The organism is Microcoleus sp. B7-D4 (assembly GCF_036705125.1).
Lineage (GTDB): Bacteria > Cyanobacteriota > Cyanobacteriia > Cyanobacteriales > Microcoleaceae > Microcoleus.
On the sequence record NZ_JAUBTT010000051.1, the window covers coordinates 1 to 46,907 of the forward strand.

46 protein-coding genes, 1 tRNA gene and 1 pseudogene are annotated in these 46,907 nt (G+C 45.5%); 27 read left to right on the top strand and 21 right to left on the bottom strand.

The features are described from left to right. From QUB12_RS20375 to QUB12_RS20385, 3 genes are all read left to right on the top strand, one after another. Positions 1–989, top strand: a 989-nt coding sequence (locus QUB12_RS20375) for a transposase (RefSeq protein WP_333308160.1), incomplete at its 5' end; no start/stop codon positions are given. Positions 990–1,222: 233 nt separating this feature from the next. Further along, the gene (locus QUB12_RS20380) at positions 1,223–2,038 is read left to right on the top strand and encodes a segregation/condensation protein A (RefSeq protein ID WP_333147009.1); all 816 of its coding nucleotides are present in this window, start codon (positions 1,223–1,225) and stop codon (positions 2,036–2,038) included. Between the two features lie 319 nt (positions 2,039–2,357). Further along, on the top strand, positions 2,358–3,521 hold the full coding sequence (locus tag QUB12_RS20385; RefSeq protein WP_333147007.1) for an NDP-sugar synthase: 1,164 nt from the start codon (positions 2,358–2,360) through the stop codon (positions 3,519–3,521). A gap of 449 nt (positions 3,522–3,970) precedes the next feature. Here QUB12_RS20385 and speA read toward each other — a convergent pair whose 3' ends face one another. The 3 genes from speA to QUB12_RS20400 form a co-directional block, all read right to left on the bottom strand. Further along, positions 3,971–5,980, bottom strand: coding sequence for a biosynthetic arginine decarboxylase (speA, locus tag QUB12_RS20390; protein ID WP_333147003.1), 2,010 nt, complete (start codon positions 5,978–5,980; stop codon positions 3,971–3,973). Positions 5,981–6,662: 682 nt separating this feature from the next. Beyond that, positions 6,663–7,811, bottom strand: a complete 1,149-nt coding sequence (locus QUB12_RS20395; RefSeq protein ID WP_333147001.1) for a helix-turn-helix domain-containing protein — start codon at positions 7,809–7,811, stop codon at positions 6,663–6,665. Between the two features lie 157 nt (positions 7,812–7,968). After that, complete coding sequence (locus tag QUB12_RS20400; RefSeq protein WP_333146999.1) at positions 7,969–8,559, bottom strand: DUF3611 family protein; 591 nt, start codon at positions 8,557–8,559, stop codon at positions 7,969–7,971. A gap of 167 nt (positions 8,560–8,726) precedes the next feature. Here QUB12_RS20400 and QUB12_RS20405 point away from each other — a divergent pair, with 167 nt between their 5' ends. The 3 genes from QUB12_RS20405 to QUB12_RS20415 all read left to right on the top strand — a co-directional run bounded on the left by QUB12_RS20405 (position 8,727) and on the right by QUB12_RS20415 (position 10,445). Beyond that, positions 8,727–8,897 carry a hypothetical protein gene (locus QUB12_RS20405; protein ID WP_172186391.1) on the top strand — a complete coding sequence of 57 codons (171 nt, stop codon included), beginning with the start codon at positions 8,727–8,729 and terminating at the stop codon, positions 8,895–8,897. A gap of 722 nt (positions 8,898–9,619) precedes the next feature. Beyond that, a complete protein-coding gene (locus QUB12_RS20410; RefSeq protein ID WP_333146997.1) occupies positions 9,620–9,913 on the top strand; it encodes a hypothetical protein in 294 nt (97 codons plus the stop codon). Between the two features lie 103 nt (positions 9,914–10,016). Beyond that, positions 10,017–10,445, top strand: a complete 429-nt coding sequence (locus QUB12_RS20415) for a heavy metal-responsive transcriptional regulator (protein WP_333146995.1) — start codon at positions 10,017–10,019, stop codon at positions 10,443–10,445. A 592-nt stretch (positions 10,446–11,037) separates the two neighbouring features. Here QUB12_RS20415 and QUB12_RS20420 read toward each other — a convergent pair. After that, a complete protein-coding gene (locus QUB12_RS20420) occupies positions 11,038–11,961 on the bottom strand; it encodes a fused MFS/spermidine synthase (protein ID WP_333146993.1) in 924 nt (307 codons plus the stop codon). 199 nt (positions 11,962–12,160) lie between these two features. Between QUB12_RS20420 and QUB12_RS20425 the strand changes: the two genes are divergently transcribed. The 5 genes from QUB12_RS20425 to QUB12_RS20445 all read left to right on the top strand — a co-directional run bounded on the left by QUB12_RS20425 (position 12,161) and on the right by QUB12_RS20445 (position 14,364). Beyond that, the gene (locus QUB12_RS20425; RefSeq protein ID WP_333218586.1) at positions 12,161–12,499 is read left to right on the top strand and encodes a DUF6972 family protein; all 339 of its coding nucleotides are present in this window, start codon (positions 12,161–12,163) and stop codon (positions 12,497–12,499) included. Then, a complete protein-coding gene (locus QUB12_RS20430; RefSeq protein WP_445300672.1) occupies positions 12,489–12,716 on the top strand; it encodes a hypothetical protein in 228 nt (75 codons plus the stop codon). The genes QUB12_RS20425 and QUB12_RS20430 overlap by 11 nt, the downstream gene beginning before the upstream one ends. Positions 12,717–12,857: 141 nt before the next feature. Then, positions 12,858–13,490 carry a type II toxin-antitoxin system antitoxin SocA domain-containing protein gene (locus QUB12_RS20435; RefSeq protein WP_333308165.1) on the top strand — a complete coding sequence of 211 codons (633 nt, stop codon included), beginning with the start codon at positions 12,858–12,860 and terminating at the stop codon, positions 13,488–13,490. 240 nt (positions 13,491–13,730) lie between these two features. After that, a complete protein-coding gene (locus tag QUB12_RS20440; RefSeq protein WP_333308166.1) occupies positions 13,731–14,075 on the top strand; it encodes a type II toxin-antitoxin system RelE/ParE family toxin in 345 nt (114 codons plus the stop codon). Next, positions 14,047–14,364, top strand: a complete 318-nt coding sequence (locus QUB12_RS20445) for a transcriptional regulator (protein WP_333308168.1) — start codon at positions 14,047–14,049, stop codon at positions 14,362–14,364. Before QUB12_RS20440 ends, QUB12_RS20445 begins: the two co-directional genes overlap by 29 nt. Positions 14,365–14,512: 148 nt before the next feature. Here the strand turns inward: QUB12_RS20445 and QUB12_RS20450 are convergent, their stop codons facing one another. The 4 genes from QUB12_RS20450 to QUB12_RS20465 all read right to left on the bottom strand — a co-directional run bounded on the left by QUB12_RS20450 (position 14,513) and on the right by QUB12_RS20465 (position 18,803). Beyond that, entirely contained in the window at positions 14,513–16,147 is a 1,635-nt protein-coding gene (locus tag QUB12_RS20450; RefSeq protein WP_333308170.1) for a hypothetical protein, read from the bottom strand. Between the two features lie 69 nt (positions 16,148–16,216). After that, positions 16,217–16,603, bottom strand: a complete 387-nt coding sequence (locus QUB12_RS20455) for a hypothetical protein (RefSeq protein WP_333308172.1) — start codon at positions 16,601–16,603, stop codon at positions 16,217–16,219. Positions 16,604–16,614: 11 nt separating this feature from the next. Next, on the bottom strand, positions 16,615–17,577 hold the full coding sequence (locus QUB12_RS20460) for a hypothetical protein (protein WP_333308174.1): 963 nt from the start codon (positions 17,575–17,577) through the stop codon (positions 16,615–16,617). A 26-nt stretch (positions 17,578–17,603) separates the two neighbouring features. Next, complete coding sequence (locus QUB12_RS20465) at positions 17,604–18,803, bottom strand: hypothetical protein (RefSeq protein WP_333308176.1); 1,200 nt, start codon at positions 18,801–18,803, stop codon at positions 17,604–17,606. A gap of 216 nt (positions 18,804–19,019) precedes the next feature. Here QUB12_RS20465 and QUB12_RS20470 point away from each other — a divergent pair, with 216 nt between their 5' ends. The 4 genes from QUB12_RS20470 (at position 19,020) to QUB12_RS20485 (ending at position 23,052) form a co-directional block, all read left to right on the top strand. Beyond that, the gene (locus QUB12_RS20470; RefSeq protein ID WP_333308178.1) at positions 19,020–20,453 is read left to right on the top strand and encodes an NB-ARC domain-containing protein; all 1,434 of its coding nucleotides are present in this window, start codon (positions 19,020–19,022) and stop codon (positions 20,451–20,453) included. Positions 20,454–20,617: 164 nt separating this feature from the next. Then, positions 20,618–21,007 (top strand): hypothetical protein, encoded by a 390-nt coding sequence (locus QUB12_RS20475; protein ID WP_333240877.1) that lies wholly within the window; start codon positions 20,618–20,620, stop codon positions 21,005–21,007. Positions 21,008–21,144: 137 nt separating this feature from the next. After that, complete coding sequence (gene xth / locus QUB12_RS20480; protein WP_333308179.1) at positions 21,145–21,930, top strand: exodeoxyribonuclease III; 786 nt, start codon at positions 21,145–21,147, stop codon at positions 21,928–21,930. A gap of 246 nt (positions 21,931–22,176) precedes the next feature. Then, a complete protein-coding gene (locus QUB12_RS20485) occupies positions 22,177–23,052 on the top strand; it encodes an SDR family oxidoreductase (RefSeq protein WP_333308180.1) in 876 nt (291 codons plus the stop codon). 318 nt (positions 23,053–23,370) lie between these two features. Here QUB12_RS20485 and QUB12_RS20490 read toward each other — a convergent pair whose 3' ends face one another. Then, entirely contained in the window at positions 23,371–24,492 is a 1,122-nt protein-coding gene (locus tag QUB12_RS20490; RefSeq protein WP_333308183.1) for an EAL domain-containing protein, read from the bottom strand. A gap of 621 nt (positions 24,493–25,113) precedes the next feature. Beyond that, positions 25,114–25,187 (bottom strand) — tRNA-Pro (locus QUB12_RS20495). A gap of 91 nt (positions 25,188–25,278) precedes the next feature. On the opposite strand from QUB12_RS20495, the pseudogene lipA reads away from it, so the two are divergent. The 3 genes and pseudogenes from lipA to QUB12_RS20510 all read left to right on the top strand — a co-directional run. Further along, positions 25,279–26,154 (top strand): annotated as a pseudogene (gene lipA / locus QUB12_RS20500) (lipoyl synthase); the annotation flags it as partial. 991 nt (positions 26,155–27,145) lie between these two features. After that, positions 27,146–28,411 (top strand): RNA polymerase sigma factor SigC, encoded by a 1,266-nt coding sequence (gene sigC / locus QUB12_RS20505; protein WP_333144702.1) that lies wholly within the window; start codon positions 27,146–27,148, stop codon positions 28,409–28,411. A gap of 480 nt (positions 28,412–28,891) precedes the next feature. Then, positions 28,892–29,419, top strand: coding sequence for a transcriptional repressor (locus QUB12_RS20510; RefSeq protein WP_333144703.1), 528 nt, complete (start codon positions 28,892–28,894; stop codon positions 29,417–29,419). A 177-nt stretch (positions 29,420–29,596) separates the two neighbouring features. Here QUB12_RS20510 and QUB12_RS20515 read toward each other — a convergent pair whose 3' ends face one another. From QUB12_RS20515 to rpmH, 10 genes are all read right to left on the bottom strand, one after another. Next, complete coding sequence (locus QUB12_RS20515; RefSeq protein ID WP_333144704.1) at positions 29,597–31,177, bottom strand: peptidoglycan-binding protein; 1,581 nt, start codon at positions 31,175–31,177, stop codon at positions 29,597–29,599. A gap of 656 nt (positions 31,178–31,833) precedes the next feature. Further along, a complete protein-coding gene (locus tag QUB12_RS20520) occupies positions 31,834–32,010 on the bottom strand; it encodes a hypothetical protein (protein WP_242724391.1) in 177 nt (58 codons plus the stop codon). Between the two features lie 450 nt (positions 32,011–32,460). Next, positions 32,461–32,922, bottom strand: coding sequence for an SH3 domain-containing protein (locus QUB12_RS20525; RefSeq protein WP_333144705.1), 462 nt, complete (start codon positions 32,920–32,922; stop codon positions 32,461–32,463). 199 nt (positions 32,923–33,121) lie between these two features. Continuing rightward, on the bottom strand, positions 33,122–34,630 hold the full coding sequence (locus QUB12_RS20530) for an AAA family ATPase (RefSeq protein ID WP_333144706.1): 1,509 nt from the start codon (positions 34,628–34,630) through the stop codon (positions 33,122–33,124). Positions 34,631–34,759: 129 nt separating this feature from the next. Beyond that, positions 34,760–35,272 (bottom strand): YceD family protein, encoded by a 513-nt coding sequence (locus QUB12_RS20535; RefSeq protein WP_333144707.1) that lies wholly within the window; start codon positions 35,270–35,272, stop codon positions 34,760–34,762. Between the two features lie 98 nt (positions 35,273–35,370). Further along, complete coding sequence (locus tag QUB12_RS20540; protein WP_333144708.1) at positions 35,371–35,844, bottom strand: R3H domain-containing nucleic acid-binding protein; 474 nt, start codon at positions 35,842–35,844, stop codon at positions 35,371–35,373. Between the two features lie 11 nt (positions 35,845–35,855). Continuing rightward, the gene (yidC, locus tag QUB12_RS20545) at positions 35,856–37,004 is read right to left on the bottom strand and encodes a membrane protein insertase YidC (RefSeq protein ID WP_333144709.1); all 1,149 of its coding nucleotides are present in this window, start codon (positions 37,002–37,004) and stop codon (positions 35,856–35,858) included. Between the two features lie 204 nt (positions 37,005–37,208). Continuing rightward, a complete protein-coding gene (locus QUB12_RS20550; protein WP_333057957.1) occupies positions 37,209–37,601 on the bottom strand; it encodes a PH domain-containing protein in 393 nt (130 codons plus the stop codon). After that, on the bottom strand, positions 37,573–37,977 hold the full coding sequence (gene rnpA, locus QUB12_RS20555; RefSeq protein WP_333144710.1) for a ribonuclease P protein component: 405 nt from the start codon (positions 37,975–37,977) through the stop codon (positions 37,573–37,575). The genes QUB12_RS20550 and rnpA overlap by 29 nt, the downstream gene beginning before the upstream one ends. Positions 37,978–38,019: 42 nt before the next feature. Then, positions 38,020–38,157: a 50S ribosomal protein L34 gene (gene rpmH / locus QUB12_RS20560; protein WP_015174196.1), complete on the bottom strand. Its 138-nt coding sequence runs from the start codon at positions 38,155–38,157 to the stop codon at positions 38,020–38,022. A gap of 262 nt (positions 38,158–38,419) precedes the next feature. On the opposite strand from rpmH, the gene QUB12_RS20565 reads away from it, so the two are divergent. Together QUB12_RS20565 and QUB12_RS20570 are read left to right on the top strand one after the other, a co-directional pair. Then, positions 38,420–38,857, top strand: coding sequence for a type II toxin-antitoxin system HicB family antitoxin (locus tag QUB12_RS20565; protein ID WP_333308185.1), 438 nt, complete (start codon positions 38,420–38,422; stop codon positions 38,855–38,857). Continuing rightward, the gene (locus QUB12_RS20570) at positions 38,854–39,276 is read left to right on the top strand and encodes a type II toxin-antitoxin system VapC family toxin (protein WP_333144712.1); all 423 of its coding nucleotides are present in this window, start codon (positions 38,854–38,856) and stop codon (positions 39,274–39,276) included. Before QUB12_RS20565 ends, QUB12_RS20570 begins: the two co-directional genes overlap by 4 nt. Here the strand turns inward: QUB12_RS20570 and QUB12_RS20575 are convergent. Then, on the bottom strand, positions 39,265–39,807 hold the full coding sequence (locus QUB12_RS20575; protein WP_333308187.1) for a MarR family transcriptional regulator: 543 nt from the start codon (positions 39,805–39,807) through the stop codon (positions 39,265–39,267). The two genes, QUB12_RS20570 and QUB12_RS20575, sit on opposite strands and share 12 nt — an antisense overlap. Here QUB12_RS20575 and QUB12_RS20580 point away from each other — a divergent pair. From QUB12_RS20580 to QUB12_RS20610, 7 genes are all read left to right on the top strand, one after another. Further along, a complete protein-coding gene (locus QUB12_RS20580; protein ID WP_333144714.1) occupies positions 39,787–40,449 on the top strand; it encodes a class I SAM-dependent methyltransferase in 663 nt (220 codons plus the stop codon). The genes QUB12_RS20575 and QUB12_RS20580 overlap by 21 nt on opposite strands. Positions 40,450–40,580: 131 nt before the next feature. After that, positions 40,581–40,712, top strand: a complete 132-nt coding sequence (locus QUB12_RS20585; RefSeq protein ID WP_333144715.1) for a DUF433 domain-containing protein — start codon at positions 40,581–40,583, stop codon at positions 40,710–40,712. 123 nt (positions 40,713–40,835) lie between these two features. Then, on the top strand, positions 40,836–41,546 hold the full coding sequence (locus QUB12_RS20590) for a M15 family metallopeptidase (RefSeq protein WP_333144716.1): 711 nt from the start codon (positions 40,836–40,838) through the stop codon (positions 41,544–41,546). Between the two features lie 631 nt (positions 41,547–42,177). Continuing rightward, entirely contained in the window at positions 42,178–43,251 is a 1,074-nt protein-coding gene (locus QUB12_RS20595; RefSeq protein WP_333144717.1) for a glucose-1-phosphate thymidylyltransferase, read from the top strand. A 296-nt stretch (positions 43,252–43,547) separates the two neighbouring features. Continuing rightward, on the top strand, positions 43,548–44,081 hold the full coding sequence (locus tag QUB12_RS20600; protein ID WP_333144718.1) for a hypothetical protein: 534 nt from the start codon (positions 43,548–43,550) through the stop codon (positions 44,079–44,081). A 252-nt stretch (positions 44,082–44,333) separates the two neighbouring features. Then, positions 44,334–46,472, top strand: coding sequence for a glycosyltransferase (locus tag QUB12_RS20605; RefSeq protein ID WP_333144719.1), 2,139 nt, complete (start codon positions 44,334–44,336; stop codon positions 46,470–46,472). A gap of 115 nt (positions 46,473–46,587) precedes the next feature. Continuing rightward, positions 46,588–46,791, top strand: a complete 204-nt coding sequence (locus QUB12_RS20610; protein ID WP_333308189.1) for a hypothetical protein — start codon at positions 46,588–46,590, stop codon at positions 46,789–46,791. Positions 46,792–46,907 lie beyond the last annotated feature (116 nt).

The following is a 46,907-nucleotide window of genomic DNA, read 5'->3' on the forward strand; positions in this document are numbered from 1 at the left end:
CAGCTTGGAAGAAGACTGACAAGCAGCCCGCTCAATTAGGTAAAGGAAAAAAGGCAAAACCCAATCCTTTAGTCGGACTGAAGTTAGCTCGATTCAGGTCAATCCGCTCCCAGAAACAAACAATTCAGTTCGACCCGGGTGATTACAAGAATGGTCATGTAATGGCTAATGCTAGCAAACACCTGGAAAAGCCCCTCTGGACTGGACAAGGTTATTGCTTAGTTAAGTACGACAAAGCCGTAGAAGTTACCTATAACAAGGGACGCTGGTTCGTGAATATGCCCGTAGAGATGGATATCCCGGAGCCGAGAAATGGTGGAAAAACCATCGCACTCGATCCCGGACTGCGTTGTTTCTTGACCGGATTTGATGGCAATTATTTTAGTGAATTTGGGAAACATGACTTTGGGAAGATTGCTAGGTTGTGTCAACACTTGGATCAGATGCAATCAAAACTTAGCCGCTCAAAAGGTAGCGAGTTTTCTCGATTACGCTATCGATTAAAACAAGCTATGGAAAGGGTGAGGACGAAGATTAAAAATCTGCGGTCTGAAATCCACAAACAAGTAGCAAGTTACTTGGCTCGAAATTACGATGTCATTTATTTGCCGACTTTTGAAACTTCTCAAATGGTGGCAAGAGGTAGTCGCAAACTTAATTCTAAGTCAGCGAGGGCGATGATGACTTGGGCATTCTATCAATTCTCGCAAACTTTAGAACATCTCTGTAATCGTTACGGTTCGAGATTGGTTAGGGTGACTGAAGAATACACTTCTAAAACTTGTACAAAATGCGGTCATATTCACAAAAAATTGGGTGGCTCTAAAAGTTTTAAATGTCCCAATTGTGGTTATGAAATACCCCGCGATTTTAATGGTGCTTTGGGGATTTTTCTCAAAGCTTTGTGGGATACCACCATGCTCTGGGACCTGTCTGATGAGTATGCTATATTCAGATTTTCGCCGATTGTCGGAGATTGTCTGGATTAAAAGTATCAGCAGCGGATTCAGGAATTAGAACAAAATCTTGAACGCTATAAAGCCGAAGTAGAAGGCAAACAACCTTTGTTAGAAAGTGCAGAACCGATAAGTTTAGAAATAGCAGCAAGTGAGGGCACAAATGCTGAAATGACCGCCAATTAATTTGATATGCTCTCTGATTTTCTCAGAGCCAAAATCTAAAATCTAAAATCTAAAATCTAAAATCTAAAATCTAAAATCGAATGGCCGTTTCCCGAGACCAAGATGGCTTAGAAACGATTTCCGAGGGGATCGCAATTTTAATTGACCTAGCCGAACGGGGAGAAATCGATCCTTGGGACGTTAAGGTAATTGAAGTGTTCGATCGATGTCTGAGCAAGCTTACGAACGCCTGCGATACTGATCAGAGTAAGGATTTCTCCGATTTGTCCCACTCCGGCCAAGCGTTTTTGTACGCTTCAATGCTGGTGTTGCTCAAAGCAGAAAGTATCGTCCTCTCCGAACCCCCCGCGAATCCCGACGCCGACGAGCCGGCAGTAGAAGACGCAGAGCACTCAGGCGGGCGACACTTGCCGCAGCATTTAGAACGGCAATTGCGCCGTCGCGGTGTAGCTCAACTACCGCAAAAACGCCCGGTGACACTCCCAGAACTGATTGAGCAGTTGCAGCTAATGAAAGCAGCAATGGAGCAGCAGACAGTTACCCCCCGGCGCCGCCCTACCTCAAAAATGCGATCGCAAGCGGCCCAAGCTATCTTTGAGCTAGCTCACCAAGAAAATCTCGTAGAAACTGCTAGTGAACTCGAACGGTTTCTGGCTCAGCGGGGCGCGGAAATTGACGAGGGTTGGCTGGACTTGGACACATTGCTAGAGCTCTGGCATCATAACGACTCGCACTCTCCTGTCCATTCAGAACCTCCGGTATCGACTGGGGAAGTTCACTTGCCAAATCATGACCGGGTGGGTATTTTTTGGGCGTTGTTGCTGCTATCGGCTCAGTCTAAAGTAGAGTTGCTTCAAGAGGAGTTTTACCAAGACCTCAAAATCCGCGCGCTTTGAGCTTGCAGGGTATTAGGTTCTGGGGGGAAACTAATAACTATGCCACTGCGTCGGTTAAGATTCCAGGCAGAATCTCGCTCTATGGCATTCTGTTGCTGAGCCCCGAATGCGGAGAGCGGCAGTGCGAAGTTCTTGGTGATTCCCTATTCCTGGTTTCTTAAATCTAGGTAAATTGGGGATAAATGATTGATAGCCTGGTACGATGTCGCCTATAAACTGGTCAGGATTTTGCTGTGCTCGATCGATTCGATCGCAACCGCTAGCATCTAATTGTATTGTTCAGTTGATATCAATTAAAAGAGGGTTGAGGAAGTTAATAATGAAAGCGATGATTCTGGCGGCCGGTAAAGGCACTCGCGTCCGTCCTATTACTCAGACAATACCCAAACCGATGATTCCCATCCTGCAAAAGCCAGTGATGGAGTTTTTGGTTGAATTGCTGCGCCAGCACGGATTTGACCAGATTATGGTCAATGTTTCCCACCTGGCAGACGTGATTGAAAACTACTTTCGCGACGGTCAAAAGTTTGGGGTACAAATTGCCTATTCTTTTGAGGGGCGAATTGAGGAGGGAGAACTGATTGGAGAGGCTCTCGGTTCGGCTGGTGGCATGAAACGAATTCAGGACTTCTCGCCGTTTTTTGACGATACTTTTGTGGTGCTGTGCGGCGACGCTTTGATTGACTTGGACTTGACTGCTGCTGTGAAGTGGCACCGGGAAAAAGGGGCGATCGCTACTATTGTTATGAAATCGGTTCCCCGCGAGGAGGTTCCCAGTTACGGAGTGGTGGTAACAGACGAGTCTGGCAAAATTAAAGATTTCCAAGAAAAACCTTCTGTAGAGGAAGCTCTGAGTACCGACATTAACACTGGTATTTATATTTTTGAACCGGAAATATTCAAATACATCCCTTCGGGCCAGGAATACGATATCGGTTCGCAGTTATTTCCCAAGCTAGTAGCAGAAGGCGCGCCTTTTTACGGGATTAGCATGGACTTTGAGTGGGTGGATATCGGCAAAGTTCCTGACTATTGGCGGGCAATTCAGAGCGTGCTCCTGGGACAAGTTAAAAATGTTTCGATTCCGGGAATTGAAGTACGCCCCGGCATTTACGCTGGTTTGAATGTAGCTGTCAACTGGGACAAGGTTGATATTACTGGGCCTGTTTACATTGGCGGGATGACGATCATTGAGGATGGAGCAAAAATTATCGGCCCGACAATGATCGGCCCAAATTGTTGGCTTTGCAGTGGCGCAACTGTGGAAAACAGCGTGATTTTTGAGTATTCCCGTTTGGGCCCGGAGGTGCGGTTGGTTGACAAACTGGTGTTCGGGCGCTACTGCGTTGATAAAACCGGGGCTGCGATCGATTTGCAAGCGGCGGCTCTCGATTGGCTGATTACTGACGCTCGCCAAGTTTTACCGACTCAACACGGAGAAGAGCGGCGGGCGATATCTGAAATTCTCGGTCATGGTGGATAATTGCTAATTGCTAATTGCTAATTGCTAATTGCTCAAGGTAAGGTGCGCCTAGCGCACCCTACTTTTACGTTTATGATCTCAGCTTTCAATTATGGTAATGTGCTTAGGTTGCACCTCACATCTTCCACCATTCTCAAGAACAGGCTTTCCGGCCTGTTCCACAAGAAAATCTACTGTTTGTGGAACAGGCCGGAAAGCCTGTTCATAAAAGGCTTCTTGACAGTGGTGCAACATCTCAGTTACACCTGAGATCTTGCACCATTCTCAATTAGCCGTAGGGGCGGGTTCGCCAACAGCCTTAAAGCTTGCAAATAGGTTCTATAAACCCGCCCGACCCCACGCAAGATGCCTGTTCCACAAGAAAATCTACTGTTTGTGGAACAGGCCGGAAAGCCTGTTCATAAAAGGCTTCTTGACAGTGGTGCAACATCTCAGTTACACCCTACATTTCACGACTGAAGATAAGTATATTGGCTGAGACTCCGCTCGTAATTTTGCAGCAAAAGTTGAGCCTCGGAAAGAGTAATTTTATTTTGCTGCAAAGCTGCTTCTGTCTGACGGCGGATGCTTTCCACCAAATTTTCTGAATCGTACTGTACGTAGCTAAGGACTTCTTTCATAGTGTCTCCTTTCACAACGTGTTCGATATGATAGCCAGAAGGTGTTAGCTGAATGTGAACTGCATTTGCATCGCCGAATAAGTTGTGAAGGTTGCCCATAATTTCTTGATAAGCACCTCCCAAAAATAGCGCCAAATAGTAAGGTTCTCCTGGTTTGAGAGTATGCAGTTCCAAAACCGACTTCACATCTCGCAAATCGATGAATTGGTCGATTTTGCCGTCGCTGTCGCAGGTGAGATCGGCTAAAATACCGCGTTGAGTTGGTTCTTCGTCGAGTCGGTTAATTGGCATAATTGGGAACAATTGGTTAATTGCCCAACTGTCTGGTACTGACTGAAAAACCGATAAGTTGATGTAATAAATGGACGCCATCACCTTTTCTAAGTCTTCCAAATCGTCAGATACGTATTCATTTTGCCGCGCGATCGCCTGTATCTTATCGCAGCAAGCCCAGTACAACTGTTCGGTTTTCGCCCGTTCCGCAATCCCCAAATAGCCTAAGTTAAATAAACTGACGGCTTCTTCCTTGAATTGGATGGCATCGTGATAAACTTCTTGGTAATTTTCGGGACTGATGGATTGGTAAATTTCGTAGAGATTGCGCGGAATTTGGTGCGCGTTTTCATCTACTGGTTCGGGTAGTTCTCTGGGGACATCGCTAGTACCGAGTACGTCAAAAACTAACACTGATTGGTGAGAAGCGATCGCCCGCCCGCTTTCGCTAATGATAATTGGAACCGGGATTTTGCGCTCGTCGCAGGCATCTTTCACTCCCGCTACTACGTCGTTAGCGTAGTTTTGCATATTGTAGTTTTTGGAAGCGTGGAAGTTTGTTTTAGACCCGTCGTAGTCAACGCCGAGTCCACCGCCTACGTCCAAGTAGTTCATATTAGCTCCCAATTTAGCTAATTCTACATAAATGTGGCTGGCTTCTCGAATGGCGTCTTTGATGACACTAATTGAGGAAATTTGAGAGCCGATGTGGAAGTGCAGTAACTGCAAACAATCGAGCATTCCAGCTTTTTCTAGTTCGCCGACTGCACGGATAATTTCAGGAATTGTCAAGCCAAATTTTGCCCGATCGCCCGTGGAAACTCCCCAGCGGCCAACGCCTTTGGTAGTGAGTTTGGCTCGCACTCCCAAAATCGGTTTAATTCCTAATGCTTTGCTGGCGGCGATTGCTAGTTCTACTTCCTCTATTTGCTCCAGCACAATTACGGAAGTTTGCCCTAGCCGCTGCGCCAAAATAGCAGTTTCGATGTATTCGCGGTCTTTGTAACCGTTGCAAATTAACAAAGCGCCTGGGTTTTTTAAGGTAGCCAAAGCTATCATTAATTCCGGTTTCGAGCCGGCTTCGAGCCCGAAGTGATGGGGTTGACCGAAACGCACCAAATCTTCAATTAATTGTCGGTGCTGGTTGCATTTAACTGGAAAGACACCGCGATAGACATTTTTGTAATTGTAGCGAGCGATCGCTCTGGCAAAACACGAATTTAAGCGCTCGATCCGGTCTTCCAAAATATCAGAAAATCGAATCAGCAGGGGCAAAGCCAAATTTCGCTGTTTGAGAGAGTCTACCAGTTCGCACAAGTCGAGGGAACCGCCGCGATCGCCCTTGGGAGATACTGTAACGTGACCGGCTGCATTGATCGAAAAATACGGTTCGCCCCAACCTTGAATTCGGTAGAGTTTCTCACTATCTTCTATTGTCCAAGATGCTTGTGGCAGTTGAGCAGCCGTTACCAAAGCAGTGTCTGGTGCCGCCGAACTCGTGACTGTTGGCGAGTGAGTCGATAGCGGATCGAGATCGGAGAAAGCAGCGGTGGCTGGGGAACTCATAAAAATACTCGGTAAGTGGGAAACTCACTGGCTTGAGCCAAGAGAGGAAAACGGCGCGGCGATTTCAATCGCCTTGAATCCCCTTGCGGGGTTGGAGAGGTATGATTGCCTCTCCAATACGGGGTATGGTTGCCCCGTCTCCCTTTCGGGGTAATGTTCGCTTCGCCAAGGTTATAAAGGCTTGTCACGCTTACAGCACTGTCGAGAGTGACTTTAAGACTGTTTAACTGTAAACAACAGAGCGGAAAACTAGCGTCGCATTCAAGGAGTGTTATGACCTGAATAACGTAGTCAGCTAAGACTTAGGCTGGTCAGCACAGCTTGCTTGATCTCTCTTACAAGCTCAGTGGCTTTAGCCCGCTCGTTACTGACCTTATGGGAAACCTCTTTTAGGAGTGGTCAAATAGATAGTTTATCGCAGATATCGAGTTTCCTGATGCAGTTGAAAAATCACTTTGGGTACAGGGGCTGGCGATTTTAGATTTTAGATTTTAGATTTTAGATTTTAGAATTGACTCTACAGATAGATGAAAAGCGGGGATTGAACTACAATCTCAACCGTATTTGCTTTGCGGGACTTATTTCTTCAAGCAAGTGTCCCTATGCAGGTGAACTCTGAAACTCGGTTTCAGAGTTCACCTGCGCCAAGAGAGTTGTCGGACGATCGCTCGCCCGACACACACTAACCAAAAATCACCTCCGGCGGCGCCATGTCAGCCCCCACCCTCAATCCCCCGTTATTAGACTTCTTCAAGCCCGGTTGAGGTGCTTTTTCTGGGGTCTTCTGAGCCGGTGCAACTGAGGCTGGCGGTGTCACCTGCGGTTGAGGTACTGCCTGTGCTCCTGGCACCACGGGTTGCTGCGACAGCCAACCCAAACCCCCTACAGCCCCAGCCATCAAAGCGGTGTAGCCGATGTACAAATGCACCGGACGCATTTGAAAGCCTTCGCCTGAGTCGGAATCGGAAACAGACACATACATACTGGGAATTGGACTCGGATCGGGTTTGGGCAAAGCATTCGCCATAGCGCTACCGTCTAGTCCCAAGGCGTCGCCCAGTCTGCGGATAAAACCTCTAACGTAAATATCTTGGGGCAGTTTGTCGATTTCCCCATTTTCGATCGATTCGATGTGGTGCACCGGCACGAGAGTTTGACTGTGGAGTTGCAGCAGGGATAGGGAGCGAATTTGCCGTCCCTTACGCAATTCTTTACCCAACTCCCGCAGGCACTCTTCTCGCTCTTGAACGGCTAAAGCTGCTTCTTCTTCCTTGGTGAGTTTTTTCGGCTTTTTGGGAAAACCGAACCCTGGGAAGAATTTTCCGGGGACGGTGACAGTTGCAGGTGGAGCCGACTCGACTTTAAGTTCGTCTTGGGGCGCTTGTTTGCTGTCTTCAGAAGTGTTAGTGTCTCGATCGGAAGTTTCAGTGTCGGACTCGGTTTGGGGCGGCGCTTCCACACTAGCGCTGCGCCAATAGAAGACAGGAGCAGCTACTGGTGGCTCCAATTCTTGAATTTCTGTCACCGTCTCAAAGGCGGGACTTACAGCAGTAAAACTGTCTTGGGCTACTTGCGGTTCAATTTTGTTTTGTTTGGGAAATCGATCGAATGCGAGCTTGACGGCTTCTCTGCTAACTGCTCTAATTAAAATTTCGGCAGCGGAGGCTGCTTCGCCCAACATTGTTTGCAAGCTAGCTAGAGCTTGGCTATAGGTGTCGCTACATAGGAGTTCAGCTTCTATTTGACCTAGGACAGAACGAAAACTTTCTTGAGAAATTTCAATAGTTGGGTGATCTGTCACCCCAAAATAAGTCTCGGGTTTCAGTGCCATGATATTCATGTTGTCTTGGTAGAAGGTATCTGAGTACGTTCTTCGACAGGTTGGCAGTGATTCCGGATTTGGGTTGGGGGAGAGTGGGAGTGTGGGGTATCGGCCAAACAGGGCATCGGGCATCGGGCATCGGGCATCGGTTGCCCCTCACCAATAACTACTGTTTGTGGATGCGATCTAGCAACCAAAGAGATCCGAAAATCCCGACAAAATGGGCAACAGTGGCGTGAGTATTGGCGAGTACGACAAATATATCTAGGGGCTGAATAAATCGACCCACATCAACTGCGGCACCGAACAAGGCTTGCGGCTGAGCTAGAGATTTGGCTAAAAGCGTGCCGCTGATGGCTTCGGCGCCGATCAGCGTCAGCACCATTCCCGATAAGTTGCTCATCAGTGACAGCCGCACCTCTTTGATGGTATCGGCTTTTTTGGGGCGGACTGCGTTACCGGGCGATCGCAGTTGTCTCGACAAGCGAGTGAAGCGAAAAGAGCGATATACGCTGTAAGCGAGTACGGCCAGCCCGCAAATGGCAAAAAATACGCCGCCGCCGGTGCCGGCACTGTTTGAACCCGCACCGGCGGTAGCCCTGGGGAGGGCGAAGGGGATGGCAAAGAGCAAAATGATCGCCGCTACCACCCCTAGCACTAACTGTACCCAGAAGCAAACCCAGCCTGTTGTACGAAGGGCAAAGGCTACTCGCTGTACGGCGACAGGAAGCTTATCGTTATCTAACTGATTAGTCATATTTTGAGTGGGTATAATTAATTGGCATTAGTTGGCAGCAGTTTTTTCTCTTCGGGGACGGTTGACGGCGGTTAACCCTCTTTATAATAGAAGTAGCAATGTTTAAGATTTGTAACTAACATTGGATTTCACATTTGAATAGCGTCGATCGCCAGGTACCCAAAGCAATGACACAACTACAACCCACCGTCACCCCCAAACTGGAACAGCCAAAGTTTGGTTTCAACAGCTACGCGGAACGCCTTAACGGTCGAGCCGCGATGATCGGTTTTTCTCTAACTTTAATTATCGAGTATGTCACAGGCCAGGGCTTGCTGTCCTGGTTAGGTCTCAACTAATTTTAGCAACGGCGCGGTCAGCGTTACACTTTGTCTTGACTGGAACGGCAGCGGGTGTGAATTCTGCTGACCGCGACAAATTCGGGAATTGATTAAAATATTAATTAGAAACAAGCCCAGCGACTTCTCTGCCGAGAGAGTTCTGTTCCAGAATGCAATAGCTGGCTTTTGGAGGTATATATGGGGTGGAATTTTGATTTCACAAGCTTGGCAATTTTGCCTCGCTCCCGTACAATTCCCCACAGGCGAGAAGATGAATTTAGGTCAGCACCCCCGACTGAAGTACGGGGGCTTCGAGCCTCCAACTTTAGGTAGCTGACCAGCCTAAGTCTCTTGAGGACTACGTTATCGGCAAGCGTTAAAGCTCCTACCAGGGAATGCGTAGCTAGTTCACTGCTCTAGAACCAAAGCGTTAAACATCTCTAAGGGGTTTAAGGACGTGCGCTTTGGAAAGTACCGACCGATAACTTTGGCGAAGCTAACTTTACCCCAGAAATGGGTGTTTGAGGACAACCATATCCTCTCGGAGGGGACACCATACCCCTCCACCCCGCGGGGATTTAATTCAATGTAAAGCCGTCGAGCGAAGGACGGGGCTTCAGCCCTCCGCTACGCTCCGCCCAGATTTTCGGTGAAGCTAGTCTTTGAGCTAGAAATCCCGATCGTTCCGCCAACTCTAAGTTTTAGAGCTTGTAAATAAATATAGAACAGAGTAAAACCAAATGAATGCTTCGTGGACGCGACTTTTGAGGTCAGCTTACCGTAAAGAGCCAATTACCAGCTTTGTTGTGACAGTGGGCGTTGTCGATGCCGCCATCGGCAGTATCGGTGCGAGTGGCTCTTTATTGGCTTTTGGGCTTGGCACCGCTGGGGTGGCGATGGCTCTCCGCTGGTGGCAATCTTACCGCTCTGGAGCCGAACAAACCGCACCTGCTCCCGAATACTATCTTCCTCCTCAGTCTTCTAGACCTCAGTTACCGGTGCTTAATGTGTCTAAAAAAAATCCTCCTTATTAAGATGACCGCGCAATGGTGACTGGGCGATGTGCCGATCGACTCCCTGGATCTGAGGCACCAAAAGATAGGGCAAGAAAGTCTTTCGATCTTGGATGCTTGGTTTATGAATATTTCTGTTGCCGAGAAACTGTACAAAATTGGCTCTGTAGCTGCCTGTAGTGGTTTGTCGGTAAAAACTGTTCGTTACTATGAGGAGATGGGCTTGCTGTCTCCTGCGGTGGAGCGATCGCCCGCTGGTTATCGCTTGTTTGGCGAAACCGTATTCAACAGGTTGGCGTTTATTAAACGATCTCAGACTCTGGGTTTGAGCCTGCAGGAAATTAAGGATATTTTAGAGGTTCGCGATCGGGGAGAGTTGCCTTGCTCGGAAGCGAAGCAGCATCTAACGGCTAAGGTTGAGGAAATTTCCGTGCAAATTGCAGCCTTAGAAACTTTGAAGGGGGAGTTGCAAGGCATTCTCAACTGCTGGCAAGAGCAACCCTCGCAGGCGAGCATTAGTAGCACGATTTGTCCGAACATTCAGCGGGATTGAGCAGCGGAAAGATACAAAAAAAGGGAAGGAATTATTGGTTTCCTTCCCTTGATGGTTTTGTGGGTGGTTTTGTGGGTGGTTTTGTCGATCGTTTGGTCGATCGTGTTGAGCTTTTAACTGTTTTCGCAGAGTTTGCTGTTGCTTTTTGAGTTGCCGAGCTCTGGCTGAGCCGCCTTTACCTTTGGAGTTTCTGCCCTCGCTGCGGGGAGACTCCCAACTTTTTAGTCTCATGGTTTTACTTGTTTGCACTACTTCTATAATACACCGCCAGATTTTCACTGTCAAGTATTTTTTAGAGCGATGTTTCGTAGTATCAACTGTTGACTGGTGGGGATTTGCTAAAGGCATAGCGATGGTGCGCCCCTAAACACCCTACAGCCCGATGGTGCCCCCATAAGCACCCTACAATTAGAGTTTTTTGTGGGATTCGGTTAACAGCTCTAATTGTGTATATAGGAATCCTAAATCATTTGCATAATTATTGTAGGGGCAATCCCCCCGTGGTTGCCCGATAGATAGGGGGTAGGCACGGGGAGTAGGGGTAGCACTACCCCTACAAATTTATCTGAATCATTTAGGATTGCTATATTTATCAGTCCAAATATCCGGCGGGTATTTCAGCATCTGTAAAAATTGGCAGCGTTTCCCAAATTTTCACCCATTCGGGAAATTGGGCTACTTTTTTTAGGTGGAGCGACATTTCTATTAAGGAAAATCCTAAATTGTGGAAATCTTGAATAAGTTCGGCTTTCAAAAAAATTTCATTTTTAGCTAAATCGGGAGCATTAGTCGCAATGACAACGCTGTTGCCGGCTTCTAAATTGCATATATAAACTTGTGCGAACACAGTTTGAATCGTTTTCACCGCTGCCGCATTAAACTCTTGTTTGTGGAACAGGTGGACAACTAGAACACCTGCGCTTGACAAGCGAGTTTTGCACAGTTGGTAAAATTCTTGTGTCACCAATTTATAGGGCATATAGCCGCTGCCAAAACCAGCATCCACGATAATTATATCGTTTTTTACTGGGGAATCTTGTTGGGCTAGATATTCGCGCCCGTCTTGAATGGCTACTTTGAGTCTGTCGTCGAATTGAATGCCAAAAAATTTTTGAGCTACTTCGACTATTTTTTGGTCAATATCTGTACATTCGACTATCGCGTTAGGGAAATAGTGGTGGAAAATTCTGGGGAGGGTGCCGCCACCAAATCCAATTACATAGATTTTTTTGGGGTGAGTTTTCCAGACTAATGCTAGCAGCACGGATCGGGAATAGGGAAAGATTAAATTTAGTGGATTGTTGAGGTCTAGGATTGATTGAGCTACATTTGTGATTAAGGTTTCTCTGTCTGCTAAAAGCAGTAGTAGCACTGAGTTTATTTTTTTTACGGCGATGCAGTTGGCGCCGGAGTTTTGTTGAAATAGGATGCCGTCTGGCTGTTGCTGAAGCCAATTGATTTGTTGGTGAATAGCTGCTAAATTGCTAGTTTGTCGATCGCCTTTATAATCAGTCATACGATTTTAGATTTTAGATTTTAGATTCAGGGTAAACGCATCTTAACTTTAACCCCAAATATGCTACAGTTATATCGGACTAATTTTTTATGTACTTTATTGTAGTTCATGAGTGCTGCGCTTCACGCACTTTGTGAAAAGTTAGGACGTAAGGGCGATCGCATGATTTAATCATACTTGTATGCTCAGTAATTAATTAATGAGTGGAATTAATCGCCAAATCACTCTTGACAGCAGGCACATTGCTAAACACTTGCCAGACACGCCACAAATGAGAAGACTGCTTAATAAAGGACGTGCTGCTCATATTTTTAACGATGAGGCTACTATGAATCAGGTAGCTCAAGCCATAATAGAAGATGGAGAATTTACAGGTACGATTCGGGGCTACGATCGTTATGGTATGTTTTTTGCTGAATCAATTGGTTATAGAGTTGACCCGGATGGTAGCCGTCTTTTACTTTACTACGGAGAAATAAAAGTTGATGCAGAAAACCGATACCACGTTACGCCTCGAAGCCGATTTAGTGAAGAATAACTGGGAATTTACAGAGGTATGGATCGATCCAAATCTTTCACCACCTTATCTGCTTTTGTTACTAAGTGACGCTGAGGGAAATTGTCGGATCTACAATCCGGCTGAGGGTTATAAAGTTGTGTTTTCTAGTAAGAGTTATGATGAGGCGCAGTATTGGCTTTTAGAGGATGAGTATGAACCCGTAGAAGGGCGGCTGAGTGTGTCGGAGTTAGCTTGAATAATTCATGTAGGGGCGATTCCCTACGGGATAGCTGCGCTTCACGCACTTTGTGACAAGTTGGGACGTAAGGGCGATCGCTATTAGGTCATTATTCCGCACTGTTTGCTAAAATTATTTAAGTCGGCTCAAAAAACTGCCATGACCCAAGCTACCTCAATAACAACTGAATATCAAATAAATGTAAGTTCTCCAGTCTGGCAAAGAATTGAGCAAATTGCCGGAGAATTTAACTTGTCAGTTTCTGAACTATTGGAACAGATAGGCGAAGGTCAACTGAAAGTTGTTGCGGTTGCAACTAATTCGGAAAAAATCAGCGATCGAGATATTGCAAATGCTTTCATTTGGTTAGCTTCGCAAAATAATGTAGCAATCAACGTCTACAAGCTACAAAAACTCTTGTATTACGCTCAAGCTTGGTATTTAGGAGTTTACGGCAAGCCACTCTTTGATGCAGATTTTCAAGCCTGGATTCACGGGCCGGTGATTCCTGATTTATTGGAGAAGTATCAACGCCAATTTAGCTGGGAACCAATTACAGAGAAAATCGACCAACCGAAACTTCCCCAAAAAATTGGGCAATTTATAGAAGAAGTTGGTGAGGCATATTTTGAGTATGATGATGAAACTTTGGAACGAATGATTTGCAGTGAAATGCCTTGGCTGGAAGCGAGAGGGAATTTGCCGAGAGACGAATCTTGTCATGCCATTATTTCTCAAGAATCGATGAAAAAATATTATTCTGCTCGTGTCAAAGAAGAAACCTCTGTCTAAAATTGTCCCTTCTCAACGGAAGGCGCCCGAAGGTTTGGGATTTTCCTTTAAGTACCTGCAAACTCAGAATGAAAAATTTTCAATTTGCGATCGGGATCGGTAAGCACTCATTTTCTAAATAATAAACGATGAGGCTACTATGAATCAGGTAGCTCAAGTTATGCTAGGATACTCTTGCGAAAAGTAGTGACCTGACACGCGATCGCTCCCATTAAAACCCTGATTGCCTATGTTAAAATTATGGAAGCTCAACCACGAGAAGTACAAAACTACCTGAAAGCCGACGGGACAAGTCCCTTTGAAGGATGGCTTGATTCCCTTCAAGATACTAAAACTGTATCTAAAATCAAGAAACGACTCAGGCGGGTTGAGCTAGGCAATCTGGGAGATTATCGCTCACTAGGAGCCGGAGTTTATGAACTTAAGATTGATTATGGCCCTGGCTATCGGGTTTATTTTGGACAAATCGGGTTAACAGTTGTGTTGCTGCTATGTGGCGGTGATAAAAGCACTCAAGATCAAGATATTAGCCAAGCTAAAAAATACTGGAGAGATTATGAAAGAACTCAAAGTGCCAACAACTAGAAGCTACCATGAATACTTGATTTCTTCTTTAAAAACCCCTGAAAGTGCTGCTGGCTATATCGAGGCCATGTTGGAATTGGAGTCAGAAGGCCCCGAACCTGAATTGCTGCGAGCAGGACTTAAAGATGTGGTGGATGCTTATTTACAGATGAATAAGTTATCGGTGGAAGGTAAATTTATTTATGAGAAGCTCGATCGAATGTTGTCAGAGAGTGGGGGGGAGGAAATTTATGCTTTGATAACTCTACTAGATAAATTGGGGTTGCAGTTGGCTGTCGCAGTAAAATAGGTTAATTAATAAAATAGTTAGGGCGATCGCACTTTGTGACAAGTTGGGACGTAAGGGCGATCGCGATTTCTAGTAACTAGGATATCAGCAGCTAGGATTGGGGCTTAATCTCTGGTAATTTAAAACTTAATTGGTAATATGGATAAAATCAAGGAGCTTCAGTTTTGATTCTGTTGCTTATTAGCGTGTAGTTGTTCTGATAATCAGCAAGCTTTTCTTTAGCTTGAGCTTCCACAAATGTACCTTGAGGAATAGAACTTAACAAGTTGATCGCCTGCTGCAATTTTGATTGAGCATTCTGCCAGACTTCTTTAGGATGAGGTGGATTATTAACCATGACGGCTGCTTCCCATGCTAGTTTTTGGGCGGATTCTAAATTAGTGGCTGCTTTCTGTTCAGTGACAATTCTATTAGTAATCGCCTGATAGTTAGTTCGATAAACACTTAGCTTTTCTTGAGCTTGAGTTGCAACAGCCGAATTGTCTGGAATTGCCTCTAACAATTTGATTGATTCCTGCCACTTCCCTTGTACTTGCTGCCAATTTTCTAGTGGATGAGGTGGATTTTGAGTCATAACGGCAGCTTCCATTGCTAGTTTTTGAGCGGCTGCTAAATTTGTTGCTGTTGGGTCTGGCTGAGGAGCCGGTGTTAAGGTGGGTGAAGGTTCAGAATTTGGTTTTTGCTCCCCAACATTTAGAGGAATTCCCGAATTTGCTATTGTCTCCTGACTCGGTGAAATTTGAAAGGTAGTTTTCCAGCCGACAAAACCCAAAACTCCTAGAGTCAGTGTGGATAGTATCAGTATCCAGCCACTTCTACCCCCGCGTCTTTGCTCTGAAGACATGGTACGGTCAATAGAATTTAGAGATTCTCCTGTCTGTGTGCATCTTTCACTTTGCTTACGACTAGGTTTTTTTTGTTCCTTGTGACGGCGTTCTTCTTCTAACTGTTTAAGAGATTGTTCGGCCTGTCCTCTTAACCTATTAGCCCGGTCAATTAAAGCATTAGCTTTTTCTTTTAAAGATACACATTCATTCAAGATAATTCCTAATGTTGTAGTTTGACCCTCATAAGATATAATAAGCCCATGCTCTTCATCAAACCATTCTATCGCAAACACTAATTCCCCAAAGTAAGATATAAAAGCTTTTATGCGCTCAATTGGCTCGACATTACGTTCAAGATTGTGTACGATACTATCCAGTTTGGGCTGAACCTGTTTTAGCTGTTCTTGAGCTACCTTTATTTGCTGAACTTGTTGCCTTAAACTTTGCTCTTCATCAAAGTCTATGTGAATTCTTAAATCTTCATCAATTTTCCTTACTTCTTCTGGGATACTTAGAGATTTCCTTTCCCATTCTAGCTTGATCAATAATTGTGAATCCTTTAAAATATTTTCTGCTATATTCTTGAGACCATCGCCCCACTCAATTAAGTTTTCAACATTTTCTATTAAGTCAGCAAGAGACGTTTCCTTATCTGGATCGCCCAATTTTTCAGCAAGTAAGCCACTCCCTGCCGATACAAGTGCATCTACTAAAAATCCACCAGGTATTAACCAGCCCGCAACTGCCCCTAACAAAGGTATCGCTCCCAAAAATCCTTTATTGAATCTCTCATTATTTAATACTTCTTCAAGTTCCTTGCCAATAGTATTTAGTCGCTTTATCAGATTATCTATCTTCCCAATTTCACGTCTGATTTCACTAGGATTGCCAATAGTAAGTTTCATTTCCTCGGCAATTTCTGGCAGTTGGTTTAGAAGGTTTTCAATGTCAGCCATGATTTACTCTCCTTTAGAGTGGGGGAATCCCCACTCTAGTTTATCAATAATTGTTTAACAGCTAGCTAATTAAAACTTCCACTCGTGGTTTGGATCGGCAAGAGCAGCCTGCACAGAAGATAAATTAGCCAGTTCTTTAAACGGGCTAGACTTAGCAAGCTCTGTAATCGAATCTAATGCTAATCCCAGTTGCTCATTATTACCAGATGCTATTGCTCGATCTACCACATCGAAAAGTTGATTAAAATTTTGCGATCGTTCATCAAAGGATCGATCGAGGTACTCCATTAACAAGTCACGTTGAGCTTTAATCTTGGCTAGGCTTTCCTTTTCCCAAGCTTTGATTTCACGGCGCTTTGTCCGCTCTTGTTCAGCGATTTGCTTGTACTCAAAGTAATGTGCAATAACTTGCTGAAAGGCATCAGCACCGCTAACAAACGCTGCCATTTTGCTCATTGTTAATTTCCTCACATATTCCGGTATTTTGCTTGAATATTCGCCACGGTCGAATTCAGATTTCCTTGGCTGTCTAACACAGGGGTTTGCATAATTTCTACAAGGGCTTTCACTAGCATTAGTGCCTGTTGAAACTTAGCAGCATCTTGAACTATATCAAAGGATTTTGATTCAAGTTCGTTGAGAAGTAGAGCAACGCGGCTATCTAAATCAGACACCAATTTGCCTAATTCTTTGACTCGCCGTTCGACTTGTCGGATGAAATCTCTAGCCTCTTCAATTTTGGCAACTTCAACGTTAACCTGAGCTTCGTATTCACGTGCTTTCGTTAAAGCTTCCTCACCTTTACCTGCAATTTGGAAACCGCCAACAGCTAAAGCAGGCCCAAGTGCAATACCTCCGAGTACAGCGCCACCTAGTGCCATGCTGCCACCGCCTAACCACGCCGCCACACCAGACATACCGAGTTGAGAAACAGCTACATTGGTACTAAACAAGCCAAAAAATTGAGGAACTGCAACTGTCCCAAAAGTTTGCGCCACGCCTACTGCTGTAGCACCAGCAGCCGCGCCTGCCCCTGCGGATGAAGTCACACCTTGGAATACTTCCTGACCTTCCAGCGCGACAGTTTTGTATTCTTTTAGCTGCTGAATTGATATGCCTTCTAGTCCAGCTAAAAATTTCATATCACTTTGGGAAGCTTTCTGGCCAATGCGTTCGATGAAAGCCACAAACCGCCCAATAGTACGATGCCTTACACGAATTTGCAGTTGACCGTAAACTTCTGCTAATCTGTTGGCTGCTTCCCAGTCTACTTTTAGATCGCTGACTGCTTTCTCCTGTCGATGTTGGGCTCGTTCTCCTATTTCCTTGGCTTCATTCATTTTGCCCATGCCTTCAGAGCCTTTAACCGATCCATACGCAGCCCCAGCCGCAGCTAAAGCGCCCATAATAAACGGAATTACAAAAATCATAAACCACTCCTTTTATTCCCAGTAAATCAATCACCCAAAGACACATTCAGCTCCCAGTTTTTATCCTTCATCTCTTGATATGAATATGTCAAATCGCCTCGCCTACCGATCTGAATTGTGTAAAACTCTGCTTTTCTTATACCATTCACTTCGATAGAAAATTGGCAGTGGTTATCAGATATTATTTTACCTATGCCTAACTCTCCAGTCGCAATAGTTTCTCCTTTATGATCTTTTACTAGCACCTGCCTACCACTTTTAATATCCCCGTAACCTCCTTTTCCATTACAAAACTGACCCACTCCACCGAAGAAGTCATCCTTGAGTGTTAGTGAGCCTTTAATATTGTGATTGAAACCTAAAAAAGGTATTCCTTTAAAGGTTAGAGTTGCTAAGAGAATAACTCCTACTACAATCAAACGTTTTTGACGCTCTGGATTTTCATTAATATAATTTTGGCCGATGTCCAACACTTCTTTAAATTTTCGTTCTCTAAGCAAATCAATAATCGGAGTCAATAGATCAGTCAAATTTGCAAATTTATCTGTTGATAATTTTTTTGAATCTGAACTAACCTCTGCCTTTAGCTCAAACTCTCGATTCCAAGCCGGAAAATCTTCACCCGCCTGCTGCCCGTAAACTTTCACAGAAGCGATCGCCCCCGCCTTCAAATTCGTCAACTCCCTGCGGACAATCCTGATAGAAGCCTCCTCATCAGGAACCCGATCGCCCTCCAGCATCACCTGTAAACAACCATCTTGCAAACTCGCAGTCGCACTAATCCCCTTATTCTGTAACGGAAGATTTAACAGACTGGCGATCGCCTCCACATCCCCAAGCTTAGCCCGTTCCTTCAAACTAAGCTGATTTGACTCCGTATTTTCACTAGAACTTGCCCGCCCCTCTGTGACATTTGCAACAGGCAAATTTGGCCCCACCACTTCAAACTCTTGACTCCACGCCGGCACCTTTGCGCCCGTCTGTCGCCCGTAAACCTTCACTTTCTCAATGGATGCAGCCCCCAAACCAGCGATCGACTTACTCACCCACGGGGCCAAGACTTGCTGACTAGGCACTTCTGCCGCTTCCAGCATCACCTGTAAACAACCATCCTTAAGGGAAGCTGCGGCGGTGATGCCCTTAGCTTGTAGCTGGCGGTTCAGCAGAAGCGCGATCGCCTTTGCATCTCCCTGTTTCGCGAGTTCCAAAATATTCGGTTGTGTCATAACAGGTAGATACAACTAGCGCTGAGCATAACCTTTTGTTGTCTTAAGTATAAATTATTTCCTAAATGCCAAAGCTTGTCAAGCCATATAAAGTCACATTTAGTAGTTGTTTCCATCCCAACTAGGTCACAAAAAGTCACATTTAGTTGGTTGCTACTGAAAAAGTCATATTTAGTTGGGTTACAATCAGGTCAACCCCTTGCATCTACGTGACCGATGGACGTTGAAGAAGCTTTAGAATTTGTAGACCATCTAGCTTTGACTACTACGGGAAAACACTTAGATAGTCTGCAAAAAGCTATACTGCGCGGCGCTTGGGACAATCAGAAATATAAAGAAATTGCACAGCATCACAACCGTTCAGAGAAATATGTTAAAGAGGTAGGCTTTAAATTATGGAAACTTTTATCAGTTGCATTAGGCAAGGAACAAGTATCTAAAGCAAATTTTAGAGCTAAGTTGGAAAATTTACAAGCTTCTAATATTGTCTCACTCGTCGGGAATGGCTGCATCCATATTGGTAACATCTCTGCTGATAGTTCCCAATCCTCAAAAAAAATACAATCTGAACCGAAAGAAAAGAATAAGTTTTACGAAAAAACAAGCAATTCCGAACCTAAAGTACATTTAGATTTAGCTGATGCACCAGAACCCAACCTATTCTATAACCGCACATCCGAACTCACCACCCTCGAAAACTGGATTTTAGGCCGCACCCGCCTCATCACCATCTTAGGCTTATCCGGTATTGGCAAAACCGCCCTTACTCTCCAACTAATCCCACAAATTCAACACGAATTCGATTACATCATCTGGCGAAGTCTCCGCAACTCTCCACCCCTCGCATCACTCCAAACCGACTTAATTAAATTCTGTAGGGGCGGTGCCCCCGTGCCCGCCCCCTCCGTGCCCGCGGCCTATCCAGAAGAAAGGGCAACCACGGGGGGATTGCCCCTACTAGAATATTTACGATCGCACCGCTGTCTCATCATCCTCGATGATATCCAAACCATTTTCAGCAGCCAACAACTCGCAGGAAATTACCAACCTGGATATGAAAATTACGGCGCATTCTTCAAACAAATAACAGAATCATCCCACAACAGTTGCTTAATCCTCCTGAGTTGGGAAAAACCCAGAGAAATCGCCGCCTTAGAAGGCGAAAACCGCCCTTGCAAATCTCTGCAACTCAACGGTTTAGGCCCGGAAGCACAAGAAATTTTCACAGAAAAAGGATTAGCAGAACCGGAGAAATGGTCAGAACTAATCGACCTTTACCGAGGCAATCCCTTATGGTTAAATATAGTTGCCACATTGATTCAAGACTTATTCGGCGGTAGCGTTTCCGAATTCCTCTCCTATGATACCCTATTCTTAGGTGACTTAGAATCTCTGCTGCACCAGCATTTCGATCGCCTAACCGCATCCGAACAACAGGCTATGGGTTGGCTAGCCAATACCCCCGAACCTGCCGACATCTCAAAAATACCAGAAAACCTGCAACTATCACCGCCAGAACTCTTGAAAGTCATGCAATCTTTAGGACGACGGTCATTAGTTGAAACAGTAAAACACAACGGGCGATCGCACTTTACGATCGGGCCAGTAATCAGAGAGTATATAATCAACAAAACCCGAAACAAAAACTGATAAACTTATCAATTTTAGTCGTGGAGGCAGAAACCGGGTTTTTTACGAAAACACTGCATACCTGCCTAGAATTTGGTAAAAAACCCGGTTTCTTTGATATTGATGCGTAAGTCTTGAATCTGCATTTACTTAGCAATTACTGACCCCACTCACGGAGTTTTACAATGGCTACAGCAACATTATTAAGTCACGAAATAGCAGAAGGTCAAAGACTAATAGACGCTCTAAATGCAGCAAATCTATCAGTTGATTCTGCTCTCTGGAACTACGCACCAGAACCAGAAACCTGGCGGCTGATGCTCACCTCACCTCTGTACGATAGCGAAGGGCCTCTTAAAACTTATGGGGAAATTCTGTCAGTCTTTCGCGAAGTTAAACCTGAATTGAAAATCGATTGGACAGCCCTCGTAGCCGTAAGCCCAAAACATGACTTAATTGAGGGCTTACGTCAGGAACAGCAAAAGTGGAATTTAGACTTATCTGGCAGAAGATTGACAAATAATCGGATTAATCAGACGTGGATCGAAGATGCTTACATTTATCAAATCAAGTGAGTTGACACGGCAAAAAATAGCTTAAAATAGGTGCGATCGCTTTTATTATTAGTCCGCGCAGGCGGACTTTGTATGTGTAGTAGCGGTTTCAACCGCCGAGTCATCCGAATTTGGGTTCCCCCCACATAACTATATTAATGAAAATCGCCACCTGGAACGTCAACTCAATCCGCACCCGCCTAGAACACGTTACTAGCTGGCTGCAAACCAACTCCCCAGACGTTCTCTGCCTCCAAGAAACCAAAGTTCCAGACAAAGACTTCCCCCTAGAACCCTTCATCAACCTCGGCTACAACTGCTACATTTCCGGTCAAAAATCCTACAACGGCGTCGCCATTCTCAGCCGATCGCCCCTAACGCAAATCAGCACCGGATTTGCCCCCCTTCTCGGCGACGAAACCGCAGGTATTGTTGACGAACAAAAACGCCTAATAGCCGGAATTATCGACGATATTTGCATTATTTGCGTATACGTTCCCAACGGTTCCGAAGTCGGCAGCGAGAAATATGAGTACAAACTAAAGTGGCTCAAACTGCTGCAAGAATACCTCAAAATAGCACTAGATAAATCCCCCAAATTGTGTATTTGCGGCGACTTCAACATCGTCCCGGACGATCGAGATATCCACAATCCCAAAGCCAATGCTAACTCCGTCGGCTTGTCTGTCGCCGAGCGCCTCGCGCTAACAGAAATAATAGAATTAGGATTAAACGACCCCTTTCGCAAATTCACATCAGAAGGCGGCCATTATAGCTGGTGGGACTACCGCGCCGCCGCATTTCCACGCAACAACGGCTGGAGAATCGACCACCATTATCTCAGCCCTCCCCTGTACGAACAAGCAAAAAACTGTACAATAGACATTGCTCCCAGAAAATTAATCAAACCCAGCGACCATGCCCCCGTAATTGTCGAAATTTGATTTATAAGTTATAAGGTTAGTAACAATTGACATCTTGCCCCATTCTCAATAAGCCTTGGATGGGCGGACAGGATGCCCACACCACAATAAAATTAACTCTTTGTGGAACAGGCATCTTGCCTGTTCTTAAGGGGCAGGATGCCCAACCCCTACTCCCCACAATAAAACTCACTATTTGTGGAACAGGCATCTTGCCTGTTCTTGAGAAATGTGCAATATGTAAGTAACAACCAACCACAAAAAATCATGTTCTTAGTAACCGGAGCAACAGGCGCACTAGGCCGCCGAATTGTACGAGAAATCAGACAGCAAGAAAAGCCTGTCCGCGCATTCGTTCGCCTCGCATCTCGCTACTCAGAACTAGAAAACCGAGGCGCCGAGATTTTTATCGGCGACTTAAAACAAGACAAAGATATTAAAAAAGCCTGCCAAGGAGTGCAATACATTATCAGCACCCACGGCACCGGCGGCGACGTTCAAGCAGTACACTACCGCGCTAACATAGAATTAATCGACTGCGCCAAAGAAGCGGGAGTGCAGCACTTTGTCTTTCTTTCGGTACTGGGAGTCGATCGAGGATACGAAGATTCCGCAGTATTCAAAGCCAAGCGAGAAGTTGAAAAATACCTGCAAAACAGCGGATTGAATTATACAATCTTGCGGCCTGCCGGTTTTGCTTCCAGCTTGTTACCGCTAGCAGAAAGATTTCGAGAAACCGGACTTTACCTGCTGATTGGCGACGGCAAAAACCGCACCTCTGTTGTCAGTACCGATGACTTAGCAAAGATTGCCGCAGACTCGGCAACAGTCGAAGGCGCACGCAACCAAATTCTGCGAGTCGGTGGCCCGGATGTGCTGACAAGGGATGACATTCCCCGCATTTTTGCACGCTTATTCAAGCGCGAACCGATAGTAATCAACCCGCCACTGATGGTGTTTGACGGTTTGAGAAATGCCTTGGGTTTATTGAATCCTCAAGCTCAAAAAGACTTAGGAACTTTGCGGGTATTGCTGGGTAACGAGTATTTCTGCACTCCCGAAGAAGTGCAAAACTTGGAATCAATTTACGGCATGAGAATGGAATCCTTAGAAATGTTTCTGCGGCGCAATTTGAGCGTTTAAAGTGCTAGTAATTCTCGTTACCAGGCTCTGCCTGGTAATGAAGATTCGGAGGCTCTGCCTCCAAATTGTTGTCTCATTTTAATGGAGGCAGAGCCTCCTGATATGCGTTCCCAGGCAGAGCCTGGGGACGAGCAAATCGCCACTGAAAACCATTTCTTCTCGTTACCAGGCTCTGCCTGGTAATGAAGATTCGGAGGCTCTGCCTCCAAATTGTTGTCTCATTTTAATGGAGGCAGAGCCTCCTGATATGCGTTCCCAGGCAGAGCCGGGGAACGAGCAAACGAGCAAATGTAGCCCCAAATCGCAACTGAAAACCATTTACGCAGAAATAGGTAGTGCTTTAGCACCAATATAACTCGTAACTGCGATCGGCGGCGAAGTCGGCTTAGCAATCAAATAACCTTGAACAAAAGTTGCTCCCCGTTCCCGCACCCACTCAAACTCCTCCAAAGTTTCCACACCTTCAGCAACAGTTTTAATTTCTAATTGAGCGGCAATTTCTAACATCTTTTCAGTAATTAGGGCCTTATAATAATCTTGATCGACGTTGCGAATCAATTGCATATCCAACTTAATAAAATCTGGACGCAGTTGGTGCATCAAATTTAAATTAGAAGAACCGCTGCCAAAATCGTCCAGGGCAATTAAAAATCCCGCCTCTCGGTAAAACCTCAGAATATTAATCAAGTGATCGATATCAGGAGGGTGCTGAGATTCCGCTACTTCAAAAACAATATTGCTGTGAGGAATTCCCGATTCATCAATAGCCTGTACTGTCCTTCGCAGGCACGTAGCGGGATCGTAAACAGAAGTCGGAGAAAAATTAATAAAAAGCAGTTCTTTGATATTGTGCACTTTGGCTTCGCGGATAGCGCGAGTCCGGGCTAAAACATCTAGTTGAAAAATTAGGCCTGCTGATTCTGCTTGGGCAAAAATCCGACCCGGATAAATTAAGTTTCCTTGCTCGTCAATTCCTCGGAGCAGCGCTTCGTGGGCAAAAATTTTAGAAGTATCTGAGGTATAAACAATGGGCTGAAAATGTGTAGTAATGCGTTCTTCGGACAATAAGTCTAACAGCCAATCAGAGTTACTCAAATTAATAAAACTGTCTAAGGAAGTGCTGCGATAAAAATCGCTAAGTTGTGGCTGTTCAACTTCGGGCATCCACAAAACTTTTGTCTCTTTCAACTCTTGAGTTGTCAGCACCGATGATGCTAGGGCGTTAAACTTTTCTTTGGCTATTCCCTCAAGCATAACGTACAAACACTTGCTCTCTTCTAAAAGCTTGAATTCAAGTTTAGCCTTAGTCAGTGCCGAAATAACCTTGGTCAGGGTGTGCGATACTGGAAACCACAGGTATAGACCTCCCCTGCCCTCTATTTTTTCGGGTACTGTTTCGCAGCGAGAGCAGGAGCCGAAGGCTTTGCCACTTATTTGCATTGGAATATCCTCCGGTTTTTGGGTTAATTTTAGACAAGGTAACAATTAACTTCTATTATAAGCTTATTCAGCTATTAATTCATCTATCTCAAGATGTAAATCTTAATGAACTTGTATTTAAGAATTATTCGGGCAGTATTTATACTTACATCGGGTTTCAAGCCTTGGTCAAAGTTCTCCGCATTGAGCAAGTACCTGTGATTAAACACAGTCCCAAATCATCACAGAGGGAGAAGGCAAAGGCTTGTTCTCTCCTCTCTAATGCTGCTCTGATTGTTTACGTTTTATTCTATAATTCCCTCTGCCAAAACAGTGGCTACAGTTGATTTTTTAGCAAAGGGGAATTAACACGCCCATGAAGCGCAGCTATCCCGTAGGGAATCGCCCGATCGACTAATTTATGCGTACCAGAAATATACACACCCGGACGATCGCCCAAAACAAACTCACTTGCTGGGGCATATCCAATCTAATTTTATAATCGGGATGACAGGATTTGAAGCAGTTTTGGAGATACTCAGCTACTTAGAAGAGTCGGACTGAGCGAAGGATGAGCGGAAAGTCAAATGTCCAAGAGGGTAATAAATCTGAAACCCGTTACCCGTGAAGAGTTAAAAGCAATCGGGATGACAGGATTTGAACCTGCGACCCCCTCGTCCCGAACGAGGTGCGCTACCAAGCTGCGCTACATCCCGAAATTAGTCACTAGATTTTAAGCTTATCACATTCAAGTAAAAATTTAGCAACCTCGTATATAATTATTTGTAAAACACTACTCAGGCGGAGACAGACGTGACAGTTAAGCCCCAGTGGTTGCGAGTTAAAGCCCCCCAGTGGGAGCGCGTCGGCAACGTCAAAGAAATTTTGCGGGATTTATCCCTGAATACGGTTTGCGAGGAGGCGTCGTGTCCGAACATCGGCGAATGCTTCAACGCAGGTACTGCGACTTTTTTGATTATGGGCCCGGCTTGTACCCGCGCCTGTCCTTACTGCGACATCGATTTTGAGAAAAAGCCCCAACCTTTAGATCCCACAGAACCCCAAAGATTGGCCCAAGCAGTGCAGCGGCTCAAACTCAACCACGTCGTGATTACCTCTGTCAACCGGGACGATTTGCCGGATGGGGGCGCGTCTCAGTTTGTCGAGTGCATTCAAGCAGTGCGATCGGCGATGCCCGATACAACTATAGAAGTTTTGATTCCCGACTTGTGTGGCAACTGGCAAGCTTTAGAAATTATTCTCGCAGCCCGGCCAGAGGTACTCAACCACAATACCGAAACCGTAAAGCGACTTTACCGCAAGGTGCGGCCGCAAGGAAAGTACGATCGCACCTTGGAACTATTGCAGCGAAGCCGCGAACTCGCACCAGGGGTTTACACCAAATCCGGCATCATGGTGGGACTCGGAGAAACAGACACCGAAATTCGGGAGGCGATGCAGGACTTACGGGCTGTCGGCTGCGATATTTTAACAGTTGGACAGTACCTGCAACCGACTCAAAAGCACTTGAACGTCGAAAACTTTGTGCCTCCAGAACAGTTTGATGCTTGGAGAAAGTTTGGCGAATCTTTGGGATTTTTGCAAGTTGTCGCTTCTCCCTTAACTCGCAGTTCCTATCACGCCGAACAGGTGAGGGAACTGATGAAACTTTACCCACGCTAGCAATTTTAATTTGAGTTGACTCGCGCCCATTGGTGACAAGTTAAGACTTAACTGCATTTGTCAATCAGTAATATTACTCAAAAAAACTGCTTTTTTAGGAGTGGAAAATTTACGATTTGAGAGGGAGTAAGTATAAATATCATGGGAGGCATGATTCCTCGATCGCCCATATCTCAGTTTTATGCCCAAAATCCGAGTAAATGTTGAGCATAATTGCTGATTGACAATGCTTTCTTAGCTTAACTTGTTACCAATGACTCGCGCCCGTTAGCGAAGCCCTCGAAGAGGATCGCACCATTCTCACTACAACCAGATCAACCGGGTAACACCGAGGAAAAACTTGCGCTTGATATGCAGGCCCTGGGCAAAAAACCCGGTTTCAGATGCGGATGTTCTGGGCGTGATGTTAACCCGGAAGCAGCCGCCAATAGCAAAACAATTATCGGTCGATCGCCAGCTCAAACTCATGACTTACGCAAAAGACATCGAGAAACCCGGTTTTTGCGTCAGCCAATAACTCGGTACTGGGGACTCTAGCAACTCTGAAACCCATATTCTGTAATGGATTAAACTTCCGCGCTCACTGCAGCGTATTTAATCAAGAGCGCCGAGTTATATAAAGTTTTATTAAAAAAATGGCGAATTTTCCGAAGTGATCGGGAACCAGCTTATTGGTGATGAAGATTAACTTAACTTCTGACTAACGTCACTTGTTTCTAGCCAGTAACTATCTATACTAGCTACATAAACAAAGAAGTAAAGCACACTTTTCGGGCCTTCAACCTGTTACATCAGAAAGTTCTTAGCGTTTTCCAGAATCTTGGTAAAACAAGTGGGGCAGCAAAAGTTCGATCGAACAACAGCAGAAAAGTCAGAAAAGTTACTAAAGAAACACAAAGCGGTGATGCTTCGTCTTAACCAAATGGGCATCTTAATTATAAATAACCGCTAAGCGTAGCATCTTTTCACCGGAGCCACTGAGAAAATCACTATGCCAGCCACCTCTTTTTACGCTGAAGCTGAATTCGACGAACAACTGCAAGTCAATCCCTTGCAAGGTGATGTGTTGGATGAAGATGCTGAAGAAGCTGGAGACGAACTGCTCGACCAAGACCCAGCAGAGACAGAAGATGCAGACCCAGCAGCCAAATTGCAAAAAAATGCCAGCCGTCGCACTACAGATTTAGTGCGCCTGTACCTCCAAGAAATAGGTCGGGTTCGTCTCTTGGGTAGAGACGAAGAAGTCTCGGAAGCTCAAAAAGTTCAGCGCTATATCAAATTGCTGGAATTACGTAACACCGTCGCCTCCCAGGAAGAAGGACTAATTGGGCGCTTCGTGCATTTAATAGAAGTGCGCGATCGGTTATCCGCACAGTTGGGACATAAACCTTCCCTGGAACGCTGGGCATTAACCGCCGGTGTCGGTGACGTGCCAGAACTCAAGCGAATTATGTCCGAAGGCAAGCGCCAGTGGGCCGAGTTAGCCGAGATGACGGTGGAGGCGATCGAAAGAATTCAAGCTGAAGGCATCGAAGCTAAAGACCACATGATTAAGGCGAACCTGCGCCTAGTGGTTTCGGTGGCGAAAAAATATCAAAATCGCGGTTTAGAATTGCTCGACTTAATACAAGAAGGTACTCTGGGACTGGAGCGAGCTGTAGAAAAGTTTGACCCGACGCGGGGCTATCGGTTTAGCACCTATGCCTACTGGTGGATTCGGCAGGGAATTACGCGGGCTATCGCCACTCAAAGCCGCACCATTCGCCTCCCCGTCCACATCACCGAAAAACTTAACAAAATCAAAAAAGCCCAGCGCAAAATTTCTCAAGAAAAAGGTCGGACAGCTACGATCGAAGACATCGCTGTCGAGTTGGACATGACAGCGCCCCAAGTCCGAGAAGTTTTGCTGCGAGTTCCCCGTTCTGTTTCTTTGGAAACTAAAGTGGGCAACGAAAAAGATACAGAGTTGGGCGACTTGCTCGAAACCGACAGCATCTCCCCAGAAGAAATGCTGATGCGAGAAGCTTTGCACCGCGACTTGCAGCAACTGCTGGCAGATTTGACCAGCCGCGAGCGAGATGTAATTCTGATGCGCTTTGGTTTGGGTGACGGACACCCCTATTCGCTGGCAGAAATCGGTCGCGCCCTCGACTTGTCCCGCGAACGAGTGCGTCAAATTGAAGCCAAAGCTTTGCAAAAACTCCGCCAACCTAAGCGTCGCAACCGCGTCCGCGACTATCTGGAGTCTTTGACTTAAATTGGGACGGTCAGTCAGCGCGATTAATCAGGGATCAAGGCATTTGGCACTTGTGCAGAAGGCATGAGGCATTCGGCAGAAGTAACAATATTTACTTCTAAACAACTTCTCTGTCCTCTGCAGCAAGTCAATCGATTTTAGATTTTAGATTTTAGATTTTAGATTTTAGATTTTAGATTGAAGTATTGACTTGCGCGAGATGAATCCGGGGGCTTGTATCCTGGATGCTTTCATATCGTTTCCGGTTGTATCGGAATGATTTAACCGCAGAGGGCGCAGAGAACGCAGAGGGAGAGAATACAGAGAGGAATAATTCCGATGCTACCGGATTTGATATCAGTCATAAAGCTGGTTACAAGTCAAAAAATATCAAAAACCAAATTTTTTCCTCAATCTTTTTTCAATAAGCTGCGATATTTGCAAAATATCTCGATCGTTGTGTATTATTGTCAATAGGCAGACTTTCTTGAGAGGGTCACTATGGCACTTTATACCGCGTCCTCATTCAAATCCGAACTCAATGACAAAGGCTGGCGGATGACTCCCCAACGGGAAACCATCTTGCACGTGTTTCAGAACCTCCCCAAAGGCAATCACCTGAGTGCGGAGGATTTGTACACTTTGTTAAAAAATCGCGGCGAAAACATTAGCTTGTCCACCATTTACCGAACTTTAAAGTTAATGGCAAGGATGAGCCTCCTCCGCGAACTCGAATTAGCAGAAGGTCACAAACACTATGAAATAAACCAGCCTTACCCGCATCACCACCACCACCTAGTCTGCGTTCAGTGCAACAGAACGATCGAATTTAACAACGATTCGATTTTGAAAATTGGCATGAAGCAAGCTGAAAAGTCTGGGTTGCACCTGCTAGACTGCCAGCTAACCATTCATACGGTGTGCCACGAAGCTTTGCGGATGGGATGGCCGTCTTTGGTTTCCAGCAATTGGTCTTGTCCGAGGTCGATCGCCCAGAACGGCAGCAGCGCCCCGGATTTAATCGAGTGACATTACACTATTTTCGCATTTCAAGTACGACTTGTTACAAGTTTTAACAAAAATCGGTAGCCCAAGTGCGATCAGAGTTACGCAGAAACCGGGTTTCTTAAGAAAAATACATCATTTCAGGAATGAGTCGGAAACAAGAAACCCGATTTCTTTGATGTAGCGTCCGCAAGCCTGGGGCTAAAAAGTTTGGCTCAACAAATCGTCGCTGCTAACCCCGTAACTGCGCTGAGCTCGATCGAGGGCATCTCTCGTCGAAGTATCCAAAACTCCGCTGATCGAGCCTGTGTAAAAGCCGAGGTCTTGCAGCCGCCTTTGTAATTGCTGAATGCTCGATCGAGAGTTCAAACTGCTGCTAATTGGAACAGCAGGAACAGCTAGCCGCCCAGCTAATCCGTTTTGGAGCGCAGCCCAAGTCGCCGGAGTGGCAATACCCGTCGCCGGTGACAAATTGCGTTCCTGCTGAAACGACAGCACCGCAAACTCAGTCTCGGCTCCAAATACTCCGTTCACCGGGCCGGGGTTTTTGCCCAGACTTCTGAGCGCAGACTGAAGCTGTCGGACAGCAGGCCCAGTATCGCCCCGTCGCAGACCAGCGGCGATTTGCTGCGGCACAGGCGCTGCGGCCTGCCTGTTGCCTTGCCGCAAAGCCGATCGAGTGCTGCGATCGACCCTTCCAGTCCCGAACAGCCCGCTATCTCTCTGAAAGCGGATCAAAGCTGCCTGAGTTGGTCGATCGAACCAACCGTGAATCTGGCTCCTGTAATAACCCAATTCTTGCAGCCGCCGCTGCACAAATTCTACTTGTCGGCCTCTGTCGCCCAACTCCAGAAAATCTCCGGCATTACTCTGTTGCTCATCTTCCTCAGTCCATGAGGTAATTTGAGCTTGCCTCATCTGGGCATCGATAGCAGTCAAAGTAGCAGTGTCAGCGCAGCCGTCAGAAACCAGATTGTAATCTTGCTGAAAACGAGTCACAGCGTAGAGAGTGCGTTCGCGAAACTTGCCGTCAACGCCGCCTTCAAAATAGCCCAAAGCTTTTAATTGCCGCTGGATCAAGTCTACCGTCGCCCCTCTGTCCCCGAACCGCAGCCCCTTGCAACCGCCATTCCCTGAAATATCCCCTGGAAGCGTAACGGGGGGAACTGGCCGGGTGGAACCAAACAGCAAAGCTAAAGTTTGCCTATCGGCAATTCCAGTTACCCGCAGTCGATTTATTCGCTGGAAGTATCTAACCGCATTTTGAGTAACTTCGCGAAAACTCCCTGTTGGACGCGCGTTGAAGTAGCCTAGCTGCTGCAACCTGCGCTGGAGTGCGGAAACATCTGCACCCGCGTCTCCAAAACGCAGCTCCCGATAATTTGTATAAATAGTATTAAAAGGTCGATCGTCATCCCCGGCAAAACTGTTGAGTGCGATCACAGTAGCTCGATCGGGCCTACCAGTCAGCGACAGTTGATAGTCTCGCTGAAAGTTAGTCAGCGCCTGTTTTGTTACCGGGCCGAGTTGACCTGTCGATGATCTGGGAAAATAACCGAGTTCCCGCAACCTGTCTTGAACAGAGCGCAAATTTGGATATCCCGGATCTATTTGAGCAAAAGCCGAACCGGCTGCACTCAAAACCGACAGCATCAAAGCCAGAGACAGCAAACGGACGTAAGTCTGACTCGATAGGTTTTGCCACTTGGGCTCATCAAAAATTTTCGACTCTGCGGGTGCTTCGCAAACAAGAGCAAGTTCGAGGTAAGCAAGAGATTCCATAATTTTTTAGTGTGAAATTGTGGGTGGATTGTGTGAGCAAACTGCCAAAAATCATTTTTAGCACGCTTGGCTTGGATTCTATCAACGCTAAGTTCTACTTGGAAAGCGCGAAGCACCCGTTTTTCTAAAAAATTTACAGTCAAAAATAATTACAGGTAACAACCAAGATAGCATCGCTGCTTCTAGAGACGCGAGACTAAACAAAAAAGTTTGCAGGCATAGTCTTAGCCTTTAAGGCCAAAAGACAATAAGTTCTGGGGTAGTGCTGGCTAATATTTTATCTGGGGGCCGCAGAAATTACCACAAGACTTGCGGGCCGGTTCTTATCACCTTAATTGGTTGTCGGGTAAAGAGCCTGAAATCGCAGGTTTTTTGTTAAGAAACGCGGCTTCTTCATGTGGCGAGTGCGTCTGGGAAAGTACCGCTGATTAACGAAAAAACTAGCCACTAAAAATCCCCACTTTTGCTAGTTGCAAATAGAACGGGGATTTTTTGATAAGCTCACATCTTGCATCATTCTTAAGAACAGGCAAGATGCCTGTTCCACAAAGAGTGAATTTTCTTGTGGAATAGGCTTCTTGCCTGTTCATAAAAAGCTTATTGAGAATGGTGTAACATCTCGTAAGTTGACTGTGTATTAAAAAATCGACGCTCGCTTAAATTAAGCCGAACCGATCGCAAATTACAGCTACTCCCGCTGCAAAAATAGTAATTGCGATGGCTACTAGCGGGTTTTGGCCTCTGCTCACCGCAAAAGAGGTAACGACCCCAGCTCCCAAAGCTGCAGTAACAGCAGCAGTCGCCAAATCTCGATCGGGACGTTTGTCGTACATATTTTTTATTGTTGGTAGCTGTTAAGCTGAAAACTTACATCTTGTTATCCAAGCTACCATTCTTGCCTCTGCGCCAGTGACAACAGCCTGGGTTTTGCAACTAACCTTAAAATTTTGCTAATTTTCTTAACATACTCTCCTGAAAAACATAAGTTTTACTTATGTTTGTTCAAGTTTTTCTGTTGACTTTTAGCTATTGAAACCTTTTGTCTGCTGGGCTTTTATGTCAAATTCAGGATTTTGCAGGGGGCGATCGCACCCGCAGTCTGTGCGCCTCAAACTGCAATCTCAAATATCGTAAATAAATTTAACTTGACTTTTTGTGATAAATGTGTAAATCGCTATTTGGGCAACAATAGACAGGAAAAAAACCGGCGTTGGTGAACAATTTTCACACTGCCATTCCTTCGCTGCCGTCACAATCAGAGGAGTATATTTTTTGTCTAAATCCTATTCGCCCTCAATTCTTTCAGTATTGCCGCCTTTGACCCAACCTTCGCGATCGCCATCCTCAATCCGAATTCGCTGCCACTCTTTGTCGGGCGACTCTTCCAAAACTACGACTCTTTCCTTGTAACCAACACCGCCAATGCGGTTCGAGTCTCGGCTACCAGTATCCCGGAGAATTAAGCCGATCGGCTGAGTCACCAGAGCTCGGTAAGCTCCCGGTTCCAGCGGTTTCGGAGACGGGGCATCGCTAGATGTAGAAACAGGGCTAGCCTGGGCTGTTGACTTCGGCGCAGCGCCCGCAACCTGAGCTGGTGTTTTGTCGTTGGAAAAAACTGGTTTTTCGGGGATAGTAGTTAGCTTAGCGGCAAAGTAAAGTGCAGCAGCCACGCTAGCACCTGCCATCAGGACGATCGCGAGCAGAAAACCCACTAAAAATTTGAAAACGCTATATACAGTGTTCATAAAACCGCAAATGAAGGAAGAGGGAAGTTCGGCAACGGATTCTGTAACGGATGTAACGGATGTAACGGATGTCAGGCAGAAGGCAGAAGGCAGAGGGAAGAAAGTTGACTGTTGAGTGTTGACTGCTGAATGTTGAGTAAAATCTGGTAACTGCCAACTGACAACTGGCTACTAACTACTGACTACTGACTTCAAAAGGTTAACCTTGAATCCGGCGGCTCAAACTGCCGTATCTAGAAGCAAGGCGAGCTTTCCCAGCCGCGGCCCAATCTTGGAGAAACTGGATTTGCTCTTGAGCCGTTCTGGCTAAGGGCACCATCTGACTAGCTGATTCTAAAATATCATCCGTGGTAAAGTCTCGATTTTGGCTAAAGCCAATGTGCATTGCTTCAATCAAAGTTTGCTCGATTTCGGCCCCTGAAAAATCGGGAGTTTCGTAAGCCAAGCGCTCTAAATCGTAATTTTTGATGCTGTGCGATCGCAACCGCAACAAATGTACCTCAAAAATCGCCCGCCGTTCCTCCTGGCTGGGCAAACCCACAAAAAATATTTCGTCAAACCTGCCTTTTCTCAGCATTTCTGGCGGCAAAGACTGGATGTTGTTGGCTGTTGCGACTACAAACACCGGCGAAGTTTTTTCGGCCAACCAAGTAATAAATGTCCCGAACACCCGGCTGGTTGTCCCGGAATCCCCTTTACCGTCTAATCCCGCAAAAGCTTTGTCAATCTCGTCAATCCACAGCACGCAGGGGGCCAAAGCTTCGGCTAGCTGAATCATTTGCCTGGTGCGGGATTCCGATTCTCCGACTAATCCGGCAAACAAGCGCCCGACATCCAACCGCAGCAAAGGCAAATGCCAGTGGTGGGCGATCGCCTTTGCTGTTAAGGATTTTCCGGTTCCTTGAATTCCGACTAACAACAAACCTCTGGGATGCGGCAAACCGTATTGGCGAGCTCGATCGGAAAAAGCACCGCCGCGCCGCAGCAGCCATTCTTTGAGATTGTCCAAACCGCCGATATCGGATATATTTTCGCGGGCTGGGTAAAAATCCAGAATTTGAGTTTGGCGAATTGTTTGGCGCTTTTCTTCTAAAATCAGTTCCGCGTCGTCGGAATGGAGTTCGCCTCTGGTGGCGATCGCCTTTGCCAAAACTCGGCGGATTCGTTCGATCGACAACCCTTGGCAGGAGCGCACTGTTTCGTCCAGCAAACGCCCTTCAATGGCTTGTCCGGTAGCCCCTAATAGCCTTTCTACCTCAACTTTGATTTCCGCCGCCGCAGGCAGGGGAAATTCCAAAACTGTCATCACTTCGCTGAGGTCTTCCGGGATCGAAATTAAAGGAGATATGATGACAATATTTTTGGGCACAGATTTGAGGAGTCTCGCCAAATTCCGCAGCTTGCGGGAAATCGAGACATCTTCCAAAAACCGCTGAAAGTCGCGCAGAATAAAAATTGCCGGCGCAGTGGCGGGTAATTTTTCGAGAAATTCCAAAGCTTGCAGCGGGTTGCGCTTGCCAAAACCTGTATCGTTGGGATTGCCTTGGTAGCCATCAACAAAATCCCAGATGTAGACGGCGCGAGAACCTTGTTTTTTGGCACTTTGGGCGATCGCCGCTTCTACGCGCTCTTCTTCCCGTGTGGGAATGTAAATTAGGGGGTAGCGCGATCGCAGCAGTAGTTCAAACTCGTCGCTAAAAATAGTCATTAGTCAGTTGTCAGTGGTTAGTTGTTAGTTGTTAGTTGTCAGTGGTTATTTGTTATTTGTTCTTTGTTCTTTGTTATTTCTTATTAGCTAATGCCAACTGCCCACTGCCAACTGCCCACTGCCAACTGACTAAGGCAATTGCCGTTTAAGTGCTTCCAGAGACGCCCAGCGACTGTCTGAGACTGTTTCGGTGCTTTCTGTATTTGCATCATCAGTTAAAGAAATTCCCGGACATTCAGTATCGCATATCTGTTTGTGCGGCAGTTCCAAACACATTTGCTCGTACACCCAATCGCCCGGAGAGAAATAGCCGCCTGGGGACAAATTTTCCACCAAATCTTCTAAAGCAACTTCTATTTCTGCTGAACTTGAATCTGTTTGATTTGCTGTTTCTTCTAGCCAGATTAGTTCTGATGAGTTGAGTGCCAAACGATGATTGTATTGTTTCAAGCATCTGTGGCAGGTGAGAGTAACAATTGTTTCTGCTTTTGCCTTCACCTCAAGATAATTCCCTTGGTGACTCACTTGCAGTCGCCCTCGCACCGGAGTAAGAGTTTCTAAATCGGGGATAAATTCTTCAAAATCAATGACCTCTTTCCGCTCAGTTTTTGTGAGTAGATGAGGGATATAAATTGTCTCCATAATCTTTCGCCTTCCTAATTCTTGAATTCAAAGGTCAAAAGGAATAGTTAATTTTTTAACTTCTTCCTTCTTCCTTCTTCCTTCTTCCTTCTTTAGCGTCAGCGCAGCCGCACTACCAAACGCCGATCGGGTTCTTGTCCTTGACTGTAAGTTTCTATATCCTCACATTCGCTCAAAAAGCTGTGGACTTGACGGCGTTCTGCCGAAGACAGCGATTTTATTTCAACTTCAACTCCCGTCGATCGGGCTTGATCTGCTGCGTACTCTGCCATCGATCGCAATTCCTCTTGGCGGCGGATGCGATAGCCATTTAGTTCAACTGTATAAGGAATTGACTCCTCTACTTCCTGACCTATATTCTGAACCGTGTTGCAGAGGTACTGAATGGCATCTATTACATTACCGTTTTGCCCGACTAAGATTGCAACTTGTTCGGGAGTCAGATTGCTTTCATCTATTGTCATCCAATAGCAATCTTTTTGTTGTTCGCATACCACTTTTGAAGGAATTGCGGACAGTTGTAGCAATTCTTCTAACCATGCCTGTCCGCGCTGCATTTGAGAGTCTTTCATTGTTGTTAAAATCAAGCCTTTTTCTTAGAACGCTTGGGCTCAAATGGAAGTGCATCTAATCCTTGTTCTTTTTGGGTTTTTGCCTCTGCTTCGTCCACTATTTTTTGCAGGTTTTCCGGCAGCGGTTCTCGCGACAAAATGAACGATTGAACTGTTTGGAAGATGTTAGCAATCAGCATATACATCAACACGCCGGCGGGCAGCGGGAAGAACAAAAACATCCCTGAAAATATGACTGGCGTCAGTTTGTTGACTGTAGCCTGTTGGGGGTTGTCGTTTGGTCCTTGTGCTTGTCCTGAAAGGATTTGGTTGATATACAAACTGATGCCGAAGCCCAGGATCATTACCAAAATATCCCAGTGGATTGTACCGTCTGAGTCGATCGCGCCAACGCGACCTAGAGCTTCAATAAACAGGAATCCTTTGTTACTAGCCAATCCGGGGATTGTGCCTTGAACTGTGGCTTCACCGGGCGCTAATGCCGTGATGTTGCCCTGTTCATCTACCTTGACAGTTTCTTCGCCTTTGATGACTTTCCAGCCCGGTTCAAAGTCGATTTCGCTTTTATTTTCTGCCGCTAAAACTTTGAGAGGTTTGCCCTCTGGGGTTTGAAAATTAATCTTGGTTGTGTCGCCGACTGCGAGTTTGTCGCCGCCTGGAATTACACCCACAACAGGAGCATGAAAAGTACCTGTGACGTAAATATTTTGTGGCGGTGTAGCAAAAGCTTGCGGTTGAACATTTTCGATTTGTTCTTTCGGCAAAACTTGAACGTTGACGCTGTAATTTATGTCAGAAAACGGCGAACCCCTGAGCGTTGCAAACAGTGCAAACAGCACTGGCATTTGCAGCACCAACGGGAAGCATCCTGCTAGAGGATTACCAAATTCTTTGTATACTTTGCTCATTTCCTCCTGCTGTTTTGCAGGATTGTCTTTATAGAGTTTTTGAATTTGATCTACTCGCTCTTTCATCAATGGCTGCGCTACTTTCATGCGCCGCATATTGCGAAGAGAGCCTGCATTGAGAGGATAAAGAGCAAAGCGAATCACAAGCGTCAGAGCTACGATCGCTAAACCGTAGCTTGGCACGATCCCGTAGAAAAAATCTAGGATCGGGAGCATGAGGTTGTTGGAGAGAAACGAGATACCGAAATCCATTCGCTTTGAGTTAATTTAGGTGCTCTATGTTTGCTGTTGAGAACTATTTTTACCCGCTTAACGCGAGCCGCCTCAATTTTTAGGGTTTTGTCTCTATCTTAGGACATTGCCCGTCGATCGACCGCCCGGTCTGCGGGTTTGTTTTAATGAGTTTGCCAATACTCGCACTGAATTGGGCCTCTAATCAGGGTGAAAGCGGTTCGGTTATTTAGCTTGGGCCGCGTTTGCTTTTTGAGCTGCTGCGGGCAGTTTTTCGTTAATGTAGTCATACATTGCTCGAAATTTCGGCATAGCTCTGAGTTCCAAGCGGCTGCCATTTTTCATGGTGAGCACCATGTCTCCGTAAGTCCCGAAACCGCGAGGTACTGTGACGATTTTGACTATATCTGAGTAGATAACGTCTGTCTGTTCGCCCCCCATCCAACCGCTAGTTACGGACACTCGGCGGCTCGTGATCCGATACCGCAGCCACAGAGCCCGGACAATTGCTCCTACTGCTAGGGGGATTCCCACCACAGTCAGCCCCAGGAGTAAATTGAGGATCAAGTCTCCGGGCGCGGGGCCGCCTTCATAATATACTTCCTCTCGAATTCCCATCTAGTACCTCGGCTTCTACCAACAACTGCTCTAATTCTTGCAGAATTTCTGCATAATTGCACTCTTGTGCGATCGGACGCACGACAATTACTAAATCCCACCCGAATTTTAATCGGGGCAATAGCTGTCGCAAAGCTGCCCGAATCTGACGCTTAATCCGGTTGCGGACTACAGCGCGTTTGCTGACTTTCAGGCTGATGGAAATGCCTGTGCGAGTGGGCTGCAAGGATTTTTCGGCTGTCGGTTTCGCAAATTCGGCGCTTTTTGGTTTACGCAGAGCTCTTAAGCTGAAATGGGCCGAGTTACGGCGGATTCCCTTGCGGTATACGGCGCTGAAGTCTTTTCGGTGCTTAAGTCGGTTTGTATCGGGCAACATGGCGTAGGGCGATCGTTGAGGCCTCTCAACCTTGATGCAGTGCTAGACTGCGAGGCGGTGGCGACCTTTGCTGCGGCGAGCTTTGATTACCAATCGACCGGTTACGGTACGCATTCTGGCGCGAAAACCGGATGTTCTTTTTCTTTTGCGGCTGGTTCCGTGCAGGGTTTGCTGTGTCATTTTGATTTCTCCCGGCTTGTTACTTTACTTTTGATTAATATTCACAATCTTCTAGTATACCATAGAAGGGTTTTCTTGGCAATAATATTTTTCACGGTTGAGATGTAATCAGAGTAAGAGTGAAGTTGCGATCGCAGCCTTGAATGATTGGTAAAGGCTAGAATCCCGCAGGCTTTAAGTGCGGTGGCCTTCTGAACTGCTGACATCTATTGAAAGCCTTGCGAAAAGAATTAATTGGATGTTTGAAAAACAATGGGTTAAAATGCCAAATATAACCAACCAGAAAAAACAGATGAATGCCACAGTATTAACCCCGAATCCGAATCCTTTAACCCAATTAACTTATCAAGTTCTAATTGAAAAGCACGATGAAGACCTCTACAGCGCAATAGTTTGGGAATTGCCAGAGTGCAGAAGCTCAGGATCTACTAAAGAAGAAGCTTTAAAAATTTTGCACCGATTGTTGACCGAGCGTCTAAAAAAAGTCGAAATAGTCTCTCTGACAGTAGACATTCCCCAAACTGAAAATCCTTTAATGAAGTGGGCAGGAGCCTTTAAAAACGATCCGCACTTTGATGAGATGCTAGAAGATATTGCAGAACTGCGCCGCGACAGGAATGTACAAATGGCAGAATATTACGATCGACTCGATGAAGCAGAAGCCACCAATAAAATTGAGGTGGAGGAAACAGCTAAGTGACTTTGTGGATATTTGATACAGACCCTGCCACACTTTTTCAGCAGGGGAATCCACAAATAGTGCAGCGTGTCAGGGCAGTTAATCCAAAAGATATTGCCATTACGATCGTTACATTTGAAGAGCAAATGTATGGACGACTTAACCGTATCAGACGAGCGACATCAGGGGAGGAAATAATATTAGCTTATGCAAGTCTGCGAAAAACCATTAACTATCTGACCGAATTTGAATTGCTTGACTTCGATCTAGATGCTGAAAATTATTATAAGGAATTTTTGCGGCAAAAAATCCGCGTTGGCACGCAAGATTTACGGATTGCCGCGATCGCACTTGCAAAAAGCGGTATTCTACTTACCCGGAATCGCCGAGATTTTGAAAGAATCCCTGGATTGAGGTTTGAAGACTGGTCAGTGCAATGATTGGGATATGCGATCGAGCATGATGTAGTTGTTGAAAAAAGTTCGATGGAGTTCACCATGATTCGACCAACCACACCCAATGACACCGCCGCGCCGATGACCCTGGCAGACGCCACCGGCCTGTTCGAGCCGAACCAACTCGATGAAGTTGGCGAAATGTTGGCTGACTAATTCGGTGACAACAGCGGCAGCCATCGCTTTTGGATCGCAGACGACGCCAGAGTGTCTCAGCCAAATGTGGCGATCGCGCGTGTCTCTCTCCCGGCGGACTAGGCCTGTTTCTTCCATGCGATCGATCGCGCCTGTCAGCCTCCCGCCTACCTGTTGCAGTTTGTCGCCAATGCTGGAAGTCGGCAAACCGTCTTCTTGCCACAAGCCCAAAGGGTGCAAGTCGGTTTTTTGGCGATCGAATGCTACGCTAAAAGCGGGAATCCGCCCTCTGCCGGATATGTTAACAATTCTTATTGTTCTTAAACTAGAAAGAGTAAATCTAGTTCGCGATCGGAATTTATGTTGCTTCCACCCGACCAACGCACCAAGTTAGACGACACCGACGACAATTTGTTCTATTCCAATCCCCGGTTTGTGACTCACGTAGACGATGGATTTATTCAGCAACTCACCGATTTATATCGGGAACGGCTGAAACCGAATACTCGGATTTTTGATATGATGAGCAGTTGGGTTTCTCACTTGCCCGACGAGATGCAATTTGCCCATGTTGAAGGGCACGGCATGAATGAAGACGAGTTGGCAAAAAATCGCAGACTGAATCATTATTTTGTGCAGAATTTGAACGCAAATCCCAAATTGCCACTGCCGGATGCAGAGTTTGACGCGGTTGTCAACTGCGTTTCGGTACAGTATTTGCAGCACCCGGATGCGGTTTTTGCCGAGATTCACCGGATTTTAAAGCCTGGTGGCGTAGCAATTATGAGCTTTTCCAACCGGATGTTTTATCAAAAGGCGATCGCGGCTTGGCGGGAAGGTTCGGAGGGCGATCGGGTAGAATTAGTCAAGGGTTACTTTGATTCCGTCAAAGGAGCGAATATACCCGGATTTAGCAAGCCGGAAGTAATTGTTCGCAAGCCTAACTTGCCGAGTTTTATGCAAATGCTGCGAATACCAAGCGGCGATCCATTTTATGCGGTAGTTGCTTACCGCCAAAGTTAGGATTTTTGGGTCGTAAGGACTTTAGGTGGAGATTGAAAGCACTAAAGTCCTTACTACAAACCGATCGAAAGCTACGCTCTGTAGGTTAGGATATATTTAATATTTGCTCCTAAAATATGGAAAACCCGCTTTTGCAGCGCATCACACTCGCTCCAAATATTTGTCACGGAAAACCCTGTATTCGCCGTCTCGGATATCCAGTAGAGTTAATTCTTGAATTACTCAGTTCTGGTATGAATGCTAAAGGAATTATAGATGATTAGGACGATTTAGAACATGAGGATATTCTAGCTGCTTTGCTATTTGTCGCGCGGCTGAATCAAGTGAAAAGCATATACCGAGTATTGTAGTTCATCAGTAATAATAAACTAGGGTAACACCTTGATATGAAACCATATCACCAAATAGCGATCGACGAATGCGGCGAACCTTTAGTCCCAATTCCAACAGAACATTTTGTCTTTGAAATGCCGCACCCTTATCAAAAGTTGGGTGCACCCTATCACAATAGCAAAGCAGATTCGCCTTACTATCTGCGGCAAGGAGTTGTAGATAGTTTAATCGCCGCTCAAACCCAGCTACAGCAAAATTATCCAAATTGGAAAATTCTGATATTTGACGCTTATCGGCCGGTGGAAGTCCAGCAATTTATGGTAGATTATACTTTTAATCAAATTGCCCTAGCTCAAGGCTGCGAATTTCCGGTTTCCGAAGACAAACGTCAAGTGATTATAGAACACGTATATCAATTTTGGGCAGTACCGAGCCTCGATCGCGCGACGCCTCCCCCTCACAGTACAGGTGCAGCTTTAGATATAACTTTAGTGGATGAAAATAATCGGCAAATTGATATGGGTTCTCCGATTGATGAAATATCAGAACGTTCTTATCCCGATTATTTTGGTAAGAGCAAGGAGCCGCAAAAACAGGAATATCACCGCCGCCGGAAAATATTAAAAGATGCGATGATAGGTGCGGGTTTTCAGCAACATCCTAACGAATGGTGGCATTTTTGTCTGGGCGATCAGATGTGGGCTTGGTTGACAAATCAAAACAATAATGGTAGTCAATTTTTGGCCCGATACGGTCGCTATTAAAAGGGTACGCAATTAAATCGGGACTGGCGCACTCACAACCTTAAGAAAGGGGTTTTGTGACAAAAAACCTCAGCTTTTAACTGCTTCCTGTGGCAATAAACCTGGTTTCTGACACTCTGTGCCTCCAGGAATATAAAAGTTTGAGCAAAATAAATCATTTGTATCAGGATACACGGCAACTATTGCCAGCGGGGTAGCGGTGGTTTAAAATCAACGAGAGCGAACAAGTGCAGGCAAATCAAGCCAGCACTGCAAACCCTAAAGGATAACTCAGAGTTCACCCAGTCAGGAACCTCAGCCTAAAGGCATGAGGCTTGAAGGAGAAATCTAACAAGCCATTCTGACCAGCCTAAGTCTTAACTGACTACGTTTTTTGGGTCACGATACCGGAGAATGCGAAGCTAGTTTTCCGCTCTATCGCTGAGGGTTAAACAGTCCTAAGGTCACTGGGACGGTGCTTTCAGCCTAACAAGCCCTTAAAACATTGACCGACAAGCTAACTTTACTCCGAAAGGAGAACGGGACAACCATATCCCGGCGGGGAGGCAACCATACCTCCCCAACCCCGCAAGGGGATTTAATTCAATGTAAAGCCGTCCTAGAAGGACGGGGTTTCAAACCCATAATTCTGATGAAAGCACTCATCCTCTCTGGCGGTAAAGGAACACGCTTGCGTCCCCTCACCTATACGGGTGCTAAGCAGTTGGTTCCTGTAGCAAATAAGCCGATACTGTGGTACGGAATTGAAGGAATTGTGGCGGCTGGGATTACGGATATTGGGATTATTATTAGTCCCGAAACCGGGGAAGAGGTGAAGACGAAAACAGGAGATGGATCTCGCTTCGGGGCCAAAATTACTTATATCTTGCAAGAAAAGCCGGCGGGGCTCGCTCATGCGGTAAAAGTTGCCAGACCATTTTTGGGCGATTCTCCGTTTATTATGTATTTAGGAGATAACTTAATTCAGAATCAGTTAGATCCGTTTTTAGAGATTTTTAACAAGCAGAAACTAGACGCTCTGATTTTGCTGCGTCCCGTTCCCAATCCCTCTGCATTCGGTGTGGCAAAAGTTGATGAGAAAGGCAGAGTTTTGGAGTTAGTAGAAAAACCACAAGATCCGCCATCGAATTTAGCACTGGTGGGAATTTACTTTTTTGCTCCTACTATTCACGAGGCGATCGATCAAATTCAACCCTCTGCCCGCGGCGAACTGGAAATTACAGACGCTATTCAACAGCTCATGAATCAGGAAAAACAGGTAGAAGCCTGCAATTTAGAGGGCTGGTGGCTGGATACGGGTAAAAAAGACGATTTGCTGAGTGCAAACCAAATCATTTTAGATAGCCGTATCGTAGCTTCAACTGAATTAAAAGTAGATGCCAAAAGTCAAATTATCGGGCGAGTGCAAATAGGGGAAGGAACGGAGGTTATTAATTCTACAGTTCGGGGGCCAGTGGTAATTGGGGAAAATTGCCGCATTGAAAACTGCTTTATCGGGCCTTACAGCAGTATTGCCGATCGCGTGACGATGATTGATGCTGATATCGAACACAGTGTAATATTACAAGGGGCGAAAATACTTGGCATTCACCAGCGAATTGTTGACAGCGTGATCGGGCAGCGAGCTCAACTCACCAATGCGCCCGCTCGTCCAAAAGCTCTGCGGTTTATGATTGGTGATGACAGTCAAATTGAGTTAGCTTAAATAGGAAGGAGAAGGTTGTGCGATTGATTCGAGGTAAGGTGAGCAATGTATCTGTGTCAACTTAAGCTCAAAGGTACTACGAGTCTACTGTCTTCTTTCCACAGTCTTCCCGATCCCCCCTAACCCCCCTTAATAAGGGGGGGACAAGACTATTCAAAGTCAACCCCTACTCCCCTTCTTAAGGGGGATTTAGGGGGATCGAGACTCGGATAGAAACCAGATTTAGACATGGTTTCAGTCTTAAGCTGGCACTAAGGGTGGGCACGGCGTAACTTACATTTAAAGGAGAAGAAAGTTTGCAGTACGAAGAAATACCAACTCAACAGATAATACATAAATTGCGGCAAACTTTGGAGCCGCGAATTGGTATTGCTGAGCCGTCGCTGTTGGGAATAGAAAATAGTACGATCGCCCAAAATGAAGATGACGAAGACATCGCCCTTTTAAAGGCGGGTTTCGACATTTATAACATCCCCATTACCTCTTACCAAAGGCGACTCGGTTCCGCAGTCATTGTCGTTAGGAAAATAGTCCGAAAATTGCTCAGACCGGTACTCGAACGACAAGTAATTTACAATTTTGCTAATACCCGCGTCGTGCATACATTAAGCACACAGTTGCAACAATTGCAAGAAAATCAACAAACTATCTTTGAAAAAATTGAATCGGAATTCAGCAGCGAATATCCCGAAGTTACAGCACAGCTTGAGACTCAACAAAGAGCGATCGCAACTTTTCAGTCGGAAATAGAGCAAATTAAAGCAGTGCAGCAGCAACATACTGCTATTTTAGAGAAGATTACCGCTCAATTGCTCGATCGACAAAAATAAAGCATCAAAGATGACCCAAAAAAAATTGGTCGCAACCCCCCGATTCAGTCCCGAGAGCAATGCTTCAATGCTTCAATCAAAAATCGAAAATTATTCAATTCCTCAATCTAAAATCCTAAATCCCAAATCGAAAATTCCTCAATCCTTCAAATTTTCAATGATTCAAATTTTCAATGATTCAATCCCAAATAAAAAATCCTTCAATCCTTCAATTCCTCAATCTAAAATCTAAAATCTAAAATCTAAAATCGAATGACTGCACTGCCCATATGCTCGTTAATTATAGTCAACTATAACGGTCTGCGCCACACGAAAGATTGTTTAAAATCTCTACAAAAACTTGCGTATCCCGAATCGCAACTAGATTTAATTGTAATTGATAATTGTTCTCAAGACGATTCCGTTAATTCCCTGCGCGAACTATTTCCCAAAGTTCGGATTTTTGTCAATACTGCCAACAACTTTGCTAAAGCCCTCAACCTCGGCATCAGCGAAGCAAAAGGGCAATATATCGGCTTTCTAAATAACGATGCTACCCTTGACAGTCGCTGGTTAGAGATTCTTGTAAAACGGCTAGAAACTAATAAAGAAGTAGGGGCGACCAGCGGCAAATTGTTGTTTAAAGACGGGCGAATTAACAGCGCAGGTATTCAGCAATTACCTAATTTTTATTGGCAAGATGTGGGATTTGGCGAAAAAGATGCGGGACAGTACGATACAGAACGGGAAGTCGAAGGGCTGTGTTGGGCCGCGGTGCTTTTCCGCAGAGAATGTCTCGAAGATGTGGGACCGATAGATGAAGATTTTGTGATGTATTTTGAGGATGTAGAGTTTGCAAAACGCTGCCACAAACGCGGTTGGAAAATGCTTTATACTCCTGCCGCCATCGCCCATCACGAATATCGGGGTTCGAGTAAAGGAAGCAAACTTACCGAGTATTTCTGCAACCGCAATAGGTTTTTGTATTTGGCAAAACATGAACCATTGCAATTAGTCAAAGGAATTCATACTTCTGATTTTTTTACTAACAAGCAGTACGATTTGCTGTTCGAGAGTTTATTTGTAGCGATTAAAAAACTTCTAGATTATCAGAAACCAGAAATCATCGAAACTGTATTGCCACAGTTGTCGGAAAAGTTGGCGGTGATTTACAGTCGCCTGAAGATCGATCGCATTTTGTCTCGCTTACAGGTGGTTCGGGGCGATCGCAAAATGTCGATCGCCATTTACGATCACGGACTGCATTTTATCGGCGGCGGCCAAAAATACGTCGCTACCCTCGCCTCGCTGCTGCAAAATGAATTTGACATTACTTTTATCGCCAACAAACCAGTTGCTGTTTCCGACTTAGAATCCTGGTATGGACTCAACCTTTCAGGATGCAAAATTAAAATTATGCCCTTGGCGTTTTACGATAAACGCGGAATGCAGTGCATCGATTCCAGCATCATCGTGGAAGATATGGAAAATCCCTTTGATGAAATTGCCAGAGAAAGCAAAAACTACGATATTTTTATCAACGCGAACCAACTGGAAAAAGTTAAACCACTATCGCCAATTTCAGTATTTTTCTGTCACTTTCCCAATACCTTCCGCAACCGTCATTTTGCTGTCGATGATTACACTTTCATTATTGCCAACAGTCAATTTACCGTCAAGTGGTTGGAGAAACGCTGGAACCTACAGCCAACTTTTCTGCTTTATCCCCCCGTGGAAATGGCAACAGTTAAAGTGCCGAAAGAAAACATAATTTTGGCGGTGGGACAGTTTGAAGCTGGGGGAACAAAAAAGCAAATTGAACTAATTAAAGCTTTCCGCAGTTTGCTAGCGGATTATCCCGAAGATTTTCAAGGATGGCGACTAATTTTAGTTGGCAGCAGCATTCCGAAAAATCCTTATTTAAAGACTGTTCAGAATTTATTGAAGCAAGATTCAAGGGCGATCGAGCTAAAAGTCAATGTTGACTTTGATGAGGTAAAATCACTTTATGCTAGAGCGAGCATATTTTGGCACGGCTGCGGTTTGGGTGAAGTCAATCCTCAAAGATTTGAGCATTTCGGGATGGCGACTGTGGAAGCAATGCACAACAGTTGTGCTCCGATTGTTTTCAACGGCGGCGGTCAACCGGAAATTGTCGAACATGGGCGATCGGGCTTTGTGTTCAATACCGTTGAGGAACTTTGCCAGCGTTCACATCAACTAATTGTTAATCCCGATTTGCTAGCAGAACTTCAAGCAGGTGCACAGCAACGCAGTCAGAACTTTAGACTTGCACATTTTGAGAAAAAAGTCAATAGTTTTTTTGATATTCTTCACCAAGAGTATGCTACAATTCGGCTGCCAAATCCTGCCGATATAGCTCAAATGCTCGATATGGAACGCGATCGATAAATTGCGTAGGGGCGGGTTTTACCAACAATATTTAATGATTGCAAACAATTTATATAAACCCGCCCGTACACCGCCAATAACTAACATCAAATCTGACTTCTGTGCAACCATAAAAATGTACATTTTCATTGTTCGTTGGGTGGGGGCGGGTTTAGGAAATTATGGGTTTTCGGCAATTATTGTTGGTAAAACCCGCCCCTACAATTGGGATAAATTTTGGTTGGGTGGGGCGGGTTTAGGAGATTATGGGTTTTCGGCAATTATTGTTGGTAAAACCCGCCCCTACAATTGGGATAAATTCTGTTCTATAAAATTCTGACTTCTGTGCAACCATAAAAATGTACATTTTCATTGTTCTTTGGGTGGGGCGGGTTTAGGAGATTATGGGTTTTCGGCAATTATTGTTGGTAAAACCCGCCCCTACAATTGGGATAA

Excerpts from the sequence above, each read along its gene's own strand:
- QUB12_RS20380 (WP_333147009.1), top strand. The coding sequence starts at position 1,223 with ATGGCCGTTTCCCGAGACCAAGATGGCTTAGAAACGATTTCCGAGGGG.
- QUB12_RS20535 (WP_333144707.1), bottom strand. The coding sequence starts at position 35,272 with ATGGAGACAATTTATATCCCTCATCTACTCACAAAAACTGAGCGGAAA.
- QUB12_RS20515 (WP_333144704.1), bottom strand. The coding sequence starts at position 31,177 with ATGGAATCTCTTGCTTACCTCGAACTTGCTCTTGTTTGCGAAGCACCC.
- rpmH (WP_015174196.1), bottom strand. The coding sequence starts at position 38,157 with ATGACACAGCAAACCCTGCACGGAACCAGCCGCAAAAGAAAAAGAACA.
- QUB12_RS20395 (WP_333147001.1), bottom strand. The coding sequence starts at position 7,811 with ATGGCACTGAAACCCGAGACTTATTTTGGGGTGACAGATCACCCAACT.
- xth (WP_333308179.1), top strand. The coding sequence starts at position 21,145 with ATGAAAATCGCCACCTGGAACGTCAACTCAATCCGCACCCGCCTAGAA.
- speA (WP_333147003.1), bottom strand. The coding sequence starts at position 5,980 with ATGAGTTCCCCAGCCACCGCTGCTTTCTCCGATCTCGATCCGCTATCG.
- rnpA (WP_333144710.1), bottom strand. The coding sequence starts at position 37,977 with ATGTTGCCCGATACAAACCGACTTAAGCACCGAAAAGACTTCAGCGCC.
- QUB12_RS20405 (WP_172186391.1), top strand. The coding sequence starts at position 8,727 with ATGACACAACTACAACCCACCGTCACCCCCAAACTGGAACAGCCAAAG.
- QUB12_RS20475 (WP_333240877.1), top strand. The coding sequence starts at position 20,618 with ATGGCTACAGCAACATTATTAAGTCACGAAATAGCAGAAGGTCAAAGA.
- QUB12_RS20540 (WP_333144708.1), bottom strand. The coding sequence starts at position 35,844 with ATGAAAGACTCTCAAATGCAGCGCGGACAGGCATGGTTAGAAGAATTG.
- QUB12_RS20435 (WP_333308165.1), top strand. The coding sequence starts at position 12,858 with ATGACCCAAGCTACCTCAATAACAACTGAATATCAAATAAATGTAAGT.
- QUB12_RS20415 (WP_333146995.1), top strand. The coding sequence starts at position 10,017 with ATGAATATTTCTGTTGCCGAGAAACTGTACAAAATTGGCTCTGTAGCT.
- QUB12_RS20595 (WP_333144717.1), top strand. The coding sequence starts at position 42,178 with ATGAAAGCACTCATCCTCTCTGGCGGTAAAGGAACACGCTTGCGTCCC.
- QUB12_RS20485 (WP_333308180.1), top strand. The coding sequence starts at position 22,177 with ATGTTCTTAGTAACCGGAGCAACAGGCGCACTAGGCCGCCGAATTGTA.
- yidC (WP_333144709.1), bottom strand. The coding sequence starts at position 37,004 with ATGGATTTCGGTATCTCGTTTCTCTCCAACAACCTCATGCTCCCGATC.
- QUB12_RS20460 (WP_333308174.1), bottom strand. The coding sequence starts at position 17,577 with ATGATTTTTGTAATTCCGTTTATTATGGGCGCTTTAGCTGCGGCTGGG.
- QUB12_RS20580 (WP_333144714.1), top strand. The coding sequence starts at position 39,787 with ATGTTGCTTCCACCCGACCAACGCACCAAGTTAGACGACACCGACGAC.
- QUB12_RS20470 (WP_333308178.1), top strand. The coding sequence starts at position 19,020 with ATGGACGTTGAAGAAGCTTTAGAATTTGTAGACCATCTAGCTTTGACT.
- QUB12_RS20410 (WP_333146997.1), top strand. The coding sequence starts at position 9,620 with ATGAATGCTTCGTGGACGCGACTTTTGAGGTCAGCTTACCGTAAAGAG.
- QUB12_RS20465 (WP_333308176.1), bottom strand. The coding sequence starts at position 18,803 with ATGACACAACCGAATATTTTGGAACTCGCGAAACAGGGAGATGCAAAG.
- QUB12_RS20455 (WP_333308172.1), bottom strand. The coding sequence starts at position 16,603 with ATGAGCAAAATGGCAGCGTTTGTTAGCGGTGCTGATGCCTTTCAGCAA.
- QUB12_RS20610 (WP_333308189.1), top strand. The coding sequence starts at position 46,588 with ATGTACATTTTCATTGTTCGTTGGGTGGGGGCGGGTTTAGGAAATTAT.
- QUB12_RS20510 (WP_333144703.1), top strand. The coding sequence starts at position 28,892 with ATGGCACTTTATACCGCGTCCTCATTCAAATCCGAACTCAATGACAAA.
- QUB12_RS20590 (WP_333144716.1), top strand. The coding sequence starts at position 40,836 with ATGAAACCATATCACCAAATAGCGATCGACGAATGCGGCGAACCTTTA.
- QUB12_RS20490 (WP_333308183.1), bottom strand. The coding sequence starts at position 24,492 with ATGCAAATAAGTGGCAAAGCCTTCGGCTCCTGCTCTCGCTGCGAAACA.
- QUB12_RS20565 (WP_333308185.1), top strand. The coding sequence starts at position 38,420 with ATGCCAAATATAACCAACCAGAAAAAACAGATGAATGCCACAGTATTA.
- QUB12_RS20520 (WP_242724391.1), bottom strand. The coding sequence starts at position 32,010 with ATGTACGACAAACGTCCCGATCGAGATTTGGCGACTGCTGCTGTTACT.
- QUB12_RS20525 (WP_333144705.1), bottom strand. The coding sequence starts at position 32,922 with ATGAACACTGTATATAGCGTTTTCAAATTTTTAGTGGGTTTTCTGCTC.
- QUB12_RS20385 (WP_333147007.1), top strand. The coding sequence starts at position 2,358 with ATGAAAGCGATGATTCTGGCGGCCGGTAAAGGCACTCGCGTCCGTCCT.
- QUB12_RS20440 (WP_333308166.1), top strand. The coding sequence starts at position 13,731 with ATGGAAGCTCAACCACGAGAAGTACAAAACTACCTGAAAGCCGACGGG.
- QUB12_RS20605 (WP_333144719.1), top strand. The coding sequence starts at position 44,334 with ATGACTGCACTGCCCATATGCTCGTTAATTATAGTCAACTATAACGGT.
- QUB12_RS20420 (WP_333146993.1), bottom strand. The coding sequence starts at position 11,961 with ATGACTGATTATAAAGGCGATCGACAAACTAGCAATTTAGCAGCTATT.
- QUB12_RS20425 (WP_333218586.1), top strand. The coding sequence starts at position 12,161 with ATGAGTGGAATTAATCGCCAAATCACTCTTGACAGCAGGCACATTGCT.
- sigC (WP_333144702.1), top strand. The coding sequence starts at position 27,146 with ATGCCAGCCACCTCTTTTTACGCTGAAGCTGAATTCGACGAACAACTG.
- QUB12_RS20400 (WP_333146999.1), bottom strand. The coding sequence starts at position 8,559 with ATGACTAATCAGTTAGATAACGATAAGCTTCCTGTCGCCGTACAGCGA.
- QUB12_RS20550 (WP_333057957.1), bottom strand. The coding sequence starts at position 37,601 with ATGGGAATTCGAGAGGAAGTATATTATGAAGGCGGCCCCGCGCCCGGA.
- QUB12_RS20530 (WP_333144706.1), bottom strand. The coding sequence starts at position 34,630 with ATGACTATTTTTAGCGACGAGTTTGAACTACTGCTGCGATCGCGCTAC.
- QUB12_RS20450 (WP_333308170.1), bottom strand. The coding sequence starts at position 16,147 with ATGGCTGACATTGAAAACCTTCTAAACCAACTGCCAGAAATTGCCGAG.
- QUB12_RS20445 (WP_333308168.1), top strand. The coding sequence starts at position 14,047 with ATGAAAGAACTCAAAGTGCCAACAACTAGAAGCTACCATGAATACTTG.